24 protein-coding genes and 1 tRNA gene (1 of these 25 running past the window's edge) are annotated in these 57671 nt (G+C 38.0%); 13 read left to right on the top strand and 12 right to left on the bottom strand.

The window, feature by feature from the left end:
- From AC4MRQ_RS00805 to AC4MRQ_RS00790, 4 genes are all read right to left on the bottom strand, one after another.
- Positions 1-4285, bottom strand: the 5' portion of a protein-coding gene (locus AC4MRQ_RS00805; protein ID WP_491195727.1) for a DUF8693 domain-containing protein. It extends 11381 nt beyond the left edge of the window; the window shows 4285 of its 15666 coding nt (coding positions 1-4285); the start codon lies at positions 4283-4285; its stop codon lies beyond the left edge, outside the window.
- A 301-nt stretch (positions 4286-4586) separates the two neighbouring features.
- Positions 4587-10547, bottom strand: a complete 5961-nt coding sequence (locus AC4MRQ_RS00800; RefSeq protein ID WP_491195726.1) for a DUF8693 domain-containing protein — start codon at positions 10545-10547, stop codon at positions 4587-4589.
- 264 nt (positions 10548-10811) lie between these two features.
- Positions 10812-12917 carry a DUF8693 domain-containing protein gene (locus AC4MRQ_RS00795; RefSeq protein WP_491195725.1) on the bottom strand — a complete coding sequence of 702 codons (2106 nt, stop codon included), beginning with the start codon at positions 12915-12917 and terminating at the stop codon, positions 10812-10814.
- A gap of 307 nt (positions 12918-13224) precedes the next feature.
- Positions 13225-15405 carry a T9SS type A sorting domain-containing protein gene (locus tag AC4MRQ_RS00790; protein WP_491195724.1) on the bottom strand — a complete coding sequence of 727 codons (2181 nt, stop codon included), beginning with the start codon at positions 15403-15405 and terminating at the stop codon, positions 13225-13227.
- Positions 15406-15654: 249 nt separating this feature from the next.
- Between AC4MRQ_RS00790 and AC4MRQ_RS00785 the strand changes: the two genes are divergently transcribed.
- Both AC4MRQ_RS00785 and AC4MRQ_RS00780 read left to right on the top strand, forming a co-directional pair.
- Positions 15655-16347: a DNA-binding domain-containing protein gene (locus tag AC4MRQ_RS00785; protein ID WP_491195723.1), complete on the top strand. Its 693-nt coding sequence runs from the start codon at positions 15655-15657 to the stop codon at positions 16345-16347.
- 21 nt (positions 16348-16368) lie between these two features.
- Entirely contained in the window at positions 16369-16899 is a 531-nt protein-coding gene (locus AC4MRQ_RS00780; protein ID WP_491195722.1) for a hypothetical protein, read from the top strand.
- 427 nt (positions 16900-17326) lie between these two features.
- On the opposite strand, the gene AC4MRQ_RS00775 is transcribed toward AC4MRQ_RS00780, so the two are convergent.
- The 4 genes from AC4MRQ_RS00775 to amrB form a co-directional block, all read right to left on the bottom strand.
- Complete coding sequence (locus tag AC4MRQ_RS00775; RefSeq protein WP_491195721.1) at positions 17327-18421, bottom strand: FAS1-like dehydratase domain-containing protein; 1095 nt, start codon at positions 18419-18421, stop codon at positions 17327-17329.
- Positions 18422-18753: 332 nt separating this feature from the next.
- Positions 18754-19758 carry an AmmeMemoRadiSam system radical SAM enzyme gene (gene amrS, locus AC4MRQ_RS00770; protein ID WP_491195720.1) on the bottom strand — a complete coding sequence of 335 codons (1005 nt, stop codon included), beginning with the start codon at positions 19756-19758 and terminating at the stop codon, positions 18754-18756.
- A gap of 22 nt (positions 19759-19780) precedes the next feature.
- A complete protein-coding gene (locus AC4MRQ_RS00765) occupies positions 19781-20680 on the bottom strand; it encodes a metallophosphoesterase family protein (protein WP_491195719.1) in 900 nt (299 codons plus the stop codon).
- Positions 20673-22064, bottom strand: a complete 1392-nt coding sequence (gene amrB / locus AC4MRQ_RS00760) for an AmmeMemoRadiSam system protein B (protein WP_491195718.1) — start codon at positions 22062-22064, stop codon at positions 20673-20675. The genes AC4MRQ_RS00765 and amrB overlap by 8 nt, the downstream gene beginning before the upstream one ends.
- A 183-nt stretch (positions 22065-22247) precedes the next feature.
- Between amrB and AC4MRQ_RS00755 the strand changes: the two genes are divergently transcribed.
- The 5 genes from AC4MRQ_RS00755 to AC4MRQ_RS00735 all read left to right on the top strand — a co-directional run bounded on the left by AC4MRQ_RS00755 (position 22248) and on the right by AC4MRQ_RS00735 (position 27971).
- Positions 22248-22323: transfer RNA gene (locus AC4MRQ_RS00755), tRNA-Lys, on the top strand.
- A gap of 141 nt (positions 22324-22464) precedes the next feature.
- Positions 22465-23076 carry a hypothetical protein gene (locus tag AC4MRQ_RS00750; protein WP_491195717.1) on the top strand — a complete coding sequence of 204 codons (612 nt, stop codon included), beginning with the start codon at positions 22465-22467 and terminating at the stop codon, positions 23074-23076.
- A gap of 118 nt (positions 23077-23194) precedes the next feature.
- Complete coding sequence (locus AC4MRQ_RS00745; protein ID WP_491195716.1) at positions 23195-23908, top strand: LytR/AlgR family response regulator transcription factor; 714 nt, start codon at positions 23195-23197, stop codon at positions 23906-23908.
- 13 nt (positions 23909-23921) lie between these two features.
- Complete coding sequence (locus AC4MRQ_RS00740; RefSeq protein WP_491195715.1) at positions 23922-24959, top strand: response regulator; 1038 nt, start codon at positions 23922-23924, stop codon at positions 24957-24959.
- A gap of 330 nt (positions 24960-25289) precedes the next feature.
- Positions 25290-27971, top strand: a complete 2682-nt coding sequence (locus tag AC4MRQ_RS00735; RefSeq protein WP_491195714.1) for a tetratricopeptide repeat-containing sensor histidine kinase — start codon at positions 25290-25292, stop codon at positions 27969-27971.
- Positions 27972-28397: 426 nt separating this feature from the next.
- On the opposite strand, the gene AC4MRQ_RS00730 is transcribed toward AC4MRQ_RS00735, so the two are convergent.
- Complete coding sequence (locus tag AC4MRQ_RS00730; protein ID WP_491195713.1) at positions 28398-30734, bottom strand: TonB-dependent receptor; 2337 nt, start codon at positions 30732-30734, stop codon at positions 28398-28400.
- Between the two features lie 404 nt (positions 30735-31138).
- Here AC4MRQ_RS00730 and AC4MRQ_RS00725 point away from each other — a divergent pair, with 404 nt between their 5' ends.
- The 6 genes from AC4MRQ_RS00725 (at position 31139) to AC4MRQ_RS00700 (ending at position 52387) form a co-directional block, all read left to right on the top strand.
- Positions 31139-31627, top strand: a complete 489-nt coding sequence (locus AC4MRQ_RS00725) for a T9SS type A sorting domain-containing protein (RefSeq protein ID WP_491195712.1) — start codon at positions 31139-31141, stop codon at positions 31625-31627.
- 14 nt (positions 31628-31641) lie between these two features.
- Positions 31642-32937 carry a DUF8740 domain-containing protein gene (locus AC4MRQ_RS00720; RefSeq protein ID WP_491195711.1) on the top strand — a complete coding sequence of 432 codons (1296 nt, stop codon included), beginning with the start codon at positions 31642-31644 and terminating at the stop codon, positions 32935-32937.
- Between the two features lie 373 nt (positions 32938-33310).
- The gene (locus tag AC4MRQ_RS00715; protein WP_491195710.1) at positions 33311-43315 is read left to right on the top strand and encodes a LamG-like jellyroll fold domain-containing protein; all 10005 of its coding nucleotides are present in this window, start codon (positions 33311-33313) and stop codon (positions 43313-43315) included.
- Between the two features lie 479 nt (positions 43316-43794).
- Positions 43795-44457 carry a T9SS type A sorting domain-containing protein gene (locus AC4MRQ_RS00710; protein ID WP_491195709.1) on the top strand — a complete coding sequence of 221 codons (663 nt, stop codon included), beginning with the start codon at positions 43795-43797 and terminating at the stop codon, positions 44455-44457.
- A gap of 740 nt (positions 44458-45197) precedes the next feature.
- Positions 45198-48131 (top strand): MBG domain-containing protein, encoded by a 2934-nt coding sequence (locus AC4MRQ_RS00705; protein WP_491195708.1) that lies wholly within the window; start codon positions 45198-45200, stop codon positions 48129-48131.
- Positions 48132-48499: 368 nt separating this feature from the next.
- Positions 48500-52387 carry a BspA family leucine-rich repeat surface protein gene (locus AC4MRQ_RS00700; RefSeq protein WP_491195707.1) on the top strand — a complete coding sequence of 1296 codons (3888 nt, stop codon included), beginning with the start codon at positions 48500-48502 and terminating at the stop codon, positions 52385-52387.
- Between the two features lie 416 nt (positions 52388-52803).
- Here the strand turns inward: AC4MRQ_RS00700 and AC4MRQ_RS00695 are convergent, their stop codons facing one another.
- The 3 genes from AC4MRQ_RS00695 to AC4MRQ_RS00685 all read right to left on the bottom strand — a co-directional run.
- Positions 52804-54258 carry a sulfatase family protein gene (locus tag AC4MRQ_RS00695; protein WP_491195706.1) on the bottom strand — a complete coding sequence of 485 codons (1455 nt, stop codon included), beginning with the start codon at positions 54256-54258 and terminating at the stop codon, positions 52804-52806.
- 107 nt (positions 54259-54365) lie between these two features.
- Positions 54366-56399, bottom strand: a complete 2034-nt coding sequence (locus AC4MRQ_RS00690) for a hypothetical protein (RefSeq protein WP_491195705.1) — start codon at positions 56397-56399, stop codon at positions 54366-54368.
- Positions 56400-56469: 70 nt separating this feature from the next.
- Positions 56470-57671: glycoside hydrolase family 97 catalytic domain-containing protein (locus AC4MRQ_RS00685; RefSeq protein ID WP_491195704.1), on the bottom strand; the 1202-nt coding region annotated here is incomplete at its 5' end.

The raw sequence follows: 57671 nt of genomic DNA, 5'->3' as shown, positions 1-57671 counted from the left end.
CTCCACGAATATATAAATATCTATTTTTTTCAACCGTTAAAGTATTTCCTACCTGTCCAACGAAAACCGCATCATCATTAATCACTAAAGAACCGCCTGTTGTTACAGTTACATCATTGTTTGAAGTTATTGTAATAGTTTCTCCAAAAGATGAATGAGTTAGATATACTGTTCCTTTTATTATCAACTCTGCTGTTCCCAAAGAAAATGTGGACACGGAGGCATCATTCGTATCCAGATATCCTCCATTCATTGTAATTGAACCGGAAAAATCGCAAGTTCCATTTACCCTTAAGCCGCCAGTTATTTCATGATCTCCTGTGCCATCAACTGTAGCTCCGTTATTAACGGTTATTCTTCCTGAAGCAATTATATTACCTGTTACTGTTTTTGCATTTGCTCCTCCATTTGAGAAGTTAACATCATCAAATGAAGTTGTTCCATTTAGGTTTACTACCTGAGCTGAAGTTCCGTTAAAGTTGGTTGTATTACTTAACTGAACATATTGTGATCCAGCTTCTATATTAAAATTACTATTAACAGTTACTGTAGCATTATCAACTGATATCTGAGTATTATTATTCGCTACAAAATCTCCATTAACAATTATAGACTCTTTAATTGTATTAAGTCCTGCATTATTAAACGTAACATCATTAAAAGTAGTTGGCGTTCCTGTGGAAACTATTGATGCTGTACCTCCATCAAAGATAAATCCTCCAGTTGCTGCGAATGTACCTCCATTATTGACCCAATTATATTCTATCGTATGTGTATTACCCCCATCGTTAAATGTCGCACCTGATTCTAACGTTAAATTCCAATTTATATCCAAAGGAATATTTGCTGTGGCATAAGATCCTGATTTAAATATAAGATCACTGAAAACAGGAGTATTAGTACCTACAAAATCAATAGTCCCGTATATTTCCACATTAGCAACCGTTGTAAAATCCTGCCGAAGATTAATAGTTCCGTAATTACTTAAGTTACCATAAAGTTTTATAACATGAGCAGGTCCTCCAGCCGAGTTCGGAATTAATGTTGCTCCATTTTTGACTTCAATTAATTCCTGGATAGTCAACGTTTGTTGCGTTGCATCACTACCAATTAGGAAACTACCTGATGTTCCTTCTCCTATGATTAATCTGCGCACATCAATATCACCATTACTATCCAGTGTAACTGTATGTCCATCCTGTACAACTAATATTAATGAACCGGCAGTTAAGTCGGCTAATGTTGGATTACCTCCTGTTCCATCTTCATTATGAGCCCAACTTGCAGTTGCGTATGCAGAAACATCTCCTGTAGAATAATAAATGGAAGATGGGTCGGACCATTCAATTAATGTTCCCGGATTGGCATTATCATTATCGTGGTTCTCCCCGGATAAAATACCTGTGCTCTCCACAAAATCAACCGTCGCAACTCCAGAAGTACGTGTAACATTATAGGTTGGTCCTGCTTCAAAGACAACCTCTTGAACTGATGATAATCCTCCTACTGGATCAAAACCACTTACATTAAGATATTCTGTTCCTGTACCATTAGAGAATGTTGTATTACTAAAATTATTAGTATTATCAACCGTTCCGTCTGTAATAGTAATACCTCCTGAATAATCAAATACTCCATATAATGCGTGGAATTCTGCTGCTGCATCTGTTTGGTTAATTAAATATCCACCACTTCCTGAAGTAGTAACTGTAGCAGGATTTCCTGATGTACCAACAACTTTAAATATACCATTGTTTGTTATAGTGGCACCATCTGCTATTTGTAATGTTGCATTTTCGTCAACTTCCAATGCAGCTCCACTGCTTAGAGTAATATTTGCTGCAGAAGTAAATTGCTGAGAGTTTAATTTTAGTGTAGCTGTTCCCTGAATTGTAACATCTCCTGCAACCGTGGTCATATTTTGAAGGCTCTTAGTTCCTGATCCTTCTATAATTAAGTTACCTGCATAGGCTACATCTAATATATTCTGAGCTCCAGTTCCATTATAAGCTACAGTATTACTTCCTGTCGTAAAAACTCCGGTAGATGAGTGCGTAACACTTCCTGAGATAATTAAATCTCTACCTAAACATTCAAAATCCGCCGTTCCTGAAGTTGTTAAATCATTTAAAACCGTTGTTGTTCCCGTTTGTAATTCTTTATCATTATTATTTGATGCAATTAAATTGTAATATGTAACGGGCTTAATATACTGACGTCCATTTCTATTGTAATCAAAGGTATTGGCAAAAGAGGAGCAATCTAAGATACCTGTATTCATTGGTACTCTATCTCCATCATTATAATTTACTAATCCTTTATTTATAAATGTGGCATTTGCTCCTAAACCATCTAATTGATCGGTTATTGAAAGTCCGGCATTATTTTCATTAGTTACTGTAACATTATCTGCAATGTAAATATCATTGGTAAACTGAACTTCAGATGTTCCGGTAATGGTTAAATCCTGATTTACTGTAAACGAAGATGAATTGGTAAATGATCCATTATTCTCAATACCTCCCACAAAATCAAAGTCATCACGATTTGAAGTATATGTTCCTCCAGATTCAACTGTAAAAAGTCCTGTAAATGTACTTGAACCATTACCATCTGTGTCACTTATTGTTCCATTTACTGTAGTTGTTCCTGTGACAGTTAAGTTACATCTTTGAATATTAAAATCTCCCGTAGACTCTACAATCAAATTTCCACCAACATCTACGGAACCTCCTGAATTGTCATCATTGGCATTTCCTTTAATAGTAAAATCGTTATTGATTGTAACATCATCATTATCAAAATCAACTGTACCATTTTCTTCAATGGTAAGGTTATTAACTGTAAATCCTATATTCAAATCTCCAACATTATGAAATACTGTTACATCTTCATTACCTCCCTGACCGGGCACAACTCCTGTATTCCACGTGGAGGCACTATTCCAGTTGCCTGCTTGTACTGAAAATGTTCCTGCAGGCAGACCATCAAAACACCCTGTTGATTCACCTAATGTCCATTCTCCTTCTAACTGTGAGACATTTGTAAAAGAAATTTGATTAGAGCTATGATTATAACTTGTAGTCGGTTCATTCTCTTGCCATATACTACCGTCGAAATGACCAACCGTTGTAAGATTTCCTTCAACTATAGGAACTAAAACATCATTATCCGAATAGTTAAAACTTCCTGTAGATGATGTTATATTCAAACCTGAAGATGAAATGTCCCAGTATCTTGTCAGTGCATTATCTGAACCTACAGTTAAGGTGTGACGACTTTCATATAGTCTTACATATAAGTTACCATTTACATCACTACCACTAACGGAAGTTAATATCATTGGTGTGTATTCACCCCCAATACCTATCGGGTAAGTTATTTCAAAATCGGAAGCTGTATTTCCGGCCTTTTGTATATAGCCATTATTAGAAATATTTATCATTTCCGATGAACTATATGAAGTTTCCGGAATTAATGTTGACGCATTACCCAAATATAAACGCCTATTTTCAATATCCAAAATAGTTCCTAGTGTTAGTGTACCATAAACATTAGCACTATTTCTTAGTGTTTTTGAACCTCCTGTTAGTTGCAAGTTACGGTATGAGACATTTCCTACTATTTGATTCCCTGCATTATTATAATAAACAGTTGAACTTGATCCCATGGTAAATCCATTACCGTTAAAATCCCCATCAATGTATAATTCACCTGTAGCTACTCCTACAAATCGAATATTGTTACGATTGGAATTTGCCTGGTTAATATCTCCATTTACTGTTAATGTTCCATCTTCTATGTCTATCCTGGTATCTTCACTATTACTTCCTGTATTAACCATCTCCACTGATCCACAGGTAAGCGTACCGGAATTAACGTAAATGTTTTGGTCTCCTGCATCAGCATCCGGATTACCAAAAGTAATTGCACCAGTTACAGTTAAGCTACTACTTCCCATCGTTATATCAGTGGCAGAAGTTGTACCATCTGCAAATGTTAAGCTACCAATTGCATTACCTGGTGAAATGTCTAAAGTTACCTGCGCACCATTCTCAATGCTCACATCTCCTGTACCGGCTGATTGCCCTGGATACTCGGTGGCAGCGATCCATCCGCTATTATATACCTCCCAAGACGCAATATCACTCCAATTGGCACTTCCTGTTACTATCGTACGGTAATCGCCATCTGACTGAGCCAGAGCGCTTGATGTAAATAACAATAACAATAAAACAACACTCCCGATCCCCTTATGAGAACATAAATACCTTAATTGCACCATACATCTTATAATATAGCAAGTTACTCTCCCGTAACTTGTAGTTTAATACATCTGAATTTAATAGAGTTCTACTTTCCCCATTTTTGTTGTACTAAATACGAACAAGATCAAATAAAGTTTTGATGATTTTCAAATATGTGACTACCCTTATAATTTACATGATTAATCAACCTTTTTTTAAGATGAATTAAAGACTGCCTAAAGCATAAAAGTCAGCTTCGTTTAGATTCTCTTATTAAGCACAAAATAAATCGCCTGACCATAACTGATCAGGCGACAGATAGCAACTTTTCTCTTGTTCTTATTTTACAAATATTTTCTGCTCAAAGGTATTGTTGGCTCCTGAGATCTTAACGATATAAATACCTGGTTTCACTTTCAAATCATGGTTAAATTCTTCCCCTTCAAACTCCTTATTCAACACCTTAACTCCTGTAACAGTATAGATATCAATCTCTTTCCTATTTGTCTGCCATTTACAAGTTACTTTGAGCAATGACTCATTTTGTATATAAATTTTCACTGCTTCGTCTGAATCCTTATTTACATCCTCAATATCAGTTGGAACATCAACCTCTTTGGTTTTAAAATGCAACACGAAACGCTCATCATCTGCTCCTTCTTTACTGGTAAATTCATACTCTGTTTTATCGGTCATCTGTTTTAGAACACCGGCCTGTTTATCTTCCAGGTGTATTTCATAATCATCAGAAATTGATTCAATACCATCGATATAAATCAGATGTTTACCTTCCTGAGTGCGTACTCCTAAATCCTGTGTGAAATCGTCGCTGGATTCAGGAAGCACATTGATCACAGCTTTATATCCATCAATTATGGAATAGATGTATGAAAGATTATTAGTTTCAAAACGCTGTTCGGAATCCATCCTTGTAAATGCACTTGTTTCTCCTTCCCTTAAAGCAATTACCGCTTCATCTGTTACTTCAATTTCGTTAATTAGCTTAACCCTGATCTCGTTTTCATTTGACGAAATCACCGACTTGAGTGATGCTTTATTAATATCTTGTATGCGATTAGAAGCTTGCATAGTAACGTCTGTACCTGCTTTACCAGCATCTGTTTTAATATAAAATGCCTGCGATGGTGCCAAAATACCTTTAAATGCGGCAGGTGAACTAATGCCTGAGCTTATGTTATAGGTCTCAAATGTCTTATCTGCATTACTTGTTGAAACGGTTACATAAATTGTTCCCGCAGTGTTAGCAAAATCCCCCGTTCCCGATGGATCAGTCGGTAATTGATAATATGAAGGGTATGGATTAGCCATTACCTGCCACTCACTTTGTAATGCCCGACTATAAGATGCATCATTATTAGGCGTGCCAGTATGGCTTACTTCTGCTCCTGTATCTTTGACCTTCAACAAATATCCCTTTAATTCATTTTGTCCTGCCAGATCATATGTCCCTACGTTACTTGAAACCTTATAAAATGAACCGCCGTCCTGATAATCATACATGGCATAATCATTAAGCTGTACATTACGAATAGCTTCGTAGGAACTAGTTGTTGGATTCGAGATTCCATGCCCGACAAACCACCATCGAAGATTATCATACGTCCACTTAAATGATATATTACCAGTAACGGTACCATTTGTAATGATGGAACTAGGCTGATCATTTGTATTCTCAACAAGAACGGTCCCGTTGTTAATTACATCACCATCTATTGTCACGGCACTACCAGCCTGAATTGTCAGGGTGGCATTACTTGCGACTTCCAGGTTATTCATATTAGCATCTCCTGATATAATCGGATAAGTGTCGCCATGATATGGATGCTCAGGAATAAAAATATCTGTCGTTCCATCAGGAACATTACCGGTTGACCAGTTTTGTGGCAGTTCCCATAATGGTGAAGCACCTAACCATCCGTCAGAAGTAACAAAGACTATATAGTCCTCGGATTCGCCTGTTCCTGAACCACAAGGATTACCCGGATTACTCTCACCAGTGAATTGTACCCTCATGCGGGTGGTACCCGTTACAGCATCATTTGGAACATCAATTACATCCGTTCCTGAAATAACAACAATCCCTGTACTATTTGTATTTCCAATTGTGAATCGTTCTCCACTATCCAGAAAGTCTTCATCCTGATTCCAATCAACCCAAACCCAGGCATAACCACTGCCACTTGCATTATAGCCACCAATGGTAATATCGTATGTTTCTCCTTTGGCAAATGTTGTCTCCTGATCTAAATATTCTACATATCCACCGTCATCACCTGATGAATTATCCAATGTATTAATGATTACATTGGCAATGTATCTATTGGTCGACGTATGCGTTGGCTGACAATAATTTGTAATGGTAACCGGGTCTGAATCACCAGAAACCAGGCTACCAGAAGCTGCACTTAAGGTAACCGTACCTGTTGAACCAAAAGTCAGGTTTGAAAATGAAGCTGTTCCACTTACAGGACTAGCACTTGCGTTATTCATAGCAATTGATCCTCCGGAGCCATCGTTTGTCAATGAGATAGCTGTTCCGAAACCTATATCAACATTGCCATTTTCATCTGTGGCTGCGACTTTAACAATCTGACCTAATACGGTATTAACTGTTGCATTGGATGAAGGTTGCTGTGCAAATTGTAATTCTGTAGCAACGATTTCAATTGTAACAGCGCCGCTTTCTATAGACTGATCTACAACAAAATCATCCCCCCATCCGGTTACTATTTCATTATTGTCCAACTTAAAGTCAAAAACATCTCCATCATTTATGCCTGCTCCATTTAAATCAGATTGTAGCCAAATCTTTAACTGATAGGTTTCTGAAGCAGTGTTATCAATGATAATATTGGTTCCGGAAGTATTAAAAGTAATGGCTGAACTGGTTACTGTACCTGCTAGACCATTTACATCAACATCAGGTCCAAATAACATGGCTCCTGCTATTGCATCACTCCAATCTGCTATATTATTGGCCGTTCCTTTACTAATCACCAATTGCTGAATAAGGGTTCTTTCTTCAGGTGGCAACAGTAAACCGTTCTGCGAATTATTATCCTCTAATGTAAATTCAAAAACCTGCAGTGCTTCTGTTGAGGTATCTAGCAATGAACTTATTGAAGCTGGTGATGAACTACCCTGACTGACTGTTGATGTGGCTGTATAAATTCCTCCTATTTCTATATTATCGATACTGAATCCTGGAGTGTTTCTTGTATTATTATCATCATTAACCCATCTAAATTCAAGCGTTTGATCACCAACTGTCCCACAAAAAGATGTCAAATCAATTACGGCACTCTGCCAAGTACCATCGTCACCCTGATATTCTGCAACCCCACTTACCCTCACGTTATTAAACCAAACCTCTCCATAATCGCGACCAGCTTCTCCCTGACATCTCCAATCAAAAGTTAAAGTTGCAGATTGCATGTTCTCCAAACTAATGTCTACCTTTAATTCAGCATTTCTGGTATCATTTCTATCATAACGAGTGTTAACCCCAGTAGTACTTGTTGTAATATAAGCACCCTGACTACCTTGTGAAAACATTTGACTACCGCCAAGCCACCATATAGTATTCGTCGCATGACTTGATGTTCTGGTCCACTCACTATAATCTCCATCTTCCCAATACTCAGTAAGAAGTGTTACCTTATCTGGCGTACCTGCATTTCTTTCAGTACCTGAAGAGTAAGTACCATTTCGAGCAGACCATATTTTGTAACTATAAGTGGTGCTATATTTTAATGGCTCATGCTGATACGTCTCCAAATCACCAATATAAATGATGGTACCTCCACCTGCAAGAACATCTCCTACTGTATATTCTGTGCCTTCCTCCAGGTCGCCTATACTCCCCGATTCAGAAACAGCTATTATGACATCATCTCCATACGCATTTTTTGTCCAATCTAAGGTATTATACAAGTCATTCAGATTGGTTGCACTAAAGGATGCCGGATCTGCTATTGTTCCGGTTATACTGATGTTATCAATACATAATCCAGGATTTTGCTCTGCTCCGGTGGTATTATTATACCATTTAAATGTCAGCTCGCTGATATTGCCTGTATAAGAAGACAGATCGATGGTTTCCTGATTCCATTGCGTATCTGCATCCCTATATTCCTGACTTGAAGAAATTCTGGAGCCATCTAAATAACACTCTCCATAAGCCCGATCTTGTCGTCCATCCGCTTTCCACCAGAATGTTAACCCTGCTGTTTCAAACCCTCTTAAATCTACACTTATTGTCAGATCTGTATTTGTCCACTGAGAATTATCATAAGCCGCAGTAACACCTTTATCGTAGGAGATGTATGCTGATTTTGAACCACTTTGGGAATCGGCGCTACCATTTACCCAATTATTATATGATACGGCACTAAAATTCCATTCATCAACATCACTTTCAAAATCTTCGGTATATGGCAGATCAACAGGAATGGAAACTTCTTCTGTTATTGCACTTGAATAGGCATTGGCATTAACAGACCAAATGGTATAATTGAGTTTTCCAGAGAAATTACCTGTATGGGAATATGAGTTTGCTGATCCTATATATACAACTTTACCTCCTCCTTGCAGGTAATCCCCAACTGAATATGATACGCCGCTTTCTGGTCTTCCAACAGCACCAAAAGACGAATAGGCGATGATTACATCATCATTATCTGTACTCTTGGTCCATAATAAATCAACCTGGTCTGAAGAAACAGCTGTACCTGCAAAGCTTACCGGACGGGCCACTTCACTACCTGTAATTCTGATTTCGTCAATACATAGTCCCGGATCCACACCAGAAGCCCAGTCACAGTAAAACCACACTCCCAAATCAAATGTGCTGTTAATATAACTTGTTATATCAATTACCTCTTCAACCCAGGTTTCCTGGCTGACCAAGGCATCGCTTATTAGGGTATTATTTTCATATATCTCTCCGCGATCGTATCCTGCTTCTCCTACACATTTCCAGTAAAATGTCAACTCCGCACTTTTATAACCCGAAGGTATAGCAACACTTTTCTCAAGGCCTACCCAACCATTGCCCGTCTCATCATAGGTTGCTGATACTCCATTATCCTCAGACACATAAGCTGAGTTGCTTCCCAGATAGGCTTCCGCTGAACCAATTACCCATTGATGATCGCCCGATAAAGAGCCTAATGTCCAACTATTTGCATTTCCACTTTCAAAATCTTCGTAAAAGATGGTAGCTGCACTCAACATTTCAATTGATAGCTTAACTGCCTTTGAATATTCCAGCGATCCATTAACTGACCATATTGTCAGATAATTATCCACTCCTGCTGTTATATTAGTTCCAGCTAAGGAGGTTGCCGAACCATTATAGATAACGGTTGCACCACCTAAGCTATTACCTTCAGCATAAGTGGTACCGTCAACAGGAACAATTGACAAGTCACTCGTTGCAATGGTGATCATTACATCATCATTACTTGCATTTAATGTCCAGCTTAAATCAACAGTATTGGTTGTCAGGTTGGTATACGTAAAACTTGTTGGCTCGTCAACCGAACTGACCAAACCTATATCCTCCAAAATATCATTGAGTACATCGTTACTTCCCTGCTCGTTTTCCAGATCAGTAAAATCACCTTCATCATTTGTATCGTCAAAAGTGCCACTTCCATTATTATCGGTAACTGTGCCATCAACATAAACATCAGTACCGGTAACAATACGAGTCCAGGCATTACCATCTAAGGTCAGATCACCACCAACCACAAGCATACCTGTATTATTAAATACGAAATCAGCAATTTGAGCATCTCCTCCGACCACTACTGTACCATGTAGTTCATGTTGGTATCCCCATCCGGCGTCTTCCAGATAAAGATTACCATGAACAATGAGTGTTCCACCATTATCAACAATAACTTCTTCATCAGCTGTGAGGTCTCCAAAAATTTCAAGTGTTCCTCCATTAAAAACTCTTAATATTCCACCATTGTCATTAGTAAAACTACCTTCAACAATGAATTTCCCTTCAACGATGGCGCTATATCCCCAAAGATCACTCCCACGGGCATCAATACTATTACCACCTCCCTGGTCGGAACGGGTGATCTCAGCTCCGGTTGAGATTCGAATTGAGTTATTTAATGTGCCATTGGCAGGAGGTTGCGATCCGCTCCACGAACCAGCCTCGTGATATCCTCCAGTTACCGAATTACTTGTGTATTGTGCATAGCTCACTCCTGTCCCCAACAGAAGCACAGCAATCATTGAAGCAATGAAGTTGTATCTCATATCCTCTTTTAATACTTTTCAACATCCTGCTATCTCCCCATAACATAAACAGAACCTCCCCAATTCAGCAGTAAAAGTTTATACGCAAATATCAGCATTGGTTACCAAATTAACTTTAATTAACAAGATGATATTCATCACTAAACAGTATATACGGATCGTATCTTTATCTACATAATGGTTGTAAAGATACGATCCATAAAAAAGAAACTTGCACAAAAAAGCCCCCTTACCGGAGGCTTACTTTTGATATGCTGTAATATACTATCGTATAAATACCTTTTGTTGATACCTGGATTGGTCCGCGGTCACCTGAATAATATAAACACCGGTTGTCAAACGTAATGACTTGTTGTAGATGTTACCCACAAATTCGTCTTTTGATACCTCTTCACCAGAAATTGAATATATCGATACATTCTTTTTATCTGTTTGCCAATCACACTTAATTGTTAGTTCATTACTACCTTCAATATAAATGGCAACTCCCTCGTCCACCTTCTCTTCACTTACAGAAGTAGCAACCTGCACCTTTTTCAAATGCAATACAAAACGCTCATCAAAGTCTCCTTCCTCAGTACTAAACTCATAAATGGTTCCAGTCTGCATATTCGTTAAAACACCGGTTAATTTATCTTCCAAAGTAATTTCACAATCACCATTAAGAGATTCAATACCATCAATGTACAGCTGATGATTACCGGTTTGGGCTTTAATACCAATTGCCTGGATTATATCTTCATCCACAGGTGGCAACACATTAATGACAGCTTTTTTGCTTTCAACCACCGAATAAATATATGATACACCATTGCTATTAAAGCGCTGTTCTGAATCCAGCTTTGTAAAACCTGATTGTCCACTATCAAAAAAAGCAATTACAGCCTCGTCGGTCGATCCATTTTCATTCTTCAGCTTTAATCGTAGGACATCACTTTCTGAGCTTTTCTTTGCCGATTTAAGTTGCGTTGTTACTGAGTGCATTCGATTGGCTGCCCGCATTTTAATATCGCCTGCACTATAGGTTTGTACATAAAATCCTTGGCCCGGTGCTATAACACCTGTAAACTCTGCAGGTGAGCCAATTCCTAAAAGTGAATTAAAGGTATGGTACACCTTGTCTGAGTTGCTGGTAGATACAGTTACATAGATATCTCCGGTCGTATTATCAAAATCAGTTCCGGCACCTGATTCGGTAGGCACCTGATAATATGACGGATAAGGGTTAGCAATCACTTGCCAGTCTGTTTGTAAGGTCTTAGTATATTCTGCATCATTATTAATCGCACCACTCATTGTCAGTGGTGTATTGTCATCTTTTACTTTAAACAAGTATCCTTTTATAGGACTCTGAGCAGTGAAGTCATAGGCTGTTTGGGATATTTTGGCAAACACATCCGGGTCTTGATAATCGTACAGCACATAATCATTGGTACCTCCGTTAGTTGTTAATATATCATCATAATCAGATATGTTTGCATCTGAAATAGGATGACCAATAAACCACCAACGGGTATTATTATAAGTCCACTCAAACTTAATATCGCCTGTTACATCTCCATATACTATGAAGGAAGTAGGAGTAGTATTTGAGTTTTGAACAATCAGTTCAGCTCCACTCTCGACGGTAATGTTTCCTAAAATAGATATCTGACTACCTTGCGAGATTGTAAAACTGGCTCCTGTTTTAACGGTTAAATCCTGTATGGTTAATACTGACGGGCATTGCGGCAATGAAGCAACATTATCAATAATCACCTCATCCAACGAACCGGGAACTTCGTTACCACTCCAGTTACCCGATGTGGCCCAATCGCTTGATTCAGATCCATCCCAGTTATATGACACTCCTGTATTATCAACATTGTCGGAGATTATATCTATTAATTCATTATCATTAGAATCGTTTAACAAATCTTCTATATCCAATGGTTCATTGGGCAAATCAATATCTACACCTTCATTAGCATCCGGATCGAGCAAATAAACATCGCCAACTATCCCGTTTACATTCCCGCTTGAATTCGTTAAAACTCCACCCACAACTAAATTACCTGAAACACCCATATCTGTATTTTTCAGATCCACATCACCAAGTACAATAACGTTACCACTTATATCGCTATTCGTATTTTTTAATGCCATATTTCCATGTACAATAAAAGTGGCACCAGAACTGATAATAATCTTCTTGTTATTGGCATCGAAGAAGTTTCCTAATACGATAACAGTATCGCCACTGGCAATTGTATAGTTAGATGATAATGTATAATCAGAACCTGCAGAACCCCATTCTGTAGTTGCCGCCTCCATTATAAGAGTGAAATGAATAAAAACAACAGCCAGAAAATATTTATGTATATGTCTCATAATCGTTGACTTTTTAATTCAAGTAACATTAACAACTATCGACTTGCGATGGTTTTGTTAAATATAACGCTACTCATATTGGAAAGTTACATAAGCATCTATGAATAACACTTTTAACTTGACAACCGTCATGATTTAATTGATTAAAGGATATTTAAGTCCTTTATTACTTACTGAAATAATAAAACGGAGGCAAAGGTAATATCTTTGGCATATATAAAAAGCCAGATCAATAAGTATCACAATTTTTGAAATGATAATGTTTACAACTCCAAACGTGGATGCTTATTTATGATATGCGGTTATCCTATCGTACAAATACTTTTTGCTGATATCTGCTTTGTTCTCCAGTCACTCGAATAACATAAATGCCTGACGTCAAGCGCAATGATTTATTGTAATTGTTACCAACAAATTCATCCTTTGAAACTTCTTCGCCAGTCATTGAGTATACAGCTACAGTCTTTTTATCAATGTGCCAATCACATTTAATCGTTAATCGATTATTGTTCTCAATATAGATTTGAACTCCTTCTGCTGTATGTTTGTTTTCCGTCTGTTCTTCAATAGAGGTGGCTATCTGTGATTTTTTTAAATGCAATACAAAGCGTTCTTCAAATTCACCTTCCTCTGTACTAAAGTCATAAAGGGTTCCTTTATGCATATTCATTGTGACACCTGTCAATTTATCTTCCAAAATGATTTCAATATCCTCATTAAAGGATTCAATACCGTCAATGTACAGTTGATGTCTCCCATCTTGAGCCTTTACACCGACAGTTTGAAGAATGTCCTTATTCACTGTTGGCAGAACATTGATGACAGTTTTTTTACTTTCAACTATTGAATAGATATATGATACACTATTATCATTAAATCGCTGTTCAGAATCTATCCTGGTAAAACCTAATTGTTCATCATCAATAAATGCAATAACAGCCTCATCTGTCAAACCATTCTCATTTTTTAACTTTAATCGTAACACATCGCTTTCAATGTTTTTCTTAACTGATTTAAGCTGAGTTGCTACCGAATGTACCCGATTGTCTGCCCGCATTTTTATACTACCTGGCGAATCTGTTTGCACATAAAATGCTTGTCCGGGTGCTATAATACCGGTAAACTCAGCCGGTGATCCAATGCCCAAAAGTGAATTAAATGTATGGTATACTTTATCTGAATTGCGGGTTGATACGGTCACATATACATCACCGGAAGTATATTCAAAATCAGTTCCTGCACCAGATTCTGTTGGTAATTGATAATGTGACGGGTAAGGATTGGCTATCACTTGCCAATCTGTTTGCAGAGTTTTTGTATATTCTGAACTATTATTAATTGTACCACTCATAATCAGTGGCGTATTATCATCCTTAACCTTAAATAAATAACCTTTTATCGGACTCTGCGCCGAGAAGTTATAACTTGTTTTAGAAATTTTGGTGAACACATCGGGATCCTGATAATCGTACAACACGTAATCATTAGTTTCGTCGTTTGTCAGCAAGATATCATCATAAGATGACATCTGTGCATTGGAAATGGGATGACCAATAAACCACCAACGGGAATTATTATAGTTCCACTCAAATGTTATATCACCAGTAACGTTTCCATGTACGATAAAGGATGTAGGATTGGTGTTAGAATTGTAAACCTTTAAAACAGCGTTTGTTCCAATATTTATATCCCCATAAATAGTAACCTGACTACCTGTTGGAATCGTTAATTCTGTGTTGTCTTCCAGTGTCAGGTTCCAGGCGTAGTATTGTTTACTAGTACAAAGAGTTGAATAGTTTGAAAGTCCGCTAGAAATGGTAACATTACTTGTGGAAGTTGGCACATTACCTGAAGCCCAGTTACCAGCTACATCCCAATCGGTTTCGCTACCTGATACATCACCCTGCCAATCGGTCCTGGGTAGTAAATTGGTATCATATCCTGAATCCTCAATAAAATCAACTAAAACATCTTCTTCCAGGACAGGGGGATCTGATCCAATCAAATCTGTTATATCACCGTCTGCACTTCCCCCGCTATAACCCCAATCGTCAGGATCACTTAAATATACATCTCCACTGCTTGTTTCTCCACTTCCTCCGAATCCGCCCTGAAAACTGTATTCACCACCAACAACCAGGGTACCATTATTATCAACACCAACATTGGTTCCATACAAACTCTGCACGGTCAGGTTACCGGTTACAATTAATGTTCCCTCAACAGTTAGGCGGGGACTAGCTAATGCTTCCACCGTTAGATTGCCATTTACAATCATCACACCATCTTCGTCAATATCGACTGTGCGAGAAGTAATATTGCCATTAAAAGTTACTTTTCCGTTGCTATTAATAGTTATTGAGTTGTAAGTGGCTCCTGCAAAAGTTAAATCCTGTCCGCTTGTTACAGTTAAATCCTGAGCATTACTTATGTACGAAAGAAAAGTAATAGCTATTGTTATCAATAGATATTTACAAAAGGGGTTCATGTTTGGTGATTTTACCCCGTTTTACGATCTACCCATATTAAGGTCATCCATTATTCAACAAACCATCAAAAATCATTGATAATCATACAAAAAACAGTGACCAACATAAATACAATATATTAATCACCTTATTCATCTAATTATCAATACTTGAGATTCAATTTTTAATTCATTTGTATTGATAACAAAAACTTAGCAGATATTTTTATATTTTAATGCTTCCAATTTCAAAAACTAAACCACCATAAAATGCCACTAAAATTCGGACTTGTACCTAACACTCTTAAATCGCAATCGGGTAAATATTTGGCTGTGCCAAGTGATAACCAATCGTATAATCTTGAGGATATTATTGAAATAATGATACAAAGGGGAAGCACTGTTACAAAAGCTGAAGCTCTGGCTGTTATTGAAGAGTATCACGGGGCTATTGAAAACCTGATTAATAACGGTCATACGGTAAACACAGAACTTTTTTCCATCTCAGGTTCGATTAAAGGGAGCTTTGAAACGCACAATGAACCCTACTCTCCAGACAAACACCTGGTACAAATCAACATTAAAGCAGGCAATCGCTTAAAAGCCTGTTGCGAAACAATTAAACCCCAAAAGATTATGCTTAAAACCCGACAACCAACCATAAAGCACCTGGTGAACCACATTAAAAATGAGACAGGTAATAATTTAAGTGCCGGACACATCATTACAATAAAAGGTAAATACCTGAAGTTTGATGAAAGTGATCAGCAACAAGGCGTTTTCTTTACCTGTAATCAAAGCACCAAAGTAAGGGCTACAAACATTATTAAAAACAAACCTTCTGAGTTAATGCTAATTGTACCTGATAAGCTGGAAAAAGGTAAATATCAATTAGAAATCCGCACTATTATTTATCGCACCAAATCAATCAGAATATGTAAGTGCGATATATTAATTAGTTGAGAATAATACAAAATGAGCAAAATGAAAGACAAACGAATATTTCTTCCTTTATACATTAAATCATTAATTATAATAAGTGATCCATTTGTTCTTTTGGGCCTCTTGATTTCTATTCCTCCCATTATTTTTGGATTAGAAGTTTTTGATTTGGAAAACATGAACATAACCTTAACATGGACGATTATCCAAGCTTCAATCCTGACAGCATTAGGACTTATCAGGTCGATAAGACGAATAAGCATTATAGAATCAGCAACAACATTTGCAAACGGTATCGCCGTTGGAGAAGTAGTCTTGCTGGATTCAAATAAAATAAACCATCACAAAACAATGTTTAGACTGAGCATTGAATTCCAAATTGAGAATAATAAATCAAGTATTATCAAGAACTATTATCTCATAAATAGCAACATTTCGAAAAGTAAGTATGACTATAAGTTTGTATTTGATGAGAACAATCCGAAAAAGGCTGTCTTAATTAATCTACTGCCTAAATTGGCGAGGAACTACATTCGAAAACTAGAAGATACCATTGCCAATAAGCTGCAATAGAGCATTAGTTATTCGGCAAATCTGTCAAGTCTTTGCAACAATGACCAACACCAAATCAGTGATTTGGAATTTAAAGCTGAAAAGCTAAAATCAAATACAACTCTTTGGTTCAAATCAACCTGAAAGATTGCAAGTTAAAATCCCCATACGCCACCATGCTGTGAAGTCGTTAATACGCATACATTCTATTTCTATTAAGCATATATAACCTAACCCAATTGGGTTAGATAGTGCGACCCAACTGAGTCGCGATATATGACCCAACTGGGTTATACTGTCTGACCCAGCTGGGTTAAGGCACTTGACCCAATTGGGTCAGATTACTAAACTCATATAGGCTTGATAACTTATAGTACATTCCATACCAGGCTGAATAGCAAAGCCCATCAATTGACGGGCTTAGTAAAACATATAATTGGGGTATATTCTACTCTACTTTGCGTAATCCTTTCCAGTCGGCCACACAGCAGATTTTACTTTTTAAGTTCGGACACTTTTCTTCCAGAACAGCCTCAACTTCAGACGGGCGTTCCAAACCATTAAATAATTCCATTGGGAAATCTGCATCAGACAACTCCAGTTCGGTATCAACATTTCGCAGGCCAAAGGTACGTACTTCAATTTCCTCAAATCCAGGCATAATCTGCGTACTGCTTTTAATATAGCTAAATGCCCCTACCCGATCTTCGGCCACTACGGGCACAACATGAAACGCTCTTTCAACCTGCGGTAATAGCAGTTGACGAAATTCACGACCGGAAATACCCAACACCATCGATAAAACAATACCTCCTGAGATAATTATTTCACCTGGTTTATAGCGTTGATAATTGAAGTGAATCGGATGTGTATTCTTGAAATAAGTCGCCCAAAACAGGTTTTCGCTCTTACCTACCGGACGGACAAACGGGTGTAATAATAAATCACCTTCATTAAAATCATCAATTTTATTCTCAATGGATATACCACGAACGCGGGCCAGTATCTTCTCTTTAAAATGGTGGTTCTTATGTGAATCGACCAGGTTACCGCTCTGATCACCAAATACTGTAATTCTGGGAAACAATGTTACCCGCTCCAACGAAAAGACGGGTTCACCTTTTTGGTTGGACAATATATGCTCCGACACCACGGTTGAATAATTTCCCTTTGAGGTATCCTGAATATCTTTTATCTGTATTACACATGAAAAGGTATCACCTGCAAATGCCGGATTCAGATATAAAGCATTTCGTATCTCCAGATGAAGCAAACTCGAATGGGCAAAATTCTCCACTCCCAGACTCAATGTCAGGTTCATCAAAAAACCGTAGGGCAAAAACATTTCATGGAAACCCAGAATACCAGCAAACTCGCGACTATTCTCAGGGTATGATGAGGTAGGCATTAATCCGCTCCATAAACTATGAACCGATTCGTCCACCGTTATATTAAAATGACTAACAATTTCTTGTCCGATTGAGACTTGGTTAAGATCCAATCCGTAATTAACTCTTCTGTTTGGCTTAATATATCCTTGCATGGTTTAATGTTATAAGCCACAAAAATAAAGCTTTTACACATAGAAATAGCGCTCATAACAAGCACTATAGAAGGAAAATGACGTTCAACTTTCAATCATAAAATCAAAACAGGATAACTGCTTTCAATTTTTAAAAACATGTTTAATCATGCTTCGAGATAATAAGATGTATGACTTATTTTTTTCAAGGGATCGCATCTTTATTTGCATTATGGGTATAAAGATGCGATCCCTAAATGATTTTATATACATAACAGGTAAAAGGCTTACTAAATTTCAGAAACGTAGAAGTCAGCCCCAAATGCTGTAAACAAATAACCCCTTTAAACATCTTAACTCCATACTCCTTTCATCTCTTCGCCGCATAATTCGCATTTGCCATAATCTTCGCCGATAAGATTCAACGAATAATCGCTTCTATTGATCATTTTAGACTGACAACTGCTGCAATAGGTATGAGAGTATTGACTTATACCAATATTACCAACATAAACATACTTCAAACCTTCAGACTTTGCTAATTCTGCAATCTCGATCAACTGCGGTATTGGTGTGGCATTCAGATGATGAAGTTTATAAGCAGGTACAAAACGATTAAAATGAATTGGAACTTCCTGAAAATTGTTCTCAACCAACCACGATAACATGTCCTTTATTTCGGTCATATCATCAGAATACCCGGGAACGATCAGGTTACAGATCTCTAACCAAACGGGCGATTGGTTTATTGTCAGCAAGGTATTCAAAACCGGAGTCAGCCTGGCCCCGCACAATTCCTGGTATTGCTTATCGTTAAAGCATTTAAGGTCGATATTAGCAGCATCAATGTATGGTAGCAAGTTTCTTAATGGCTTGGGATTGATATAACCGGCTGATACCAGAATATTCCTTAGTCCTTCTGACCGGGCTAATTGGGCAATCTCCAGCATATACTCATAATACACTGTTGGGTCGGTATAAGTATATGCAATAGATTGGCAACCCTTCTCCAGGGCCATGCTTACTACTTCTTCGGGGTTTACATATACTTCATCTGATTGGGATGGACTTGACTGTGAAATATTATGATTCTGGCAATTTAAGCAGGCCAGATTACAACCTTTGGTTGATATAGATAAAGTGGACGTTCCCGACAAAAAATGATACAATGGTTTCTTCTCAACGGGATCGATATGCAAAGCACATGGATAGCCATAATTTATAGCATATAGTTTGCCATTCTGATTTATTCGCGTCTTGCACAGGCCTGTTTCCCCCTCTTTCAGTCGGCATACATGCGGACACAATTCACAAATTACAGTTTCCTTACTCTTCCTATAATAGAGTGCTTCTTTCATTTACGCTATACTTCCCAATAATTTAACCCTGCATTACTTCTTCTGATTGTAATATTCTGGATTCAGCTCTTCTGTAGCCTTTAATATGGATTTGTCCCGTTGGTAACAAATCCACGACCGAGTAACTACTGTTTGTCATGCCTGAGTTATCAACCATCGCCTTTTGGGTGATGTAGTGAATACCGTTAATGTTGCTATAGCCACCTTCGTGCCGGTGACCTTGAAACACTGCATGTACCTTCTGACTGTTTTCCAGTATTATTCTCACTTCATCGGAGTTATTGACATATATCTGCCCTTTACCATCCAATGGCTGATGAATAAACACACAAACCGGTTCATCTGAATGATTGAGTTCTTCACTCAACCAATCTAACTGCTCTTGAGGAACAGCAGTATCAAACCACTCAAAATTATTGTTATCGTAGGATTGTCCGTCATCCCTGAAACAGGCATCAAGTACGATAAAGCGCCACCCACTGTTTAAAAATGAATAATAGGTGCGATGATTTGGAATTCCTGTATTGATAATTTCTTTTTGGAACTCTTCTTTTGACAGGCTATCTACATCATGGTTACCTAAAACATGATACCTGGGACCATTAAATTGGCTAAACACTGCTTCTATATCTCTTAAATATTTGAGCGTTTTGTTTTTATCCGGTACAGCGTTTTCATCTTTAAAATCTCCTGTTTCGATGGCAAAATCCAAATTGAGTTGGTTATAAAGTAAAATTGCTTCAGATAGTTTCTCTTTACTTTCAGCAAAATAACGATCCCACTTTACTTTTGCCTGTGCATAATGTATATCAGTTACCCAGCCAAATGAAATACTTCGTGCCTGACAAGCCTGCAAATATGGCGCTATGGTAAAACCTCCGACTAACCATGAACTGGTTTGAATAAACCGTCTTCTATCCATCTTTATCATCCTTAATAATCACTGCTTCAAATATAAATATATCTGCTTCTCTCCATCCGTCCCATCCAATTTTAGCTTTATCCCGCGAGCAATGTCCTAAATACTCTTCTACAGTCCATTGGTTTCTTGCTCCTACCTGAGGCAGAAAAGTGCCATGTTGAAATCCATTCATTATATAAATTCCATGACGCCCCACCTCTATTTTATTGATATCATCAATCAATTCGAGAGGTGTCAGAAGAGATATCTCAATTCGTATATCGTTTAATTCATCTTCTTTTATGGATTCAAAACGCGAATCGTCATAGGCCGCATCCACAGCCAATTTTTTAATCAGGTTATTTAAGTTTCCTTTATTACCAAACTGTCCAACACACCCTCTTAATTCATCACCATTATAAACAGAAACGAATACTCCTGATGACTTTACCTGAAGTTGTGTTTTATCATCTTCATCGTCCTGAAAATATAGCTGCCTGTTGATGGCTTCATGTGCCAGTCTGAGCATCTCTTTCTTTTCTTTCTTAGTTAGTATGTCTATAGTCCTTTTATCAGAAATGGCAATAGCCTGATAACCTACCACACGCGAATGATCTTTCGTCAGTTTCATTCCCGAATGCTGATAGCTCAGTCTGGTGTAAGTAACCTCAATATCCTGTGTTATATACAGTAAGGTCAATACCGAACTCCAGCCACATAATCTGGTAAAGAGATTGGGCACTTCTCCATCTTCAATATAGCTGATGTATTTAATCAAATCATCGGGATTATTGTTACAGATGACCCGGGCTGTCCGGCTATCTTCATCAATGGCATATTGGGCTGGCGGATAATGAGAAAAGTCACTGCTAATTATAAACAGGTTAGAAGGAATAAAATAGGCTTTAAGACACTCGGCTATTTGCTCGATTTCATTGGCATCTTTAGAGCCAATTAAAATGGGTACAATCTTTAAATTTGGTAGTATTCGCTGCAAGAATGGCAATTGAACTTCAAGTGTATGTTCCTCATGATGAATTTCATTATTGCCTGTAATCAGCATAGTCGCTGATTTTAATTCATTTAAAATTTCAGTATTAACATCCACATCTCCCATTGGTGTTTCAAATACAGATGCATTTGGTACTACAGCTCCACTATAGGATGCTTTATGACTGGTACCTATGAGAAAAACATTGTCAAAGGATTGGTTGGCAATCTGACAGTAGGCTTCGGCAGCTACATAACCCGAATAAACAAATCCAGCATGCGGAACAATTAGTGCCCGAACAGGCAGCAACTGTGGTTGTTGCTTATGCTCCTGAATGTAATTATCAACCTGGCGAACCAGTGATTCTTTATCATCCGGATAGAATACCCCTGCAACTGCTGCTTCCCGCTTCATTTTTTTATGAATTATAAATTAAAGGTACAAATCTTTTAGCCTTTCTGAAAATCAGGAAACAAGCATAATCCATGCTTTTTATGACAAGAAATTATCAGAATTATTTGCCATTTTTTTCACTTCAAAATTTGCAATAAAAAGAAAAGCATCTATCTTTGCACCGCAATTGAGAAAAACACGGATGACTCAGTAGCTCAGCTGGTAGAGCAACGCCCTTTTAAGGCGTGGGTCCAGGGTTCGAATCCCTGCTGAGTCACCACTTTTTAGATCTCTTCTTCTCTAGAGGTCTTTTTTTGATTCCAATTCAAGCATTATGTTAATATATATTTCGAAGTGGCTTCCAAGAGGTACTTCCCTTTAATTCTATATCTCTATATTTGCGCCTGTTAAAAGCAGATTAATGCAGAATGGTAAAACAACTTATCTTTTTCTGGTATCATCCTTAATGCTTTTTTCTTGTAATTCAGGGGAAAATACAATTGAGCCGGAAAACGGGATACTTAACTTGTCAGGCAAAAAACTATCAGACCCAATTACTCTTGATGGAAATTGGAACTTCTGTTGGGATCAATACCTTACATTCGATAGTTTAGGAAATCACAACTTAAAAAACAAACAACACATTAAAGTTCCATCCACATGGAATCAACTTCACGATTCGTTAAAATATGAAGCATTTGGAAAAGGCGTTTATCATTTAAAAGTAAAAAACAATAAAAGCCAAAATCTGGAGCTTAAGTTTAATACTTTAGTTACCAGTGCCTACAGGGTATTTATAGATACGGTTCAGATTGGTTCATCGGGAAATACGGGTTTTGATGGCAATTACAAACCTGCAATTACTTCGCAGGTAATACCATTTACAGTGTCAAACAATGATTTTAATATATACATAGAGGTAGTTTCAGCAGTTGCCATATTAATCACGATTCTTTCACCTCACTGGATTAATGCATATCCAATAAGATTAAAAGAAAATACGCAAATTATGAACATTTGCGAGGTTTGGTAGAATATTCTACCAAACTAATAGAATTTGTTCAGGTAAAATTTGAATAAATTTCGTTATATATTTGATTTTATATTTTTTTGAGAGCTATTAACCTAAGCTCTAAAATTAAAATTGAACCATGATTAAATGTATTGCAATTGACGATGAATCGCTGGCTCTGGGGCAGCTTTGTAACTATATAGAAAAAACACCCTACCTGCAATTGGTGGGTAAGTTCGATAATGCCATTGAGGCAATCGGTTTTTTACAGGAAAACACCGTTGACCTTATGTTTGTAGATATTGAAATGCCGGAACTCAATGGGATGGATTTTGTAAAATCCCTTAACAACCCGCCCAAAGTAATTTTTATCACCGCCTATAGTCAGTTTGCTTTGGAAGGTTTCAGGGTAAATGCATTGGATTACCTTTTAAAACCCATTGGTTATGCCGATTTCCTGAAAGCAGCTGATAAAGTCAAGCCCAACGCTACTGTAAGTCAGGTACAGAATATAAGCCAGGAAGAAGAAAACATTTTTGTAAAAACAGGAACCAAACACATTCGCATTAATCTGAACGATATTTTATACGTGGAAGGCATGCGGGAATATTTAAAAATTATTCTGGAAGACGGTTCATCTATTGTTACACTTATGTCGATGAAAAAAGCAGCAGAAGTGTTAAGTGAGGATAAATTTATGCGTGTTCACCGTTCTTATATTATCAATCTGAAATATTTTACCACACTGGAACGTAGCCGTATTATTTTTAACAAGGATACTTATATTCCTATCAGTGAACAATATTTGCCGAAGGTTAAAAAGTATGTAGAGGAAAATTCATTAAAAAAATAAAGGGGCGTTATCGATGACATTTAAGGAAGAGAAAAAGATATTGATTGTTGATGATCAACCTGAGAATCTCCAGGCCATTGTAAATTGTTTTTCAGACAAAGATTATAATTACAAGTTTCTGAAAGCTCCCAATGGAGAAATAGCATATAAGCTGGCTTTATCAAAGCTACCCGATTTAATTATTACCGACTGGGATATGCCCCAAATGAATGGTATAGAGTTGATAAGCACTTTAAAAAAAGAAACGCTTACTGCCGATATTCCGGTGATAATGTGCACAGGTGTGATGACCACAACAGAAAACCTGAATACTGCTTTACAGGCAGGGGCAGCAGATTATGTGCGTAAACCCATTGACCCGTTGGAATTGACTGCCAGGGTGTATTCCATGTTGTGTCTGTCAGAATCACACCGGCAGATAAAGCAGCAGAAAGCAGAAATTGCAGAGGAAAAAAACAAGGTAGAGGCTTTGTTTGTGGAAAGTGAGCTGGCCTATTTGCGGAATCAGGTAAGTCCGCATTTTTTAATGAATACCTTAAATAATATCCATGCCTTAATAGATGTGGATGCCGAAGAAGCAAAAGGATATATCATTATACTTTCCCGGTTAATGCGTCACCTCCTGTACGAATCGGAAAGAGAGAAGAACCCCATTCAGATAGAAGTGGACTTTGTGCGGAATTATGTAGAGCTGATGCGTCTGCGCTTTGAAGGAAAGGTAGATATACGGCTAAATGTTCAGGAAAGCATGCCCAGCTGCTTTATACCACCTTTGTTGTTTACCTCCTTACTTGAAAATGCATTTAAGCATGGAATCGGAATTCACAATAAGTCATTTATCCATATTGATATAAATTCAGAAGGAGAAAATTTTCTTTTTGAGATTAAAAACCTGATTCCCGACCATAGCAAAAACGCAAATAAACATGCCGGAATTGGCATTGTAAATACGCGCAAACGGCTGGATTTGCTATACAAAGGAAATTATCAGTTAATAATTACTGAGCACGACGATGTATATACAGCCCGGTTAGAGGTACCTTTTTATTAAAACCTGTTGAATGTTTATACGTAGACCTAACTGTTGTACTGATTATCATGTAATGCAAATTGGGGTTCGATATTTTGTATTAAAGAACACAGAGGCACTGAGTAACAAAATTTATTCAGGTGATTAGACTTAATGTTAAGGTTACCAACATCCGTAAGGATGTATCTCAGTGTTCTCGTTGTAAAAATATGATCATACATTTTATAAACAATCAAATTACAACAAGAGCAAATTATATACAGATAGTAAAATATTAAAGCTCTGTGTCACTGTGTCTCAGTGTTCTTATGATTGATTTTAAACCTTGATTCGCATATTTAATAGAAATATATGACCAATAGACTACTTATTTTATTACTTATTTTGCTGACTTTTAACCAGCAAAAGATAAATGCCCAACCACCTCATCGGGGAGGCATCCACAATAAATTAAAACACCTGGAAAGAGAATTGCAAAATCATCAACAAGAAGATGTAAAAAAAGTAAGATTGCTGAATAGTTACGCCGAACAGCTTATTTTATCGAATTCTGAAGATGCACCGGCAATCATTGAACAGGCGATGAGTTTAGCCCTTCAGCTGGGAAATAAAGAAGGAGCTATTGGAGCAAAATTGAATAAAGCAATCTTTTTTAATCGAAATAGAGATTTTCATAAAGTTTTAACACTTCCCGATTCCGTATTATCTGAAGCAAAAAAATTAAACTTAAACAAAAGTTTAGGAGATGCATACAAGCTCTTGGCCGAAATAAACATGAGTAGGCATGTGAATAATAAGGCAACACAGTTGTACTTTGGGAATGCCATTGAACATTATAAAAAAGAACCTGAGGCACATCAATTACTCCTTGAGTGTTATTCAAAACTGGCACGGATATACGATCATATGGGAAATCATAAAAAGGCCCATGATTGTTATGAACAAGTTGTCGAATACATGAAACAAGGAAGTGGAGGAACAAGGCTTGGGGAGAGTTATATCCAGCTTTATATTGCCAAACGGAAAATGGGAGATATGGAAGGAGCCAATGAACAAATGGCGATGGCTGAACAGGTTTATGCTCAACATCCATCACCACGGCTTAATATGCTGATTAATTTTGAAAAAGGAATGATGGCTTTCCATAGTGGTGATGCCATACTCGGAATGGAACTTTTACAAGTAGTACTTAAACAGGCAGAAGAAACAGGGGAAAAACATTTAAAAGAGCGTACTTATTTACATATGATAAAACTTCATATAGCAGAAAAAAACTATGAAGAAGCAATAAAGTATGGAAAAATTATTTTGCAGGAAGCAGAAAAAAGGGGTCATATTCCGGCCATAATTAAAACTAACGACGAATTAGGCAGGATATATTTACATCAAAAGGATTACAATAATGCCTACAATTATTTAAACAAAGCAGCACAAATAGCCGGGGAATATGCTGTTCAAGAATGTATGGTGTCTATCAGTTTTAACCTAAGTACCTTATACTATGAGCAGGGAAATATCGATAAAGCAAAAGAATATGCTTTAAACACTGTAAAATTCATGGATGAAACACCGGGTGTTGGGAATTATGGTTTTACAGCCAGACGTTTGGGAGATATTTATTTGCGATTGAAAGAATTTGGTAAGTCAGAGTATTATTATACAAAAGCATTAAAAGCATTTGAATACCCGGAGAATTTACAGGCAAAAGAAGGTATTTATTATGGCTTATTCTCGTTAAGCAAACAACAAGGAAAATATAAAGAAGCACTGGATTATCATGAACTTTATAAACAAGTTGGTGATAGCATTTTTAATGAAGAAAATGCATGGGAAATCTCTCGTATAAAAAGTCAATACCGGTTCGATAAGGAAAAACAAGCCATGTTGGCAGAACAAGAACGAAAAGATTTATTAGAGGAAGAAGAAAGAAAAGTACAGGCTATCATTCGGAATTCGTTGATTGTTGTGTTGGTTCTTATTCTTTTATTAGCTGTTGTTATATGGCAAAGTTATAGCCGAAAACGCAAAGCCAATCGCTTGTTATCACATAGAAATAAGGAAATAGAGGAACAGGCCGCACAATTAAAACATGCCCATAACCAATTAATTAAGCTGGACGAATTTAAACAGGACATGACAGGTATGATTGTGCATGACCTGAAAAATCCTTTGAATGTGATTATCAATTCGTCAAAAACAGAACCTCAACTGGCATTAAAGATGGCTCGGCAATCGGGTAAGCAGATGCTGAACATGGTGCTGAATATACTGGATGTGTATAAAGCCGAAGCAGCAAAAATCAGTCTGGACCTGGCAAACTACACTTTATCTACTATCTTAAACAATGCGATAGAATCCGTAGACTACCTGATAGAACAAAAGAACATCATCTTAGATGTAAACAAAAATACTGCTTATAATATCAGGGTCGATGGTCAGCTAATTGAAAGGGTATTGATTAACCTGTTAACAAATGCGATAAAGTATACACCATTAAACGGAACAATTACAATTGGCGTTAAAGAAGCAGACTCTCTTTTAAAAGTTAGTATTAGCGATTCAGGAGAAGGCATAGCAGAAGAAAAGAAACACCTGGTATTTGATAAATTTGCCCAGGCTAAAGCCAAACGTTCCGGCTCAGTTCGTTCAACAGGATTGGGACTTACCTTCTGTAAAATGGCAGTAGAAACGCATGGTGGAGAAATAGATTTTGAAAGTGAGAAAGGAAAAGGAGCTACTTTCTGGTTTACTTTACAATTGGCAGAACATGCAGAAAAAATCAACAAAGGGGGCAATAAGCAAATCAGATCAAATGATGTAGTTAAGGAACTAAGTATAGAGGATATGGCATACTTAAATCCCTACGTTGAACAATTAAAAGAGGTATTGGTATACGAATCCAGCGAAGTGGAAGCTGTTTTATCGGACATTGAAACAGGCGATAATGCTGCACTGATTCATTGGAAGAAATCAGTACTGGATTGTGTTTACACGATGAACCAGGAGCGGTATACAGAATTGTTGGAAAATTAGGCCGAAGGAAGATAATCCACAACGTACTTTAACTTCAATAGCTGGGGGCAACTTTAAGTGTTCTAAAAGAGGTTTTACAAAAGCAAATCAACTGTATATCAAGGGAATATACTCTCATCCTTCAAAGAATGAGAGCTGAATTCCATCTTGTAACATCTTGTAAATATGAACTTTGATATCTTCCGAACACTAAAGGGTTTTCAACCCCTGATTCTATATTCTAAATCAAATCGTCGCATAAATAAGGTTATTTGAAAATCAGAAGTTTATATGCGACGAAATAAATTATATAAGCAAATATCATCGCAATAATAAACTATAGCCTAATAAAAATTTATAATACAGTATTTCAGTGCGTTATTAAAAAGGAATTTTCATTTAAGGGGCTTGTAAATCAGTCTCATGTCTTTTATCTCAGATCTAATATTACAATTCCACTTTTAAACCCAAAGAAACCATTCTTCCTACAGGTAAACGATTCCTCATTAATAACTGTCGTTCATTCAAAAGGTTTTGTGCACCCAGGTAAACAAGATAACGGTTTCGTATTTCCTTCCATATCTTAGCATCCATGGTAAACATTTCACCTATTTCTCTTGTGTTTTGATGATCACCATATTGTTTTGACCGGTAATTTCCGTAAACAGAAAGGTTTGCAATTTTTGTTTTTACAGTACTTCCCAAATAAACACTGTGTTTGGGAGTATGAGTTAAATAATTTCCTTCCAGCTCAGGATCCGGTTCATGCTTACTAATTACACTTCTATGATAGGTATAATTACCCGTTATGTTTACATTACGCGAGAGTAAATAATTCAATCCCATTTCTAAACCGGTAATACTGATGGAAGTAAAATTCTCTTTCCTTACAATCGGGTCTCTGCCATTATTCACATAGTCGCCGGTCTCAACTAAATACATAAAGTCCTTGCCAAATGACCGGAATACTGTGGTATTTAAGGTCAGCTTTTTCATTAACTGGCCTTTAAATCCTATTTCGTAATTATCAAGCATTTCAGGTTTTAGTGTCAGATTAGGAATTCTATACCCTCTGCCCGAAGAACCTGTTCGTAACATATCTTCAAAAGTAGCAGTTCTATATCCTCTGGAATAACTTAAGTAGCAACTGGACTTAGGTGATAATTGATACAAAACATTTAACCTGGGAGTGATAAAAACATAAGATGTATCATTAAGAACCGAAACTTCGTCATTATCATTGCCCGGTGAATTACTCTGATTAGTAAATTCTCCGCTAATATACTTCTCATAGTGCAGGTTTAAACCGGGTGTAATAAACAACTTATCGTTTAATAAGGATATTCTGTCCTGAATGTAAATATTACCATTTAACCGGTCTCCGTTTGCAGATAAAACATGATGGATAGTATCTTCATTCTCATAAATGTAGTTGTTATCCTCTCCTTCTAGGGTGAAATTGTTTAAATCCAGACCTAAAGTAAGCGAATGCGCCTTTAGCTTATAATTGTAATTTGCATTAAACCCTTTCTGAAGCCTGTTGCCATCCATCTCTGTTTTGCTATAAACAGGTTCAGGAGCAGGAGGAGGAGAACCGGGAGTGGGTCTTGCAGGAGGTCCCGGAGGTAAAAATACTTCCATTTGCCCGGTTGATTCATCTATTTGGTAGTAAGCAGATAAGGAAAAATGATGATTCTCCTTATTCCATTTAAGTCCACCGGCTATATTATAAATGCTTGTTTCCCTGTATTCACCGTCCTCATCTAATATCTTAATACCCTGTCTGCGCTTGTCCTGGAAAAATTCACCGGATACAAATAACAAGGTATTTTCATTGATTTCGTAATTAACCTTTCCACCCAAATTGTATTCATACATACTGTTTTTAACATCAAAGCTTTCAATTAAAGAATCCGGACGCGGGATGTATCCATCGCTGCTTCTGTACCTGGCATTCATATTCCAATCAAGCTTTTTAAGCTTAGCAGGCTTACCACTTAAATAAACATTGCTGTTTATTGTATTAAATGTTGCATATTCAGTAGCAACAGAAGCATTCAATCCCGGTGTTTTTTGTCTTTTTGAAAATAGCTGGATAACTCCGCCCATCGCATTTGCACCATATAAAGCAGAGTTAGGGCCTTTAACAACTTCTATCTTTTCAATGCTTTGCGGATTTACCCTGTTCCAGTTCATAACAGCCCTGTCGTCAGATATAACAGGAACACCGTCCATCAATACCAATTGCCTGGCAGGTTCATTCCCTCCAATTCCCCTTAAGTTTACATTTCCCTGTCCATATATACCATTCGGCCTAACAACAGATACGCCCGGCAGGTTAGCTAAGATATCGTCCATAGAAAACAATACCTGTTGATCCAGGCTTTTTTTATCAATAATATCAACAGAAGCAGGAATTAACAAAACCGGTTCCTCTTCTTTAAAAGCAGTAACAGCAACCGATTCCAGAATATTAATATGAGGTGTTAGATAAATGGTTAACGTATCGGCCAGGAGCTTATTCACCTTTAAAACTGCAAGGTAGTCCTCAAAATTTATATGTGATATATTAATTTCAACCTTGTTATGCCCATCTAACTCTACTTCGCATATACCATTTTTATCAGAAACACTATATTGCTTAGTTTTAGTAAAAAGACAGGTAGCTCCTTCTATAGTATTGAAATTTGAATGATCAATAAGTTTCAGATAACCCTTATTTTGCGACAAAACAGTGGTTGTGAAACAAATCAATATTAATACCGGAATACAGGCTCTAATCATGTAATTATAAGTTTAAGTTTACTAACTGTTGTATCGAATAGGTATAATTGCCTTTCGATTAACAGTATTAATGAAGTATCAAGACTATTTACATAGATTAAAAACTACGCTTTCGACAAGATGCTAACCTTCATATTAATAAATCTGCACAAAACTAGTAAATCATTACTTAAATAACTACCATATCACAAAGACGTTACTTTTTTAGCTGTAGCTTATTATTACATTGTAACCCTTGATGTAATATAAAACTTAAACAGTTTCTAAGAATTAACTACAGCCTCATTCCAGGTTAGTAGAATATCTTACCCCATTCGTAGAATAACTTTCCTGAAAATAGAATTTAGTTGAGCAGACCCGCCAAAATCAATTCCTTAGTATCTGAAAAATTAAATATTAGCCCTATGAGATACATATTCATTTTCTGTTTAATACTTGTAATACAGAATTCAATACAGGCTCAGGAATCCCTCAATGCTTCCGGTGGAGAAGGCTCAGGAAACAATGGCACAATAAGCTATTCAGTAGGCCAGTTATTCTTTCAATCCCAAACCGGAACAAACGGAACTGTGGCAACAGGTGTGCAGCAAGCATATATCATTGAAGACATTCCAACGAACGTTCAGCAAGCAGGAAAGATAGAATTAAGAGTCAGGGTATACCCAAACCCTGCAATAGATCATTTATACCTATCAATTAGCAACCCTGATGATTTTAAAACCGGGCAATTACGATATACTCTTTATAATACGGATGGACATGCTTTAAAAGAAAGTGCTATTAAAAGCACAGAGAGCAAAATAAATATGCAAATCTACAAAGCTGGAATATACTTTCTGAAGATCAGTGATGGAGAACGTAAGATAAAAGTTTTCAAAATTATTAAGAATTAGTAAAACAAATGAAAATGAAATATTTACTATTGTTATTATTGTTCGTTTCAATTATCGGACAAGCTCAAAGCCCTGATAAATTCAGCTATCAGGCTGTAATTCGTGACAGTTATGCTGAATTGGTCAGCAACCAAAGTGTGGGTATCCGAATTAGTATTCTTCAGGGAACAACAGATGGAGCTGAAGTATTTGAGCAAACTCAGGTTACTACTACTAATACTAATGGTTTAATAAGTCTTGAAATTGGCTCCGACGAAAATGATTTTTCAGGCATAGACTGGACTGCCGGACCATTCTTTATCAAAACAGAGACTGATATTTACGGAGGTACAGATTATACCATTACGAGCATCACCCAACTCTTAAGTGTGCCTTTTGCCTTGCACGCACAAAGCGTTGAAAGTTATGATGAAACAGATCCTGATTTTAACACCTGGGATAAAAGTACTGGTATTCAGATTACCGAAGAACAGATAGTTGATTTGCAGGACTATATCACAACAGAGGAGGATGGAGATGCAAGCAATGAGATTCAGAATTTGGATGAAGTATTAAGCGAAAGCAACGATGGTGGAGCTCAGCAAATTAAAAATATTGCAGACCCTACAGATGATCAGGATGTTGCAACAAAAGCCTATGTAGATGTGCTCATTCTTCAACTGGGTGACCCGTCTAAATTATTAAATGCAGGTTATACCATTCAGGAATTACTGAATGCTGGTCATACTGTGTTAGAACTTATTGATGAAGGCATTTCATATAGCGACATGTTGGCAGATGGATTAACAGTTAGTGATTTGCTGGATAACGGGGTCTCATCGTCAGATTTAATTGGAACGTATTATCAAGGAGGTATCATCTTTTATGTCAATTCAAATGACGGTACCGGTTTGGTATGTGCCATAAGTGATCAGGGTAATACAAAAATAAAAAAATGTGATGGTGATGTTATCACAGGTGCTGACGGTACAGCTATTGGAACCGGTTACGACAATACCTTAGCCCTGGAAGCCTCTTGTGCAGAAGAAAATACCATTGCCAAATGGTGTACCGAACTGGAAATTGATGGATACACCGATTGGTACCTGCCTGCTAAAGACGAACTAAACAGAATGTATAATAATAAAGAGGAAATTGAAGAAACGGCATTAAGTCTTGGAGGTACTGCCTTTCAGGATCTCTACTTTACTTCAACTGTCTTTAGCAGCATACACTTATGGGTACAATATTTTACCGACGGATTTCAATCCGATTACAGTGAATCAAGAGGTTACGAAAATCACTATGTAAGAGCCATTAGGGCGTTTTAATGATTTAAATATTAAGGTAATATCCCTTGGTATTCAAAAAGAAATTTTGTGAATGTAAATAACAGTACGTCATGGGAATCAGCTCTCCTCCTTTCCAAGGAGGAGTACGTCCACGCAGTGGAGGGGAGGTGGTTCTATTCAATTTATATCATAAAAGTTTATAAAAGAGTAAAACTATATGAATTGGGATGAAACGTTTAATGGTTTTAGAATTGAGACCAACAAAACCACCTCCCCTCGTTTTCAACGAGGTACTCCTCCTTTTAAAGGAGGAGAGCTGATTCCCGTCTTGTAAAGCGTTACAAACGATCGGTTTATCTCATTCATAACACAACTAAGAAAAATAAAAACTCTAATCGATAAAAAATAACCAATGATGAAACTTCAAAAACAGTTAAAACTACTAGTCTTGCTGGTAATATCGCTTTTAATAGCGAAAGTATCAGAAGCACAGACCAGGAGTGGTTCCATTAACTTGTACTCCGATGCAGGTAGCTACATGCTCATGAACCATGAGGGTAGCAACGAAGAACTTCAGGTTCTTGATGGCGCATGTACCATTGAGATGTGGGTGAAAAATATGGAGCAAGGTGATTTTAACCTTTTCAGGTTCACCAGTCAGTCCGAAAATGAGAATAACATTAATAAGTTCTCTCTCTCTTATGAATCAGACAGCGAATTTGTATTACAGATTAAGCGTAAGCGAAGTGGGAATTGGCGAGGCGACCAAAAGTTTTATTTCAACAGTCTGGCTCAAACAACCTCCTTTTATCAAAGCTGGCATCACGTAGCATTAACCTACAATAACAATAAGGTGGCAAAGCTTTATATCGATGGAGAATTAATGCAAACCATTACCGATGCTGATTTAGGAGGGAGCGACTATAGTAGCCTTTTCTCAAGTTACAAAAACTATGATGGAGACAGTTTTATTGGCGGTAAATCGGCCACCTCAGATGCTTATGGTCGTTTTTATGTAGGAGAAGTGCGCTTATGGAAAAATGTAGCTTTAAGCGATGATGTTATCGCAGAATACTACGATAATGAGGTAAACAGTGAGCATCCTCAGTTTACCAACTTAAAGTATTATTATCACGGTACCGATGAATATGCTTACGGTGATGATTTTAAATTTGGTGATTGTGCCAATACCTACGATGGACAGCAGTCTGAATCATCGGTAAGGATATCAACAGATTCAGGCAATACGCCACCGGTACGTCCACCGCATATGGACGACACTCTTTTAGGAATAAATTTCACCGCTTCCAGTTGTGATACCGGACAGATAACTCTTGATTGGGAAGACTTTCATAATTCAGGAACCTATTTGGATTGTGGAGTTACCGACAACCGGGTTGTACATTATGCGCTCTTCCGTGACCAGTATGCCGGAGGAACGGCCATTCATACAGGAACCATATCTGAATACGTTGACGAAGAGGTAACAGGTGGACAAGAACACATTTACCGTTTATATACTTATTGGGACATTGACGGTATTACTTATTACTCCGACAAATTCTTACAATTAACCGCACATGCAGCTAGTGTTTACGCTGCACCATCAGATATTACAGCTACTTCCGATAATTGCGACGGCACCATTACCATTGATTGGGAAACGAACGATTCCCCACCATACTGGCAATTGGAGCGATCAATAAATGGTTCAGACTTTAGTGTAGTAAGTTCAACTATTGATACTACATTTTATACAGAAGAAGAAGGCGATATTAATTCCGGTTTTACCTATTACTACAAAGTAAAAGCTTATGGAGTAGATAGTAATGGGTGTGATGTTGTTTCAAGCTACTCAAGTCAGGCAGAAGGTTTTTCTGCAGATATACCTGCAGCACCCTACTCTGTAACTGCAACGGCGGATTCCGAAGCAGGTACAATTACCATCGATTGGGAAGAGCCTGCCTATAACATTGCAGATTCGTGGATTGTGGAACGCAAAGAGAGTGGTTCATCAACCTGGACTGAAATATATAATGGTACAGACTATACATTTACTCAAAGTGGTTCAGACATAGAGGCCTGTGTTGTTTATCAATACAGGGTTGGGGCACAAAATACATGTACAAGTGGTATATACTACGAAACAAAAACAGCCAATATCAGTTATGCAGAACTAGATAATAAGATAACAGACCTTACTGCCTCCAAAGGATATTATGGCGATGGTGTTCAGCTGGAATGGGAAATTGATGGTACTTCAAGTATTATTGAAACTTATGTACTGGAACGAACCATTGCCGGTAATAACGAGTATTCTACCATTGCCACCTTTGATAAGGATTTGGTTTACCGCGATTATACCGCTTTAAGTAACACCTTATACGAATACAGGATTCAGGCTACAGCAAGTTGTAACGATACAACTGTTTATACCAATGACAAGAGCGATGTTGGTTTTAGAGCACCATACGGTATAGCCAATGGTCATGTAGAATATGAAGGAGGAAATGCCGTAGAAGGGGTAAAACTTACAGTTGAACCTAAGGATGGTATAAAAGGAGGCAGTTTGTATTTCGATGGCTATCTTGATTATATTATAGTAGATGAAGGCATTGATATTTCATACTCTTCATTCTGCATCGAAGCCTGGACCAAACGAGAAGAAATGGGAGAAGGTGATATGCTATTCGGAATGGCAATGATGAATGGCTCATCGGATTTAGAAATTGGTTATCAGACCAATGATTACTTCAAGTTTGGTTTTGGAGGTGACAGTGAAGTATACGGACCTGTAACCAGTACCGAATGGATTCACTGGGCTTGTGTGTCTGATATCGAGAATGATAGCTTAAAAATTTATATGAATGGAGAGCTGGTTCTGTCAAAAAAGTATAACAAGACTTTTACTAAAGTAAAGGAATTTTATATTGGAAGTGCTTCCGTTAAAGGCATAGAATTAAAAGGTTATCTGGATGAAATACGTGTTTGGGATGTGGCGCGCACAGCCGATGAAATTGCAGATAATTATACGCGCGTGTTAAATGGTGATGAAGATGGTTTAGTGGCTTACTGGCGATGCGATGAAGGCTTTGGAAGTAACATTTACGATGCTTCATACAGTGGTGAAACCTACAACAAACACGATGGTTATTTCTATGGAGATCTCGTATTTTCGGATGTAACACCTTCTGACGATGAGTTAGGAATATATACAACAACCGATGAAAATGGAGATTACAGCATTGAATACATCCCATATTCCGGAAGTGGCGAAATATTTAAAATAACGCCTAGCAACGGACAACATCAGTTTTCACCGGGAACACGTTCTGTATATATTGGCGATGGGGCACAAACCATAAACAGCCTCGACTTCACAGATATTTCATCCTTTAGTGTGAGTGGTACAGTTACTTACGAAAACAGTACCTATCCGGTAGAAGGCGTATCCGTACTGGTAGATGGCGTTCAGGCAGTAGGAAGTGATAATAGTCCGGTACGCACCGATTCTGATGGTAAATTTACCATTGATGTGCCTATCGGTTATCATTATATATCCGTAGAAAAAGAAGGGCACACCTTCTCCGAAGGCTACTTTCCTTCTTTAACAGAGTATGGCGATATTGATACCTACGAATTTATCGAAGACAAAAGTAATTTAGAGTTCACCGATAATACAACCGTTAAAGTATTGGGCCGTGTGGTAGGAGGTACTACCGAAGGAGATAAAGAGATTGGTTTTGGCTTATCGACCAACAATATTGGTGTGGCCGAAATACAATTCAAAATTCAACAAGATGGATACGATCTGGATGAAACAGATGATGATATTTACAATATTATTTCAACAGAAACAGATCCTTATACCGGAGAGTATGAAGTATATTTAATTCCGGAAACATGGAGTATCTTAAAAGTAGGTAGCGACAGCTATAGCCTTGATGTAAACGATCTGCCGGATGTTGATTTAGAGTACAGTTATACCACAACTACACTCATCGACAGTACCTTAGTAGAAGATATAGATGGCGATTATTACGAAGTAGATACAGCATGGTACAATCACAAGTTAAATTACATTATTCGTGAACCGGCTCAAATTACAGTAACAGATATTGATGGTTTAACCTTTGATGGAGATTCCCTTCTTGTTTATACAGACCAGTCCGACGGAGTAAACGATACCATTAACTTAAACGAAACAGATCCGTTCGACTACCCGTGTTTAACCATGGGAAAACAATACGACCTAAAAGTATTTGTGTACGAAGAATACATCAACCTTGATCATCCGGATGGAGAAGTATCTGATCTGGTACCCGTATCAGATGCAGAAATTACCATTGCCAACGACCTTATGATTAACCCGGTTGGCGAAACAGGTACAACTGACGATAACGGAGAGTTTTCTTATTCGTTTATTGCAGGTTCACCCAATGTATCGTACGATGGAGATGAATCTTTCTTAAAAAGTCTGGAGATATATGCAACCACTGCCGGCGAAACAAGCATGTGGGGAGAAGATGCATTTAAAGCTTATGTGTTAGGAGCTTTACCAATAGAGGGAACCGACTTTATTACCTATGGTCCCGAATTAGTTGAAATGGTATTACGCGATCCTCCGGGAAGCAACAGTTATGCCTATGTCGAAAAAGGTTCCAAATACACCAAAACGCTTGGGTGGTCAATGAACGACAATAGCTCCAGCTCTTTAGATAAAACCTTTAGCTGCGGTCTTAAAACCGGTTTAGGAGGAGGGTTGACAGGCCCTATGATTACCACAGAAATTGGTATGGATTACGAGCTGGGTATACAAACCACCAGGTATTACGATACAGAAGGTAATTATACCGAAACAAGAGAATTTACCAAGCGCATAGAAACCAGTTCAGATCCGGAAGATGTAGGAAGTGATGCCGATGTATACATTGGTAAAGCTTACAATGCATACATGACCGAGTCCAAAAACTTAAAATTACTAACAAAAACCTATTGCGATTCGGTAGGTATTACAGAGTATTATCCAAGCGATGGAAGCAGCGAAATTGTATTAGGGGTTCTGGATGGAATAGTAATGGATGAAGGTAGCACTGCAACTTATTTTATGTATTCGCAAAAGCACATTGTGTATGAGTTGATACCGGAGCTTTACGAGGTGCGCGATCACCTGTTGGCCAATAGTGAAAACTATACATCTCATTTTAGTTACGATCATAAATACTATGGCTTAAATAACGATGACAATAGTTTAGATCAGGCAAAACAGGATTCATTGGCTAAGTATGGAACTTACGATACCGAGAATTTCAGTTATACATTCCATGGTGATCCGTATTACGAAATGGATTCCATTCAGTTCTTAAACGACCAGATAACTAACTGGATGAATGCCATTGCCATAAACGAAGCAGATAAGGTAGAAGCCGAATTGGTGCAAAACCTGTCTATAGATGGTTCAACAGGAGCATATACCGAAACCAATACACAAAGCTTTGATTCCGGTCTGAATACGGAAAACTCCCGTAATTTCAGATTTTATTGGAATCCCGAATTCATTAGTATAATTGGTAGGGACGGATACTCAGGAAGCTCTTCATTTACCCTGAATAAAAACATATCGGAGAGTACGAATAAGGAATTAGAGAACTCGGTAACCTTTGGATATGTTATAGATGAACGCGACGAAGGCGATTATTACAGCATCGATGTAAAAAAACAAGATGGAGTAGCGCTCTTCAACGAAAACAGCTTTTCAGATAAAGTGCCGGATGAAGATAAGTTAAACAATTATTCTCTTGCCGAAGGATTATACGATGGTGGCGGAGGAGCTACCAAAACAGTTGCTTATGTCGCGTCTAAAGCATGTCTGGGTAAATCAAATTACTTCGCATCAGCAGCTTCTTTTACTGTGGATTTAGGTATGTTTATTTACGAGATGGTGGATATTGGTAAAAATAAATCGAAGACTTTTAAAGAGATGGACTCCAATAATGAATGGGATATTACCGGTTTCGATATTTCAAGCCCTATATTTACAGTAAGAGGAGGGCAAAGCCGTTGTCCGTATGAGGGAGCAGAATACTCCAGTTTCTATTTAGATAGTACAACCACCAATAATGAAGCATATAGCTTAAACATTGCCACATTAAAACGCGAGGTACCGGTAATTGATGTAGAGCAATCATTAATTACAGATGTGCCCGAAGGTGAAACAGCCGATTTCGTGCTCAAATTAGGTAACGAAAGTGAATCGAATACCGATATATGGTACGAATTAAGTATAGATGAATCTACCAATCCGGACGGTGCTGTATTATTAATTGATGGTGTATCGCCTGAAAAACAGTTCCTGGTACCTGCATGGGAAACACTTACCAAAACACTTACCCTGGGCAAAGGACAGGATGAGGTGTTTGAGTACGACAGTATTGGTGTAATCTTACATTCAGCTTGTCAGTTCGACCCTTCTGATGTGCAGGCCGATATTGCAGATACCGTTTATATTTCGGCTCACTTTCAGCCCGAATGTACAAGTGTAGACATAGAGAGTATGCAGGACAACTGGATACTGAACTACGATGATAATGAAACGATGAATGTAACTTTAACAGATTACGATGTTAATCACAGTACACTGGATATGTTAGAGTTTCAGTACAAAACGCTTACCGGAAACTCATCAGGTGTAATGGCTTATTTTGCTTCTGATACAACCGACTCATACAATGCTTATACAGGCACTAAGGCTTTAATCGACGGTCAGGGGGAATTAAACTTTAACTGGGATGTTTCTTCATTAAGCGATCGCGAATATATGATCAGGGCACGTTCTGTTTGTACCGACGGTTCAGAATACGAAAGCGATTGGTACACCGGATTAATTGATTCAAAACCACCAAAGGTTTTCGGTACACCGGAGCCGGGCGATGGAATTCTGGAGCCGGGCGAAGATATTTCTATCCGTTTCGATGAGTCCCTGGAAACGGGAATTATCAACGAGAATAACTTTAGCATAACAGGCGTATTAAACGGAAGCGACATCAGTCATAATACCAGCTTACATTTTGATGGATCGGATGATTATGCATCTGTAAATAGCGGTATTGTTTTAACCGATAAATCATTCACCATCGAATTCTGGCTACGCAGAGATATGCAAAGCGATTATGTAATTATTGCGCAGGGAGAAAGCTTTGATACCAACATGGAAATAGGTATCGATAGTAGCGACGAATTTTACATTACTGTAGATGGAGAAACATTCAGTGGTGATCCATCCGTAGCCTATACAACTGAATATCCATGGAATAGCTGGCACCATTATGCAGTAGCATATAACCATAGTGGTCAGACATTAAAACTGTATGTGGATGATCAATTGATTCTATCAGAAGAAGATACGCATTTCGATTATGGGGCCACAGGTGCATTCGTGATAGGTAAAAGCACAGCATTTCCCGGAAATACTTTAGCAGGTAATATGCACGAGCTCCGTATTTGGGACGATGAGCGCTCATTTGGTGAGCTGTACAGCAATATGTCCATCAGCCTTTCGGGAGATGAAGCAGGAATTTACCGCTTGTGGGAAATGAACGAAGGAACAGGCTCTGTTATAGCCGATAAAGTTCGCAACCAGGTAATGGACGTGGCAGCAGAATGGGCCATTGAGCCTTCCGGAACAGCAGTTGCTTTAAATGGAACTAATCAATACCTGGAACTTAGCGGAACGAACACTGTTATTGATGCGGAAACAGATTTTACCATGGAGTTCTGGTTTAAAGGCCAGACACCAACAGAAAATGCCACGCTCATTTCAAACGGAAAAGGAGATGGTATAGAATATCAGGAAGAAGGCCTGGACACTTCCACCGAATACTGTATGAGTTTAACTGCTCAAATTGACGGAAGCATAGTGCTCAATAGTAATGGAGCTGTGTTTGAAGCAGTCTCAAACAACTACTTCGATAACAACTGGCACCACTTTGCATTGGTAATCGACCGTAATGCAAATACCAGTGCATATGTGGATGGCGATTTACAAAACTCCATTGACAGCGATGGAATAGCAGAATTTGCAGGCGCTAAGATCTTTGTCGGTGCCAGAGGCTATCAAACCGATCCGGCTACCTATGCTTACGATCAGTATTTTGCAGGTTATATGGATGAAATCCGCTTCTGGAATACAGCACGTACCACAGATCAGTTAGAGCTGTATTATAACGCTAAGTTGAGTGGTGATGAGGTTGGTTTAACAGGCTATTATCCATTTGAATACTACGAGTTAAACATGGGCTCATACGACTTAACCGAAACCTGGGATGACCAGTGGATTAATCCGTATGGTGATAACAACGGAAGTGCAACTGCCGTTAATGGAGCCGGGTTAAGCTCTGAAGCAGCCGAAACAAAAGATGCCCGTCCTGTTCAAAACGTTGCTTTTGATTATGTGGTAAACGATGATGAAATTATTCTTACCCCAACAGAATCATCAGCAAAACTCGAAAATGTGGTATTAGAGATAAGTGTGATGGATGTTTACGACTTAAACGGGAACCGTTTACTGTCGCCCAAAAACTGGACAGCCTACATGGATCAAAACCAGGTAGTTTGGGATGAAGATTCAAAAGAGCTGGAGAAGGAACTTTACGATGCTTTAAGTTTTACAACCACCATTGTAAACCTTGGAGGTACATCTGAAGAATATGAAATAAGCAACCTTCCCGGTTGGTTAAGTGCCTCAACCACCAGTGGAGTAATTGAGCCTAATGAAGAATTAGAGATTACTTTCGATGTCAACGAGGCCACAAATCTGGGAGAATATGAACAAAGCATTTATTTAACTACCGATTTTGGGTATAACGAGCCCCTTAATATTCAGCTTCGTGTTTACGAACCGGAACCTGAGTGGGATGTTACCCCGGCTGATTACGAATATTCAATGATGGTAGTGGGGCAGTTAATCATCGGAGGAGAATATTCTGCTGATGAATACGATAAAATTGCAGCCTTTGCAGGAGATGAATGCCGCGGAGTAGCCAATGTACAGTATACCGCTTCGCGCGATGCTTATTATGTATTCCTGACAGCTTATAGTAACTCCCTGACAGAAGACTTTACCTATAAAGTATGGGATGCCAGCTCAGGGGAAATATATACAGATGTAGCGCCTGAACTAAGCTTTGAATCCAATAAAATATCAGGTTCAATAAGCAGGCCTACGGAATTTGAGTGTGGTTACTTACTCAGTAGTTCCGTTGAGCTAAATAAAGGCTGGACATGGGTTTCATTTAACCGTACCATGGAAAGTTACAGCGATATCAATACTTTATTCGAAGACTTAACAGTAGAAGATGGTAACATCATTAAAACCAAAACTGCCTATGCGGTATATGATTCAGGATTTGATTTCTGGTTAAGCAGCGGTTTAGTAACCGAAGCCGGCTATATGTATAAAGTCAACCTGTCTGCAGCTAACACACTTGAGTATGAAGGACAGTTTATTGATGCTGATGAATTCCCGGTTACCATTAGCTCAGGATGGAACCGTATAGGTTATGTACCTCAGTCCAATATTGAAATCAATCAGGCTTTAGCCGGTTACCAGGCTGTTGAAGGAGATGTATTTAAAGCCCAAACCAGGTTTGCTTTATATGATGGAAGCGAATGGTTAGGCTCACTATCGTACTTACAGCCGGGCGAAGGATACATGCTTTGGTCGCAGACCACAGAAAATGTTGAATTCTATTATCCAAATAAGAGCACTTTAGAAACACTTAAAAGTGGTGTTATAGAAGAGCAGTTAATCTCTTACTTTAATGGAAGTAATGTTAACCCGTTCAGTTACCCGGGAGCAGTAAGTATTACCGCCCGAATTAATGCAAGTGGACTTGAGGAAGATGCATTAATAGGAGCATTTATAGATAATGAACTTCGTGGAGTAGGTAAACTGAATAAGCAAAGAGTTGACCTGGCTGATTATACTATGCTTACCGCATTTGGAGATGAAAGCGACAACGGAAGCGAATTGAAATTTGCTTTACTATCCGATGGCGAAGTACAAGAACTAACCGGTAGTACTACCTTTATCAATGATGACTTTAAAGGAACATTAAATTCACCGGTAGAATTATACCTTGATGAATTATATGCAGGCAATCTTGATTTAAAAGTATATCCAAATCCGTTTAATTCAGATATATATGTAAGCTTTAACCTCAACAAGGAAAGTAAGGTAACCATTGAACTTTACAACCTGATGGGTACAAAAGTAATGAGAACAGACACTCAGCTTTTAGAGCATGGCTCTCATACCATTCATCAGAATGTTGAAGAACTCCCAACCGGAGTATATTTTATAACAGTAAAAATTAACGATAAGGTATACCAACAAAAACTGGTTAAGTCTATCAAGTAATTTAATGCGACCTAACAGATATTTAGTCTGTTAGGTCGTTATTACTATTTTAAAATTGCATTGTAATATGCATAAGCCAGAATTGAAAATAGACGCAGTCTTCAAAAGCCAGGTTGTGTTCGAAAGACTAAAATAGCTCAAAATATAACGCTTAGGTATCACCCCGGCGGGGTGACATGTTTATAGAAATATTACGAGGACATAAAACGACTCCAGAGGAGTCGAATATCAATAACTATTATATTAAATGTATGACTCCTCTGGAGTCAATTAGCCTGTTATTGAACTATTTCTATAAATATGTGATACCTCTGGTATCATTCAAACTGTAATTATAGCCTATAAATATCTTTTCGAATACTTAAGGATTTATAACCCCGGGAATTGTATGCGACGAAATACAATTATATATCGCAAATAACAACGCAATTAAAAATCTATAGTCTAATTAATTTTTCAAAACCATGAAACATATTTACATGAAACAATTTTCGGTATTCACCATACTCTCCATTCTATTTCTCATAGGAAGCAATGCATCAGCAACATGCACAGTGGACCCTAACGACTTTGAATATTCAATGACCATAACAGGAGAATTACTCATTGATGGCGAATTATCCACCGACGTTAATGATATGGTATATGCCTATGTAGACGGTGAGTGTCGAGGCTCAGCCCAGGTAATGCACATCTCCCAGGTAGATGTATATATTGTAATGCTAACTGTTTTTAGCAATCAGTTAAGTGGTGAAAACCTTGAATTCAAAATTATGGATAATTCCATCACTACATTATTAGACTGCTCCAACGAACTCACTTTTACAGCAGACAACAACCTGGGAACGCCAAGCAACCCTTATCAGATTGCCTATAGCACAGCAACAGAAATAGATGATGCATTAGAAGTTAATGCTATAAACCTATTCCCAAACCCAACAACAGGAGTTGTAAATATTCAATTCAAATCAATATTATCAGGCACAGTAAATATTATCAGCACATCCGGTCAGGTAGTTGAGAGCCATATGATAAGAGAAAGTTCGATGAAGCTGAATCTATTCCACTTACCCAAAGGAATATATTTGGTTCAAATAGTTTCAGGAGAAAGTACCTATACAACTAAAGTAATGATTGAATAACAATAGGTTATAGTGTGTGTGTAATAAAATACCGAAAGTTGGTAATTGATGTAGATCAAGTACATAAATTCAGTTTGTTCAGAGCTGGAATTACGCTATTATTTATATTTTTTTGGAAGTAAGAACAGATTTAGATCATATTCATTTTCTTATCTAATCGGGAACCAGATTATAGTGTTACAAAAGAAATTGCAGAAGCCGGAATTGTACTTCCGGCTTCTGCAAAAATGACCCGCACCAGACTTTGAAAAAAACGGAATGTACCTGAATAAATACATTTATACGATTTTATCGTCCACATTTACCTACATTATATCCATCTTACTATCAGTCATATATAATTCTGTAACCCCTTTGTAACCCTCAGTTTATTTCATCTTTTTATTTTCAGAATTATACTTGCACCGGATTTAATCTGAACCTTAAAATAAAAGTTTTCGGGTAGTGAGTTTCTCATTTGAATAAAATCTGCCCCGTTTCGTAGAATATAAAAGGGTAAAGCTTGAATTGATTAGTTTAAAATTTTGGTACTGTGTTATTTAGCAGTATAAATTAAAAGAAGGAAACTTTAGTAACAGTTTAAGTTTTATAAAAGATTGATTGTTAATGCATTGCAAAAAAGAATATGATATTTATTATAAAACATTAGTTATAAGCGCCTTGTAAGTCAAACCAATAACCAATGACTAATGACCATTGGCTATTGACTAAAAAAATTAATAACCTCACAAATAACAATTATGAAACAACAACTACAATTAAAAGGTGTAATTATGCTCATTGCATCTTTATTACAATTTAGCCTGTTTAGTAATGCACAAACTCCAATAGAAGATAAATGGAGTACAGCGTTTTTTGAAAACTCAGGTTTTGCAGGAGAAGATATTCACAGTATACAGTTCTTTAATGATGAACTGTACATCTGTGGTAACTGGGGAAGTATTAATGGAGATGAAAAACTGAACTACTTAGCCAAATGGAATGGCAGTGACTGGGAAGCCATTGGCAGCGATTTAAACGGGGAAGTATATGATATGATTATTACCGAAGATTCCATTATAGCCTGTGGAGCATTCACTCAGGCAGGAGGTGACCCGGCAGCCGATTATTTAGCCGTTTATAGTTTCGAAACCCAAACCTGGAAAGCACTTATCGATGCCTATAATGATGGCTACAGCGATATATATGCACCAGTTTACTCCATGATACTGAACGAAGACAAACTTTATATCGGAGGAGCATTTGATGGCGTGGGTGAAATAGGGGAGACTTCATACATAGCAGTGTGGGATTTTACCGGTCAATCATGGTCAGGCTTAAGTAGCGGTGAAGAACCGGATGGACTGGTATCAAGTATGGCGCTCCTAAATGATAAAATATATGTAGGAGGAAGCTTTAGCTATATTGGAACTTTATCCACTGGAGGCTTTGCATCCTACGACCTTACAGATAATAGCTGGGCTTCGTATGGAGCAGTAAATGGTATAGTAAACGTAGTTAAATCATACGGTACAAATATATATTTAGGAGGAGACTTTGAAGATATCAGTGAAGAAGAATATACACTGTTGGTAAGCTTTGATCCATTAAGCCAAACTTTTGCCAATCTGGGAATGAGCGGCGATATTGTAAATGATGATTCAGGAGTGGCAGATATTGCTTTTTACGATGACCATATATATGCAGCAGGAGGCTGTTACTTTAACGGAAATATAGCCTTTGGAATATTCGATGGAGAAAGCTGGAGTGGTATTGGATCATCCATTTTTGATGATGAAGGCAGTTATGGCTATGCCATTGCTTTGGATGAAACAGGAAACATATATGTGGCCAGCGACTTAAGTTCAGGTGAAACAAATGGTTTTAATTACTTCGGTAAATTTGATGGAGCCAATTGGACAAGCATCATAAATACCAACGGAAAAGGCTTAAGTAGTGACGTAGAAGCCATTGTAAAATACGATGGAGATTATTATGTAGGTGGAAACTTTAGCCATATAGGAGGCGATTCAGATATGGCCTATATAGCACGTTATGATGGTAGCCAATGGTATATTATTGGAGGCACTCCACTTAATGGTAAAGTAGAAGGAATTATTTTTATCAATGATGTGATGTACATTCACGGAGACTTCACAAACGCCGGAGGCGATGCATTCGCAGATGGTCTGGCCTATTGGAACGGTAATGACTGGAGCGCAGTTGGTGGAATTCAAAACAGTACGATTAATGATTTTGCCACAGATGGAACCAAGCTTTATATAGCAGGTAATTTCTTGGACTGGGCAGGTATTGCAGAAGCAGACAATGTGGCCGTTTGGGATGGAGTTAACTGGAGTGCTTTAAATGATCAGCCCATTAGTGTAACCCTGATGGAATCCATAGCTGTAGATGGTTCAGATATTTACCTGGGAGGATGGTTTACTGATGCCGCAGGAAATACAGGTTTTAACAATATTGTAAAATGGAACGGCGTTTCCTACGAAGCAGTAGGCGATTTAAGTGCCATCAACCACAGAGTAAGAGATATTGCGGTAAAAGGAGACAGCGTATTGATTGCAGGATCATTTACAAATGTGGCCGGAAATACAGATATTGACAGGGTGGCCCTATGGGATGGAACAAGCTGGACTGGTCCGGGAGTGGAATTAGCAGGAACTATCCTGACTGTTTGTATCGATAATGATGATCTTTATTTTGGAGGAACTTCTGACGATCATATCTACCTGTGGAATGCCGAAGGAACAAATGCCATCGGATCAGGATTAGACAATGAGGTTTATACCCTTTTAGTTGACGAATCTGCACTGTGGGTTGGAGGTAACTTTAAGTCCAACAACAATGGAGTGCCAATGAGCTCAATTTCTACATATAACTTAGCAGATATCACAATTTCAGGTGATTATGATTTAACTTCAACATATGGAGAAGAATCAGATAAACATACCATTAGTATTAGTGCAACCCGCTTTTATAAAGATCTTGAAGTTTTTGTCAATGAAGGATTAGAGTTATATTATGACGGTGAATATGTTTCGTTTAATAAATATTTTTATCCTGTAAATAGCACTATTACAGAAACCGTTAAAGTATCTGCAGCAGATTACTCGCATGCCGGAAGTTTTACAAGTGTATTAAGCATCCGGTCAGATGAAGAAGATTATTCAATAGACTTAAACGTTACAGTTAATAAAGCCGACCTTTTTATAACAGCCGAAGATAAACAAATGAACCAGGGAGAAACAGTTCCTGAATTAACCATGACCTACGAAGGATTTGTAGATGGTGAGGACGAATCAGTAATAGATGTATTACCATCCATTGCTACTACAGCAACATCATTAAGTGCAGCAGGAACATACCCCATTACCCTTTTGGGAGGAAATGATAATAATTACAATCTGCAACTCACAGGAGGATCTTTGGAAGTTCTATTGGCAACAAGCATGAGCACAGGAACAGTTGGTAATATCTCCATATATCCAAATCCGGCAAACGATTATTTAGTTGTAAATACAGATCAAACAGCCCAGGTAAGCATATACGGACTTACAGGTCAATTACAACAATCAGGCTATACAAATCAAAGCCTGGATATAAGCAATTTAAGCAAAGGAATTTACCTGGTTCAGATTAAAGGAATACAACAAATATTTAAAATTACAAAGCGATAATAATTTGTGAGGTTTATAGGCAGAGGGCATTAACATAGAGCAAAGCATGTTTCTGTTTCTCTGCCTGTAACATAACACCTTTCTAACTGGTCCGTTCAACCCTTCTTTCTTCTCCTTTTATAACACGAAGTAAACACAAAGTACTTTCACAAAGTAACGCAAAGATATAATTCGTAATTCTTAATTGAGAATTCCTTTTTTACCATTTCACCCTTTTGCCTGTTCCCTTCTTCCTTCTGCCTTTTTTCTGTTCCCTTCGAATAAAACCTAACCCGTTTCGTAGAATATACAAGGGTAAACTTTGAATGGATTGGTTTAAAGTTATAGCATAGTGTTATTTAGCATCATAAACTAAAAACCACTTAATCATGTCTGTAAATAAGTTTGGCATCAATACAATTCAAAAAAGTATCCTTGCGATAATTCTACTTTGGGCAGGAACCAACTTAGTTTTGGCGCAGGACGAATTTATCACAACCTGGAAAACGGATAACACAGGAACATCCAGTTCAACCGAAATTACAATTCCTACCAACAGTAGCTATACTTACAACTATGACGTTGATTGGGACAATGACGGCACTTTTGATGAGTTTGGCTTAACAGGTGATATAACCCATGACTTTGGAACTGCAGATACTTACACCATTCGTATTCAGGGAACTTTTCCGGGTATTTATTTCAATCATGGAGGAGATAAAGAAAAAATCCTGTCGATAGAAAACTGGGGGAATATTACTTGGTTATCAATGGATTATTCTTTTTTTGGATGTTCAAATTTGGTTATTAATGCCACAGATGCTCCCGATATTACCGGTGTTACAAGTATGATAAAAACATTTCGTAAATGTACAAGTCTATCCAATGAAGATTTAAGCGGCTGGAACGTTAGTAACGTAACTTCAATGCATTACTTGTTTAGCGGATCAACTTTCAACGGAAATATTTCTACATGGAATGTAAGCAGTGTATCAGATTTTACTTATTGTTTTTACCAAAATACCGTTTTTAATTCGGATATAAGCTCATGGGATGTTTCCGGTGCCACAGACATTTCCAGTATGTTTAGAGGTGCTTCTGAATTTAACCAGGATATTAGCAACTGGGATATTTCTAATACAACATCACTGGAAGGAACATTTCAAGAAGCAAAGGCATTTAATCAGGATCTTTCAGGCTGGAATACAGCTTCTGTAACAGACATGAGGCGAACATTCGATGATGCACAACTTTTTAATTCGGATATAAGCGCATGGGATGTATCTGCTGTAAAAAATATGGCATATATATTTAGGAGTGCTTATGTTTTTAATCAGGACATTAGCAACTGGGATATTTCTAATGTAGGCTCATTAGAAGGAGCATTTAAAGATGCGAGGGCATTTGATCAGGATCTTTCAGGCTGGAATACAGCCTCTGTAACAGACATGACACAAACCTTTTTAGATGCACACCTTTTTAATTCGGATATAAGTGCATGGGATGTTTCAGGCGTTACAACAATGCTGCATATGTTTAAAGATGCCTATTCATTTGATCAGGATTTGGGTAATTGGGATATCTCCAATCTTACCAATGCTACGTCCATGTTCGATAACTCAGGATTATCTAAGCAAAACTATGATCTAATATTGAATGGCTGGGGGGCACAAAATGTCCAGACCGGAATAACATTTACCGGTTCACCGTCAGGATATTGTCATGGAGAAAGCTATCGCGATACACTTATAAATACTTACGGATGGATCATTTCAGATGGAGGCCAGGCATGTACTTCAACAGACTACTTAACAACAACCTGGAAGACTGATAATTCGGGACATTCGAATAGCACTAGTATATTTATAAAAACCTTTAATTCATATTCTTACAATTATGATGTAGACTGGGATAATGACGGTGTTTTTGATGAATTCGGGATTACTGGAAGTGTTTATCATGATTTTGGAGTAGCAGGAACGTATAGTATTAATATCAGAGGAACTTTTCCTGGTATGTATTTCAACGACCAAGCTGATAAGAACAAATTAATCTCAATAGATAATTGGGGTTCTATTGTATGGGAGAGCATGGAAAGTTCTTTTTATGGATGTGAAAATTTGACTATTAATGCCGCAGATGCTCCGGATATTACTAATGTCACAAGTATGCAGGAAACATTCCGTTATTGTACAAGCTTATCCAATGATGATTTAAGCGCATGGAATGTCAGTAATGTTACTACAATGAGTCATTTGTTTTACAAATCAACCTTCAATGGTAATATTTCTACCTGGGATGTAAGTTCTGTTACAAATCTAATTTACACTTTTGGACTTGCTTCAAATTTCGATCAGGATTTGGGTAATTGGGACATCACCAGCGTTACCGATGCAAATGGAATGTTTTATGAATCAGGCTTGTCTACTCAAAATTATGATCAAATATTGATAGGCTGGGGGGCACAAAATGTCAAATCCGGTATATCATTTTCCGGTTCAAGTTCGGGATATTGTCATGGAAATAATTATCGCAGTATACTTAAAAATACCTATGGATGGACTATATTTGATGGTGGTCGTACATGTTCCTCGGAAAACTACTTTATAACTACCTGGCAAACTGATAACACCGGAACTTCCGGAGATACTGAAATTACAATTCCTACCCATTCAGAATACACCTATTTATATGATATAGATTGGGATAATGATGGTGTTTTTGATGAAACAGGAATTACGGGAGATGTAACCCATGATTTTGGAATAGCAGGCACGTATACTATTCAAATACGAGGAGATTTTCCTGCAATTACTTTTGCAGAAGATGGCAATTGTTTAAAGCTAATTTCAATTGATCAATGGGGTACTATTACATGGCAAAGTATGGATGAAGCCTATAGTGGTTGTGAAAATATGATATGTAATGCTATAGACGCACCCGATTTATCGGAAATAAGCAGTCTGAACAGTATGTTTTCTGAAACAACTTCATTAACAGGTGATTTCTCATCCTGGGATGTCAGTTCCATTACGGATTTTTCATATATGTTTAACAATTCATCCTTTAATGGAGATATTTCTCTTTGGGATTTGACTAGTGCCATCAACTTAACCGGTATGTTTTCAAGATCATCGTTTAATGGAGATATTTCACAATGGGATGTAAGCAATGTAACTAATTTAACATCGGTTTTTTATGAGTGTAATACATTCAACCAGGATTTAGGAAGTTGGGATGTTTCAAATGTAACCAAAATGTATTATACATTTTATAAAGCTACATCCTTTGATCAGGATCTTGGAAACTGGGATGTCTCATCCTTAACCAATGCAAGTAATATGCTGAATGGTGTGACACTTTCAACCGCTAATTACGATTCCTTACTAATCGGTTGGGGGGCACAAAATGTCCAGCCAAATGTTAAATTTCATGCAGGTAACAGTAATTATTGCGCAGGTGCTGCCTATCGTGATACACTAATTCTGAATAATGGATGGACAATTACTGACGGAAGTCTGGAAACTGAAGCCCCGGTACCGGATGAAGTAACATTGGATGATATTACTGCTGAATGCGAGGTTACAAGTTTAACAGCTCCAACAGCTACTAATTGTGTGGGTACAATAAACGGAACACATGATGTTTCTTTGCCAATTACAACACAAGGTATAACTGTTGTAACCTGGACCTATGATGATGGAAATGGCAATACAAGTACTCAAACTCAAAATGTAGTAATAGAAGATGTTACAAGTCCTACTATTATTTGCCCGGATGACCAGGTGATAAGTGCCAATAATGGAACATCTTATTTAGTGGAAGAAGGAGAGTTTGAGCTAATTAGTTTTGACGATAATTGTTCACAGGTAAGCTACTATAATGATTTTAATTATGAATCAGGTTTAAATGGAGCTGAATTACCATTGGGTGAGAACTATATAACCTGGACAATTGAAGATGGAGCAGGAAATACATCAACATGTAGTCATAAAGTTACCGTAAGTGTTGTTACCGGTTTAGATGAAAACTCTCAACTGGAAGGTGTGATTGTTTATCCAAATCCGGCTAAAGATGTGATATACATTAAAGGAGTAAAGGCATCATCAACCAATAAAATATCATTAAGCATTCTAAACATTACGGGTATACCTGTAATGCAGGTAGATCATTTCAACGGAGAGCCTGTTCATATATCTTCATTATCCACCGGTATATATATAATACAAATTAAGGAAGGGGATCATATTTCCTCATTCCGAATTATTAAGAAATAGTTGTAACAACCTTAAATTTAATCCATTGCTCAAGTAACATTTCTCCTTTAGCCCTTTGTTGAAGGAGGGATGCTAAAATAAAAGATACAAAATAAATGGTGGTGAAGTAGTTGTGGCAAATAAACTAATAAACAACTTAATTTGGAAATCGCCTTGCCATAACCGGTAAGGCGATTTTTATGCTGCCTGTGCCCTGCTAATGTGAATAAAGGGTTGGAAAAGGCATTAATATATCTCATCTTCAGTGCTTTACCATCTTTTTATCATGTATCGCTAGGTTTCCACCCTGCGCTGTTATGTATTGGCCTTACAGGCCAGATTGATTCGGTCTGTTTGATAGAGTGTAAGGATCGTACCTTTATTTGCGTTATGGTTATAAAGATACGATCCGTATATGCGAACTGTATAAAGAATCACTATATTTTATCTGCCTCTTTACAAGCTCCGGGCATTTCGCCTCTGCTGCCTTTATCATCTGTAGCAGTTCCATCAATTCGGCTATACCAGTCCTTTGTCAGGTTGGATGGTTGCGAATCATGCGTTTGCTTTTGCCAATTATGAAGTACTTTTTTAAGCTGCTTTTCTGCCTTTTTGTATTTTTCCCGGCCACTGAGATTCGTTATCTGCAATGAGTCGGACGGGATATGATACAATTCCACCTCAGGCTGAATGCTTTGATAAACCCTCCCCTGAAGTTCGCTCAGGGTGCCGTTTTCAAAGCCGGCTTTTAAAGACTGCCCTGCTCCCCCATCCAGTGCATCCTTTGGTCCGATCATATTCTGACCTGGCAACCCGTTTTCGATATACAACAGGTCTTTTGAGCGTACCATTCGTTCATAGGCTTTGTAATCGTGCCAGTTATGTTCTGCAAACACATAGTCCCTGAAATTCTTGTCAGGAGATTGAAGCAGTTTTTTAAAGCTCATTCCCTGAAATGTTTTACCAACCTTACATCCGGCTAACTCCAGAATGGTTGGTGCTATATCAATAACACTAAGTAAACTATTCGAAACCAGTTCTTTTTGCGGCATTTCACCCGGATAATGTACCACGAAAGGGGTTTTTATACCACTGTCGTAAAACCGTGTTTTATCACGCGGAAACGGTCGCCCGTTATCTGCCATTACAATGATAAAGGTATTGTCAAGGATTTTCTGTTTTTCCAGCTCTTTAACCACCTGCCCCACATAATAATCAAAGCGGGTTACTTCGTTGTAATAGCAAACCAAATCTTCACGTGTCTGCTTATCATCTACTATATAAGGAGGAACAATTACATCCTCAGTCTGATAGCGTTTTGTAAAAATCTCATCGTCCCAGGTACGGTGTGCATCGTGGGCGGCAAACCACATAAAAAACGGCTTGTCTGCCGGACGTTGTTGCAGGTATTTAACCCACATTTCTGCACCACTCGGGCCTCCCCCATCTTTGCCACTTCCACCAGAACGATCAAAAGCTTTTAGTGCAACTCCGCTTGGTTTAACCGGTTCGTTACCAAAATGCCATTTACCTGCCTGAGCTGTGTAATAACCATTATCCTTTAGCACTTGTGGAAATACAACCTGTCCTTCCGGTATTGGAGAGTGCAATTCGCAAGCTCCGGTATTATGCGGATAACGACCGGTAATAATACTCGTTCGGCTCGGGCTGCATGAACTGGCTGTTAGAAATGTATTATCGAAACGTATGCCATTGGCAGCTAACCGATTGATATTAGGTGTTTGCATTACAGGATGACCATAGCAGCCAATATCCTCCTGTGAAATATCGTCAGCAATTAAAATTATAAAATTGGGTTTATCCTTAATTTGTGCCGTATTATTGAATAAGGTCAGTAATAACAACACACATACTATTAAAATTCTACTCATTATTTGTTGATTTAAAAATACTGAGGTAAAGTAAATTACCTTTTCCGGTGTCCGTTTGCTCGTTTGTACCCAATTATTGACAATATCAATTCAGGCTCCCTCCTGTTTTATTTTTTAAGGAAGAGGGCATTTAACGGTAAAACATTCACTTTATCGCCAACTTCCTCTCCGGTATTGTATTGAGGATGTGTGATGCCTTTAATCTTTCTGAAGCTTTTGTGTTTTGCCAGTTTTCGTAAATCAAACGTTGCTTCTTCAAAAGAAGGGTTGACCAGAACAATTCCATTCTCAAACTCACGAGCCAATAGTGCAGGTGCATAGCGAATACTAAAATCACTTAGTTTAACCGGTTGCCTGCCTTCAAAGGATAGTTTGATAGCATTAAGCTGACCGGCGCACTGACGATAGTAAAAAGTTTGTGTATGAACATCTTTACCAAAAAAGGCAATTTGCTCATTGTAGCGTTTGTTGTTGGCCCTATTTTTCTCATAAACAGGTAACCCTTTTACATGCGCATGCATAATGCGGGGAATAAGCTCTGGGTATCCGTCCAGTCCGCCTAAAGCCTGCACGTCCATATAAAAAGTTACATCTTTTTGGGTTTCCTGCAGTGGCAGCTTAGTGATTTCTATATTGGCATTCTTAAATGCTTTGCCAGGAGTGATGATTAGTGAACCATCCTTGATTTCAACCTTACAGTTTTCTGTTTTAATATTGTTGAGTAAGGATTCATTTATTGATAAATCAGTTCCTGCTTCACTAAGAGCCAGTTGCTTCATTTCACCAATGGGTTGCCCCAGCCAGTTCGGAACTTTTTCTTTACCGGCATTCAGCTCATCCATGTCATTGTTAACAGTTGCTCCCAGTTCCATGCAGCAAACGGTTCCAAGGTACAAACGTCGCAGGTTATCACTGTTTTTCTGGTCGGCTGCGTTACGCTGTTTATCAACAATATAGTTTAGCTGAGGATAAATGGTATTGTGTTGGTTCCAGTATGAAAACACGTTAATGGTTTTTGAAAAGCCGCGGTAGGCATCATTGTGTTCCACTAATCCCTCCGACTCAATACCGTTAAACAAGCCTATTCCGCGCTGGTTGTTGATACCATATCCATCGCCGGTAATCATCACTTCATCACCTAAGGTTGATCTGAGTTTTTTCATAAATTCATAGGTCCCTTTTTGCCAGTCATTAACTCCCTCTATAAATCCGCCATCAGGCTTTCCATCGTTGTTGCTGTCTACTTTATTGCTTCGTGGCAGCCACTGTAATACATCGAAGGCAATGCCATCAAAGAACTCCAGGTCTCCGCCTTCTGAAATCAGCTCGACCAACTCATCATGCATGATATCAAGTGCCGTTTTACCATTCGCATCTTTTGGACAATGCACCGAACAATTATAGTCGAACAGTCCTTCATTACCCAAACGGGTAGACATTGGAGCGACATAGGCTCCATGCGGAAACGAACGTGATTTGGAAAGACACTTACCGCGCTCAACCTGCAAAGTGTTATCATCTTTGATTTCAATCAGCTTCACGTACTCATATCTATCCCACATTCGCTTACCGTTCTCATCCAGCTCAACAATCAACAGGATAGGATAAAAGAAGCTGCCCGGCTTATACTTTAACTGGCCGGGAAACTCTTCATCTTTATAGGCAAAATGAGCTCCGAAGGGTCTGGTCGATGCAACTGTAATAAGCTTTTGTCTGCTTGTTATTTCCTGCTTCAATTGTGTACCGGGGAATGACAACCAATGACCGGGAAAATAGCGATCACTGCTACCTGGCTGGTCATTACGGTGCTCCCGTGCATCCCAGTGCAGCATCAATAACTTCTCAGGGTGCTGTTTGTGATACTTTTTTGCCCAGGCTTGTAGTCCGGTTATATCACGCGCCATTTCATCATAGTTGACGAACTTTTTATTGACAGCTGAATAGCCTTCCAGAGAATTTTTCCACTCATCATAACCCGAGTATTTTATCTCACGGTATTCTCCTCTGAATGAAATATTAACCGGGTAACCTGTATTGAAAATTTCTTTATCAGCCAGCCTTACTTTTTTCTGTGCATTAAGGCATTGAAATGTCCCCAAAGCAACGAACAGGGTAACTATTAATTTTAAGGATGTATTCATAACCCAATGGATTTAGAAAGCATTTGAATTTAAGGAAAAGAAACCGCTTATAAATGCGGTTTCAATCTTATTACAACGGTTTAATACTTATCGCCTGTCCTCCACCCGGAGCCAGCTTAATATTCAAACCTGAATGACTGTCAACATTCACCTTTGTAATGTTGTAAGCCGTAGGATTAGTGTCCCAATGTGTTTCTTTAGCATCTGCATAAATGGTTGCTTCGTACTTCTGTCCGTCATTAAGGAAATCCAGAGAAACATTAAGTTCTCTCTCTTCCTCGTTGGTGATTGACCCGATATACCATTCTTCTGAATCTTTTGATTTACGGGCAATTGTCAGGTAATCTCCTATTTCGGCATTCAATACTTTTGTATCGTCCCACACTACATCAACATCCTGTAAAAACTGAAAGGCCGGATGTCCGTCATAGTTTTCAGGTAAATCGGGAGACATCTGCATCGGGCTGAATAATACAACATGCAATGCCAACTGCTTAGCCAATGTTGTTTTGACACATGGCCCCGGATTACGCGGATACTTTTTCTTTGGTTTGCGCCAGTTGAATGAGCGATTATCAAGGCTCTCAAATTTAATATCAAAGATACCAGCGTTGTAGTCGATGGGTCCTGCCAATCCTCGTGTAAAAGGTATGGTTACTGTATGTGACGGCGGATTTCCGCTCGACCAGGCTGCAAACTCCATTCCTCTGACTCCTTCTACTGTCATCAGGTTCGGATATGTACGACGAATACCTGTTTGCTTTATTGGCTCGTGGATATCCAGCATAATACCATATTTGGCTGCCATTTCGAGTTGCTTACGGTAATGGCGCACCATCCACTGCCCGTGTTTATATTGCTCGGCAGGAAAAATACTACCTGCATAACCTCCCTTTATTGAACTCAAGCCAAGTTCTTTGATCCATTTAAACGAAGGTTCCATGTACTTTTCGTAGTGGGCTATATTACCAAATGTTTCGTGGTGAATAATCAACTCTACTCCTTTGCTTTGTGCATATTCCACCACCTCTTCGATATCATAATTTACTTCTGCTGCCAGAAAATCAGGAATCTCATTACTCTTGCCTCTTAAGTCCCAGCCTTTGTTCCAACCTTCAACCAAAACACCTTCGATACCAAACTTAGCTGCGGCATCAATTATTTTTTTGGCTTTTTCGGTTACTGCTGCCTGATGCTCACCTACTTCAAAGGTTTCAAAACCCAGGTGCACAGTCCACCATACGCCCATGTACTTCATTGGCTTAATCCATG

It is taken from the genome of Carboxylicivirga sp. (genome assembly GCF_982718395.1).
The sequence above is the reverse complement of the archived record's forward strand: the minus strand, read 5'-3'. Positions and strand labels throughout refer to the sequence as shown.

Bases quoted from the DNA above. Each gene is read 5' to 3' on its own strand.
- AC4MRQ_RS00695 (WP_491195706.1), bottom strand. From the start codon at position 54,258: ATGAGTAGAATTTTAATAGTATGTGTGTTGTTATTACTGACCTTATTC.
- amrB (WP_491195718.1), bottom strand. From the start codon at position 22,064: ATGAAGCGGGAAGCAGCAGTTGCAGGGGTATTCTATCCGGATGATAAA.
- AC4MRQ_RS00710 (WP_491195709.1), top strand. From the start codon at position 43,795: ATGAAACAATTTTCGGTATTCACCATACTCTCCATTCTATTTCTCATA.
- AC4MRQ_RS00715 (WP_491195710.1), top strand. From the start codon at position 33,311: ATGATGAAACTTCAAAAACAGTTAAAACTACTAGTCTTGCTGGTAATA.
- amrS (WP_491195720.1), bottom strand. From the start codon at position 19,758: ATGAAAGAAGCACTCTATTATAGGAAGAGTAAGGAAACTGTAATTTGT.
- AC4MRQ_RS00700 (WP_491195707.1), top strand. From the start codon at position 48,500: ATGTCTGTAAATAAGTTTGGCATCAATACAATTCAAAAAAGTATCCTT.
- AC4MRQ_RS00730 (WP_491195713.1), bottom strand. From the start codon at position 30,734: ATGATTAGAGCCTGTATTCCGGTATTAATATTGATTTGTTTCACAACC.
- AC4MRQ_RS00775 (WP_491195721.1), bottom strand. From the start codon at position 18,421: ATGCAAGGATATATTAAGCCAAACAGAAGAGTTAATTACGGATTGGAT.
- AC4MRQ_RS00780 (WP_491195722.1), top strand. From the start codon at position 16,369: ATGAAAGACAAACGAATATTTCTTCCTTTATACATTAAATCATTAATT.
- AC4MRQ_RS00740 (WP_491195715.1), top strand. From the start codon at position 23,922: ATGACATTTAAGGAAGAGAAAAAGATATTGATTGTTGATGATCAACCT.
- AC4MRQ_RS00785 (WP_491195723.1), top strand. From the start codon at position 15,655: ATGCCACTAAAATTCGGACTTGTACCTAACACTCTTAAATCGCAATCG.
- AC4MRQ_RS00735 (WP_491195714.1), top strand. From the start codon at position 25,290: ATGACCAATAGACTACTTATTTTATTACTTATTTTGCTGACTTTTAAC.
- AC4MRQ_RS00690 (WP_491195705.1), bottom strand. From the start codon at position 56,399: ATGAATACATCCTTAAAATTAATAGTTACCCTGTTCGTTGCTTTGGGG.
- AC4MRQ_RS00725 (WP_491195712.1), top strand. From the start codon at position 31,139: ATGAGATACATATTCATTTTCTGTTTAATACTTGTAATACAGAATTCA.
- AC4MRQ_RS00765 (WP_491195719.1), bottom strand. From the start codon at position 20,680: ATGGATAGAAGACGGTTTATTCAAACCAGTTCATGGTTAGTCGGAGGT.
- AC4MRQ_RS00800 (WP_491195726.1), bottom strand. From the start codon at position 10,547: ATGAGATACAACTTCATTGCTTCAATGATTGCTGTGCTTCTGTTGGGG.
- AC4MRQ_RS00795 (WP_491195725.1), bottom strand. From the start codon at position 12,917: ATGAGACATATACATAAATATTTTCTGGCTGTTGTTTTTATTCATTTC.
- AC4MRQ_RS00790 (WP_491195724.1), bottom strand. From the start codon at position 15,405: ATGAACCCCTTTTGTAAATATCTATTGATAACAATAGCTATTACTTTT.
- AC4MRQ_RS00750 (WP_491195717.1), top strand. From the start codon at position 22,465: ATGCAGAATGGTAAAACAACTTATCTTTTTCTGGTATCATCCTTAATG.
- AC4MRQ_RS00745 (WP_491195716.1), top strand. From the start codon at position 23,195: ATGATTAAATGTATTGCAATTGACGATGAATCGCTGGCTCTGGGGCAG.
- AC4MRQ_RS00720 (WP_491195711.1), top strand. From the start codon at position 31,642: ATGAAATATTTACTATTGTTATTATTGTTCGTTTCAATTATCGGACAA.
- AC4MRQ_RS00705 (WP_491195708.1), top strand. From the start codon at position 45,198: ATGAAACAACAACTACAATTAAAAGGTGTAATTATGCTCATTGCATCT.